The 57671-nt window shown below is 29.4% G+C and carries 56 protein-coding genes and 1 tRNA gene (2 of these 57 only partly in view); 28 read left to right on the top strand and 29 right to left on the bottom strand.

The window, feature by feature from the left end; all coding sequences use genetic code 11:
• The 6 genes from FDT66_RS09495 to FDT66_RS09470 form a co-directional block, all read right to left on the bottom strand.
• Positions 1-474 carry the 5' portion of an SdiA-regulated/phytase-like domain-containing protein gene (locus FDT66_RS09495; protein WP_246034828.1) on the bottom strand. Its footprint begins 300 nt before the window's first position, so only the first 474 of its 774 coding nucleotides appear in the window; the start codon lies at positions 472-474; its stop codon lies beyond the left edge, outside the window.
• 126 nt (positions 475-600) lie between these two features.
• Positions 601-1401, bottom strand: a complete 801-nt coding sequence (locus FDT66_RS09490; RefSeq protein ID WP_138535935.1) for a TPM domain-containing protein — start codon at positions 1399-1401, stop codon at positions 601-603.
• Between the two features lie 3 nt (positions 1402-1404).
• A complete protein-coding gene (locus FDT66_RS09485; protein ID WP_138535934.1) occupies positions 1405-1839 on the bottom strand; it encodes a TPM domain-containing protein in 435 nt (144 codons plus the stop codon).
• 5 nt (positions 1840-1844) lie between these two features.
• Positions 1845-2450: a LemA family protein gene (locus tag FDT66_RS09480; protein ID WP_138535933.1), complete on the bottom strand. Its 606-nt coding sequence runs from the start codon at positions 2448-2450 to the stop codon at positions 1845-1847.
• Positions 2451-2571: 121 nt separating this feature from the next.
• Positions 2572-2901 carry a MerR family transcriptional regulator gene (locus tag FDT66_RS09475; RefSeq protein ID WP_138535932.1) on the bottom strand — a complete coding sequence of 110 codons (330 nt, stop codon included), beginning with the start codon at positions 2899-2901 and terminating at the stop codon, positions 2572-2574.
• A gap of 121 nt (positions 2902-3022) precedes the next feature.
• Positions 3023-3991: a M23 family metallopeptidase gene (locus FDT66_RS09470; protein ID WP_138535931.1), complete on the bottom strand. Its 969-nt coding sequence runs from the start codon at positions 3989-3991 to the stop codon at positions 3023-3025.
• Positions 3992-4157: 166 nt separating this feature from the next.
• Between FDT66_RS09470 and alaS the strand changes: the two genes are divergently transcribed.
• From alaS to FDT66_RS09440, 6 genes are all read left to right on the top strand, one after another.
• A complete protein-coding gene (gene alaS, locus FDT66_RS09465) occupies positions 4158-6776 on the top strand; it encodes an alanine--tRNA ligase (RefSeq protein ID WP_138535930.1) in 2619 nt (872 codons plus the stop codon).
• 121 nt (positions 6777-6897) lie between these two features.
• On the top strand, positions 6898-8520 hold the full coding sequence (locus FDT66_RS09460; protein ID WP_138535929.1) for a DUF1800 domain-containing protein: 1623 nt from the start codon (positions 6898-6900) through the stop codon (positions 8518-8520).
• Between the two features lie 2 nt (positions 8521-8522).
• A complete protein-coding gene (locus FDT66_RS09455; protein WP_138535928.1) occupies positions 8523-10109 on the top strand; it encodes a DUF1501 domain-containing protein in 1587 nt (528 codons plus the stop codon).
• Positions 10110-10314: 205 nt separating this feature from the next.
• A complete protein-coding gene (locus FDT66_RS09450; RefSeq protein WP_138535927.1) occupies positions 10315-11265 on the top strand; it encodes a GSCFA domain-containing protein in 951 nt (316 codons plus the stop codon).
• A gap of 52 nt (positions 11266-11317) precedes the next feature.
• Positions 11318-11449: a LuxR C-terminal-related transcriptional regulator gene (locus FDT66_RS14240; RefSeq protein ID WP_262709565.1), complete on the top strand. Its 132-nt coding sequence runs from the start codon at positions 11318-11320 to the stop codon at positions 11447-11449.
• 46 nt (positions 11450-11495) lie between these two features.
• The gene (locus tag FDT66_RS09440) at positions 11496-11888 is read left to right on the top strand and encodes a hypothetical protein (protein ID WP_138535926.1); all 393 of its coding nucleotides are present in this window, start codon (positions 11496-11498) and stop codon (positions 11886-11888) included.
• 6 nt (positions 11889-11894) lie between these two features.
• On the opposite strand, the gene FDT66_RS09435 is transcribed toward FDT66_RS09440, so the two are convergent.
• Positions 11895-12206 carry a rhodanese-like domain-containing protein gene (locus tag FDT66_RS09435; protein ID WP_138535925.1) on the bottom strand — a complete coding sequence of 104 codons (312 nt, stop codon included), beginning with the start codon at positions 12204-12206 and terminating at the stop codon, positions 11895-11897.
• An 11-nt stretch (positions 12207-12217) separates the two neighbouring features.
• Positions 12218-13978 (bottom strand): aromatic amino acid hydroxylase, encoded by a 1761-nt coding sequence (locus FDT66_RS09430; protein ID WP_138535924.1) that lies wholly within the window; start codon positions 13976-13978, stop codon positions 12218-12220.
• Positions 13979-14183: 205 nt separating this feature from the next.
• On the opposite strand from FDT66_RS09430, the gene FDT66_RS09425 reads away from it, so the two are divergent.
• The 6 genes from FDT66_RS09425 to FDT66_RS09400 are packed head-to-tail and all read left to right on the top strand — an operon-like array spanning position 14184 to position 18643.
• Positions 14184-14447 (top strand): hypothetical protein, encoded by a 264-nt coding sequence (locus tag FDT66_RS09425; RefSeq protein ID WP_138535923.1) that lies wholly within the window; start codon positions 14184-14186, stop codon positions 14445-14447.
• Between the two features lie 49 nt (positions 14448-14496).
• Complete coding sequence (gene gpmI / locus FDT66_RS09420; RefSeq protein ID WP_138535922.1) at positions 14497-16014, top strand: 2,3-bisphosphoglycerate-independent phosphoglycerate mutase; 1518 nt, start codon at positions 14497-14499, stop codon at positions 16012-16014.
• A gap of 10 nt (positions 16015-16024) precedes the next feature.
• Positions 16025-16585, top strand: a complete 561-nt coding sequence (locus FDT66_RS09415; RefSeq protein ID WP_138535921.1) for a thioredoxin family protein — start codon at positions 16025-16027, stop codon at positions 16583-16585.
• Positions 16586-16987 carry a BT0820 family HAD-type phosphatase gene (locus FDT66_RS09410; RefSeq protein WP_138535920.1) on the top strand — a complete coding sequence of 134 codons (402 nt, stop codon included), beginning with the start codon at positions 16586-16588 and terminating at the stop codon, positions 16985-16987.
• Between the two features lie 58 nt (positions 16988-17045).
• Positions 17046-17849 carry a type I methionyl aminopeptidase gene (map, locus tag FDT66_RS09405; protein ID WP_138535919.1) on the top strand — a complete coding sequence of 268 codons (804 nt, stop codon included), beginning with the start codon at positions 17046-17048 and terminating at the stop codon, positions 17847-17849.
• A gap of 26 nt (positions 17850-17875) precedes the next feature.
• Entirely contained in the window at positions 17876-18643 is a 768-nt protein-coding gene (locus FDT66_RS09400; RefSeq protein ID WP_138535918.1) for a class I SAM-dependent methyltransferase, read from the top strand.
• An 8-nt stretch (positions 18644-18651) separates the two neighbouring features.
• On the opposite strand, the gene FDT66_RS09395 is transcribed toward FDT66_RS09400, so the two are convergent.
• A complete protein-coding gene (locus tag FDT66_RS09395) occupies positions 18652-19944 on the bottom strand; it encodes a tetratricopeptide repeat protein (RefSeq protein WP_138535917.1) in 1293 nt (430 codons plus the stop codon).
• Between the two features lie 77 nt (positions 19945-20021).
• Positions 20022-21008, bottom strand: a complete 987-nt coding sequence (locus FDT66_RS09390) for an FAD:protein FMN transferase (protein ID WP_138535916.1) — start codon at positions 21006-21008, stop codon at positions 20022-20024.
• A 122-nt stretch (positions 21009-21130) separates the two neighbouring features.
• Between FDT66_RS09390 and FDT66_RS09385 the strand changes: the two genes are divergently transcribed.
• Complete coding sequence (locus tag FDT66_RS09385; RefSeq protein WP_138535915.1) at positions 21131-21976, top strand: OmpA/MotB family protein; 846 nt, start codon at positions 21131-21133, stop codon at positions 21974-21976.
• A 90-nt stretch (positions 21977-22066) separates the two neighbouring features.
• Here FDT66_RS09385 and FDT66_RS09380 read toward each other — a convergent pair whose 3' ends face one another.
• Both FDT66_RS09380 and FDT66_RS09375 read right to left on the bottom strand, forming a co-directional pair.
• On the bottom strand, positions 22067-22432 hold the full coding sequence (locus FDT66_RS09380) for a Na(+)-translocating NADH-quinone reductase subunit F (protein ID WP_138535914.1): 366 nt from the start codon (positions 22430-22432) through the stop codon (positions 22067-22069).
• Positions 22433-22440: 8 nt separating this feature from the next.
• Positions 22441-23793, bottom strand: coding sequence for a DEAD/DEAH box helicase (locus FDT66_RS09375; protein WP_138535913.1), 1353 nt, complete (start codon positions 23791-23793; stop codon positions 22441-22443).
• A 136-nt stretch (positions 23794-23929) separates the two neighbouring features.
• Here FDT66_RS09375 and FDT66_RS09370 point away from each other — a divergent pair, with 136 nt between their 5' ends.
• From FDT66_RS09370 to FDT66_RS09350, 5 genes are read left to right on the top strand one after another with little or no spacing between them, the layout of a single operon-like run.
• Positions 23930-24694 carry a TatD family hydrolase gene (locus FDT66_RS09370; RefSeq protein ID WP_138535912.1) on the top strand — a complete coding sequence of 255 codons (765 nt, stop codon included), beginning with the start codon at positions 23930-23932 and terminating at the stop codon, positions 24692-24694.
• Between the two features lie 36 nt (positions 24695-24730).
• Positions 24731-25255: a methylated-DNA--[protein]-cysteine S-methyltransferase gene (locus FDT66_RS09365; RefSeq protein WP_246034826.1), complete on the top strand. Its 525-nt coding sequence runs from the start codon at positions 24731-24733 to the stop codon at positions 25253-25255.
• Positions 25256-25311: 56 nt separating this feature from the next.
• Positions 25312-28689, top strand: a complete 3378-nt coding sequence (locus FDT66_RS09360; protein ID WP_138535910.1) for a hypothetical protein — start codon at positions 25312-25314, stop codon at positions 28687-28689.
• 31 nt (positions 28690-28720) lie between these two features.
• Positions 28721-29284 (top strand): DUF3575 domain-containing protein, encoded by a 564-nt coding sequence (locus FDT66_RS09355; protein WP_138535909.1) that lies wholly within the window; start codon positions 28721-28723, stop codon positions 29282-29284.
• A gap of 38 nt (positions 29285-29322) precedes the next feature.
• The gene (locus FDT66_RS09350; RefSeq protein WP_138535908.1) at positions 29323-29820 is read left to right on the top strand and encodes a hypothetical protein; all 498 of its coding nucleotides are present in this window, start codon (positions 29323-29325) and stop codon (positions 29818-29820) included.
• A 66-nt stretch (positions 29821-29886) separates the two neighbouring features.
• Here FDT66_RS09350 and accD read toward each other — a convergent pair whose 3' ends face one another.
• The 3 genes from accD to tamL form a co-directional block, all read right to left on the bottom strand.
• Entirely contained in the window at positions 29887-30759 is an 873-nt protein-coding gene (gene accD / locus FDT66_RS09345) for an acetyl-CoA carboxylase, carboxyltransferase subunit beta (protein WP_138535907.1), read from the bottom strand.
• Positions 30760-30969: 210 nt separating this feature from the next.
• Positions 30970-32037: a class II fructose-bisphosphate aldolase gene (gene fbaA / locus FDT66_RS09340; protein WP_138535906.1), complete on the bottom strand. Its 1068-nt coding sequence runs from the start codon at positions 32035-32037 to the stop codon at positions 30970-30972.
• 118 nt (positions 32038-32155) lie between these two features.
• A complete protein-coding gene (tamL, locus tag FDT66_RS09335) occupies positions 32156-34684 on the bottom strand; it encodes a translocation and assembly module lipoprotein TamL (RefSeq protein ID WP_246034824.1) in 2529 nt (842 codons plus the stop codon).
• Positions 34685-34886: 202 nt separating this feature from the next.
• Between tamL and FDT66_RS09330 the strand changes: the two genes are divergently transcribed.
• Complete coding sequence (locus FDT66_RS09330) at positions 34887-35618, top strand: TrmH family RNA methyltransferase (protein ID WP_138535904.1); 732 nt, start codon at positions 34887-34889, stop codon at positions 35616-35618.
• 37 nt (positions 35619-35655) lie between these two features.
• Here FDT66_RS09330 and porT read toward each other — a convergent pair whose 3' ends face one another.
• The 5 genes from porT to FDT66_RS09305 form a co-directional block, all read right to left on the bottom strand.
• Positions 35656-36363: a type IX secretion/gliding motility protein PorT/SprT gene (gene porT / locus FDT66_RS09325; RefSeq protein ID WP_138535903.1), complete on the bottom strand. Its 708-nt coding sequence runs from the start codon at positions 36361-36363 to the stop codon at positions 35656-35658.
• A gap of 2 nt (positions 36364-36365) precedes the next feature.
• Positions 36366-37097 carry a bifunctional demethylmenaquinone methyltransferase/2-methoxy-6-polyprenyl-1,4-benzoquinol methylase UbiE gene (ubiE, locus tag FDT66_RS09320; protein WP_138535902.1) on the bottom strand — a complete coding sequence of 244 codons (732 nt, stop codon included), beginning with the start codon at positions 37095-37097 and terminating at the stop codon, positions 36366-36368.
• Between the two features lie 43 nt (positions 37098-37140).
• The gene (locus tag FDT66_RS09315) at positions 37141-38046 is read right to left on the bottom strand and encodes a NifU family protein (RefSeq protein WP_138535901.1); all 906 of its coding nucleotides are present in this window, start codon (positions 38044-38046) and stop codon (positions 37141-37143) included.
• A 140-nt stretch (positions 38047-38186) separates the two neighbouring features.
• Positions 38187-39578 carry an OmpP1/FadL family transporter gene (locus FDT66_RS09310; protein ID WP_138535900.1) on the bottom strand — a complete coding sequence of 464 codons (1392 nt, stop codon included), beginning with the start codon at positions 39576-39578 and terminating at the stop codon, positions 38187-38189.
• Between the two features lie 33 nt (positions 39579-39611).
• Positions 39612-40886, bottom strand: coding sequence for a hypothetical protein (locus tag FDT66_RS09305; protein WP_138535899.1), 1275 nt, complete (start codon positions 40884-40886; stop codon positions 39612-39614).
• A 182-nt stretch (positions 40887-41068) separates the two neighbouring features.
• Between FDT66_RS09305 and proS the strand changes: the two genes are divergently transcribed.
• From proS to rpsT, 3 genes are all read left to right on the top strand, one after another.
• Positions 41069-42547 carry a proline--tRNA ligase gene (gene proS / locus FDT66_RS09300; protein WP_138535898.1) on the top strand — a complete coding sequence of 493 codons (1479 nt, stop codon included), beginning with the start codon at positions 41069-41071 and terminating at the stop codon, positions 42545-42547.
• Positions 42548-42645: 98 nt separating this feature from the next.
• A tRNA-Glu gene (locus FDT66_RS09295) sits at positions 42646-42717 on the top strand.
• 34 nt (positions 42718-42751) lie between these two features.
• Complete coding sequence (rpsT, locus tag FDT66_RS09290; protein WP_138535897.1) at positions 42752-43003, top strand: 30S ribosomal protein S20; 252 nt, start codon at positions 42752-42754, stop codon at positions 43001-43003.
• Positions 43004-43167: 164 nt separating this feature from the next.
• Here rpsT and rodA read toward each other — a convergent pair whose 3' ends face one another.
• The 9 genes from rodA to FDT66_RS09255 form a co-directional block, all read right to left on the bottom strand.
• Entirely contained in the window at positions 43168-44448 is a 1281-nt protein-coding gene (rodA, locus tag FDT66_RS09285; RefSeq protein WP_138535896.1) for a rod shape-determining protein RodA, read from the bottom strand.
• Positions 44429-46318, bottom strand: a complete 1890-nt coding sequence (gene mrdA / locus FDT66_RS09280) for a penicillin-binding protein 2 (RefSeq protein ID WP_138535895.1) — start codon at positions 46316-46318, stop codon at positions 44429-44431. Before mrdA ends, rodA begins: the two co-directional genes overlap by 20 nt.
• Positions 46318-46761, bottom strand: a complete 444-nt coding sequence (locus FDT66_RS09275) for a hypothetical protein (protein ID WP_246034822.1) — start codon at positions 46759-46761, stop codon at positions 46318-46320. The genes mrdA and FDT66_RS09275 overlap by 1 nt, the downstream gene beginning before the upstream one ends.
• 52 nt (positions 46762-46813) lie before the next feature.
• The gene (gene mreC / locus FDT66_RS09270) at positions 46814-47641 is read right to left on the bottom strand and encodes a rod shape-determining protein MreC (RefSeq protein WP_138535893.1); all 828 of its coding nucleotides are present in this window, start codon (positions 47639-47641) and stop codon (positions 46814-46816) included.
• Positions 47642-47659: 18 nt separating this feature from the next.
• Positions 47660-48688 (bottom strand): rod shape-determining protein, encoded by a 1029-nt coding sequence (locus FDT66_RS09265; RefSeq protein ID WP_138535892.1) that lies wholly within the window; start codon positions 48686-48688, stop codon positions 47660-47662.
• Positions 48689-48766: 78 nt separating this feature from the next.
• The gene (purH, locus tag FDT66_RS09260) at positions 48767-50296 is read right to left on the bottom strand and encodes a bifunctional phosphoribosylaminoimidazolecarboxamide formyltransferase/IMP cyclohydrolase (RefSeq protein WP_138535891.1); all 1530 of its coding nucleotides are present in this window, start codon (positions 50294-50296) and stop codon (positions 48767-48769) included.
• Positions 50297-50386: 90 nt separating this feature from the next.
• Entirely contained in the window at positions 50387-50515 is a 129-nt protein-coding gene (locus FDT66_RS14235; RefSeq protein ID WP_262709564.1) for a hypothetical protein, read from the bottom strand.
• Between the two features lie 33 nt (positions 50516-50548).
• Positions 50549-50677: a hypothetical protein gene (locus FDT66_RS14230; RefSeq protein WP_262709563.1), complete on the bottom strand. Its 129-nt coding sequence runs from the start codon at positions 50675-50677 to the stop codon at positions 50549-50551.
• Between the two features lie 90 nt (positions 50678-50767).
• Positions 50768-51220 carry a GAF domain-containing protein gene (locus FDT66_RS09255; protein ID WP_138535890.1) on the bottom strand — a complete coding sequence of 151 codons (453 nt, stop codon included), beginning with the start codon at positions 51218-51220 and terminating at the stop codon, positions 50768-50770.
• A 50-nt stretch (positions 51221-51270) separates the two neighbouring features.
• On the opposite strand from FDT66_RS09255, the gene xrtF reads away from it, so the two are divergent.
• From xrtF to FDT66_RS09225, 6 genes are all read left to right on the top strand, one after another.
• Entirely contained in the window at positions 51271-51807 is a 537-nt protein-coding gene (xrtF, locus tag FDT66_RS09250; protein ID WP_138535889.1) for an exosortase family protein XrtF, read from the top strand.
• Complete coding sequence (locus FDT66_RS09245) at positions 51804-52235, top strand: exosortase F system-associated membrane protein (protein ID WP_138535888.1); 432 nt, start codon at positions 51804-51806, stop codon at positions 52233-52235. The genes xrtF and FDT66_RS09245 overlap by 4 nt, the downstream gene beginning before the upstream one ends.
• A 45-nt stretch (positions 52236-52280) precedes the next feature.
• Entirely contained in the window at positions 52281-52685 is a 405-nt protein-coding gene (locus FDT66_RS09240; protein ID WP_138535887.1) for an HYC_CC_PP family protein, read from the top strand.
• A 76-nt stretch (positions 52686-52761) separates the two neighbouring features.
• Positions 52762-55017, top strand: a complete 2256-nt coding sequence (locus FDT66_RS09235) for a TonB-dependent receptor (protein ID WP_138535886.1) — start codon at positions 52762-52764, stop codon at positions 55015-55017.
• A gap of 41 nt (positions 55018-55058) precedes the next feature.
• Positions 55059-55466, top strand: coding sequence for a heavy-metal-associated domain-containing protein (locus tag FDT66_RS09230; protein ID WP_138535885.1), 408 nt, complete (start codon positions 55059-55061; stop codon positions 55464-55466).
• Positions 55467-55568: 102 nt separating this feature from the next.
• A protein-coding gene (locus tag FDT66_RS09225) for a T9SS type B sorting domain-containing protein (protein WP_138535884.1) crosses the window boundary here: on the top strand, positions 55569-57671 show its 5' portion. 1245 nt of this gene lie beyond the right edge of the window; the window shows 2103 of its 3348 coding nt (coding positions 1-2103); the start codon lies at positions 55569-55571; its stop codon lies beyond the right edge, outside the window.

Below are 57671 nucleotides of genomic sequence, written 5' to 3'. Positions count from 1 at the left end.
TTTGGCAGGAATTTTATACAAAGTGGTTTTACCGTAATTTCCTTTTACTCTACTTTTCGTTAAAATGTATAATGATTTATTGAAGTAAAAAAAACTTTCGGCATCAAAAAAACGATTTTCTTTCTTTGGTGGAAATTTATTTTGATTTGGGTATTCAAATTCTATTTCATCTACCTCAGCATTCTTTTCATCTAATTCGTTTTGCTCAACAATAATGATAGACAAATTTTCTCTTTTACTATAATTATTTCCAAAATCACCAATGTAAATATTTCCATTTTCATCGGAAGTCAAATCTTCCCAATCGTGATTTTTAGCTTTTATATAAATTTCTTTAATGATTTCTCCCTCTTCATTTAAACCAAATAACTCTGGTTTATTTCCTCCGTCATTTATCATCCAAATTAAATCGGACTTTGGTACTATTTCTGTTCCAGAAACTTCATCTAAAGATTTTGGTAAATCTGCTAACATTTTTAGCTGTCCAAAATTCTGACAACTCATCAACAATAAAAAACTTAATACAAACGAAATTTTCTTCAACATAAAAACAACTATTTTTTTCTTTAATACCATCAAAAAGTGTTCCGTAAAGTATTATTACCAGCTTCCACCAGCTCCACCTCCACTAAATCCACCTCCACCAAATCCGCCACCAAAACCACCTCCAGAGGAAGAACCTCCAAAACCGCCACCAAAACTTCCTCCACCTCTACCAGCGTTACTTAAAATAATGGTATCAAAAATTGTATCTGCTAAAGAACCTCTTCTAAAACGCTTGCCTCCACTTCCATTATTTTTATTACCTCTAGAAATGATAATAAAAAATATAATTATGATAATGATAAAAAATATAATTCCGGGGTCAAAACCTTTGGTACTTTCTTTACGAGTTCCTTTGTATTCACCATTTAATAATTGAAATATTACATCTGTACCTTTATCTAAGCCTGCATAAAAATTACCTCTTTTAAATTCTGGAATAATTACGTTTCTTGTAATTTCTCCAACAATTCCAGCAGTTAAAATTGGCTCAATTCCATAACCTGGAGCAATCCAAATTTTTCGATCTTTTTCGGCTAATAAAATTAGTATTCCATTGTCTTCTTTAGCTTGTCCAATTCCCCATTTTTGTGCCCATCTTGGAGCGAGAATTCCAATACTTTCTTTATTAGTGGTTTCTATAACAATGACAACAATTTGTGTTGATGTAGAATCTGAATATCGAACAAGTTTATTTTCTAAATTTGTTTTTTGACTATCTGTAAGTAGTTTTGCATAATCGTAAACACTTGTTTGATTTTTTGGTTTTTCAGGTACTGTAAATTGCCCAAAAATTAATTGATTGGAAAAAATTCCAAATAAAAATAATACGACTTTAATTGATTTCAAAAAATTCATTAATTATTTAGAAATTTCGTTTGACAGTTCATTTTCATCATCAATTTGCCAAGGAAAATGCGCTTGTAACTCTTCGCCAGCTTTTAAAATTCCGTCAACAATGCCTTGTTTAAAATTTCCTTGTTTAAAGTTTTGCTGAATGATGTCTTTCGTTGTGTTCCAGAAGTTTTTTGGAACTACTTCGTTAATTCCTTTATCACCATAAATAACAAACTTTTTATCGTTTACGGCAACATAAATTAAGACTGCATTTGCATCTTTTGTATTATCCATTTTTAACAGATGAAATACTTCTAACGCTCGTTCATAATGGTCTTTTTGTGAAGATGCTTCAATATGTACACGTATTTCGCCAGAAGTATTTTTCTCTGCAACTCTAATCGCAGAAATAATTTCTTTTTCTTCTGCTGGACTAAGAAATTCTTCTACTTTAGACATAATAATTATTTATTTTTAAAATCGAAATCTACATCTGGTGCATTTTCTGAACCTGCATCAGCCTTGTAACGAGACATTTCGTCAAAATTAAAAATACCTGCTAAAATTGAATTTGGAAATATTTTAATATGTTTATTATAATCATTTACACCTTCATTAAACCTTGTTCTCGCAGTTAGTACCTGATTTTCTGTACTGGCTAACTCATCTTGAAGTTTTAAAAAGTTTTGGTTCGCTTTTAAATCTGGATAGCGTTCTACAACTACCATTAATTTTGATAATGCACCTGTTAAACCACTTTGCGCTTGTTGAAATTGCGCCATATTTTCTGGTGTTAAATCGTTTGCATTTATATTTACAGAACTTGCTTTTGCTCTTGCCTCAATAACTTGCGTTAAAGTTTCTTTTTCAAAATCTGCAGCTCCTTGTACAGTTTTTACTAAATTTCCAATTAAATCGTTTCTACGTTGATAGGCGTTTTCTACATTAGACCAAGTTGTTTTTGCGTCTTCTTGTAAAACTACTGCTTCATTATTAAAACCTTTTGCCCAATTGTAAACTCCAAATACAATTACAACGATTACTATTACAGGAATTAACCATTTTTTCATAATTTCTATTTTTAATTTTTAGTTGATTTATTTTTAATGTAAACAAATTTACCTATTATTCTTGAGAATGTAAAGTAGTTAATTGTTTATATAAAAGTTAGACACTTAAAAGTGTAATGTGTTACAGTTGATTTTTTATTTTTATCAATTCTGCTTTTACGCCTTCTAGTTTAGATATAATTTCGTGATTGTAAATCGTAGAATCAGGATTTTTCTTCAGCTTTTGTTTTGCACCTTCCAACGTAAAACCTCTTTCTTTTACTAAGTTGAAAATAAGCTTAAAATTGGCAATATCTTCAGCAGTGAAAAGTCTATTTCCTTTCGCATTTTTTTTTGGTTTTATAATGGCAAATTCTTTTTCCCAAAAACGAATTAAAGATGTATTTACGTTAAATGCTTTCGCAACCTCACCTATTTTGTAGTATCGTTTTTCTGGTAAATTTATATGCATACTATGGGTTGTAGGTTTGTTGTAGATTCAAGATTCAAAGTAAATACTAAAGTTTCAAAAAAAAATGTCATTGTAAAAAAATTATTCAATTATTTTTCAATTCAAACTTCATGCTTCCAACTTAATCATAAGATTGTCCTTCTATAGATGCTGCTTTTTGCATTGCTGCAAATTCTTCTGGAGTTAAATCTCCGTAATAAAAATAAATTGGATTTACAGGTCTGTCATTTTTGTGAACTTCATAATGTAAATGTGCAGCAGCAGATAAGCCAGTGTTACCAACGTAACCAATTAAATCACCACGTTTCACCTTTTTACCTTTCTTGGTTTTAATCATACTCATGTGTGCATAAACTGTTTTATAACCATAACCATGATCTATATAAACAACGTTACCAAAAGAGCTACTTCTTTGTGCACGTATAACAGTTCCATTTCCTGTTGCATAAATAGGAGTTCCAACTGGAGAAGTAAAATCCATTCCTTTATGCATTTTTCGATATTTTAATATTGGGTGAATTCGCATTCCATAGCCAGAAGCCATTCTTTTCAAATCTTGATTTTTTACTGGTTGAATTGCTGGTATAGAAGCTAACATTTCTTCTTTTTCTTTAGCTAAAGCAACTATTTCGTCTAATGATTTTGATTGCACCACCATTTGTTTTGAAAGTATATCTATACTTTTTGTGAGTTGCTTAATCATTGTAGAGTTTTCGTAGCCATCCAAATATTTATACCTATTTACCCCTCCAAAACCAGCTTTTCTTTGTTCTTCAGAAATTGGGTTTGCCTCAAAGTAAGAGCGATAAATATTATCATCTCTTTCTTGAATTTGAGATAAAATTTCTACATTTTCTTCAACTCTTTTTGAAAGTAATTCGTAATTCAGTTTTAAATTTTCGTTTTCTCTTTTTAAAGCTCTTTCATTTGGTGACATGATAAATTGGCTCAAAAAAACAAAGCCTATAAAGGCTATTAAAAGTATTGCAAAAATACCAAATATCGATTTCTTAAAATACGCACTTTTCTTAACAGCAATTTTTCTGTAAGAAAGCGTATCTGCATCGTAATAATATTTTACTTTTGCCATAATTGTAAATGTACTATTTTTGTTTTTAAATTCAGTTTTAAATATTTTCGAATTAAATAACTCGCTAATTTACAAAATGTTTTACAACTGCTTTTTTTAGATAGTTGTTTTAAAAAAATATTAACAAAACTTACCTCTTAAATTATTGGAGGAAACTTCTTTTTTTATGAAATCTCAAGATATTCGTGCTACCTTTTTAAACTTTTTTAAAGAAAAAAATCATTTAATTGTGCCTTCTGCACCAATGGTTACTAAAGATGATCCTACTTTACTATTTGTAAATTCTGGAATGGCACCTTTTAAAGAATATTTTTTAGGGAATGGTACTCCAAAAAATAATAGAATTTCTGATTCTCAAAAATGTTTACGAGTATCTGGAAAACATAACGATTTAGAAGAAGTTGGTTACGACACCTATCATCATACCTTATTTGAAATGTTAGGTAATTGGTCTTTTGGTGATTATTTTAAAAAAGAAGCCATTGCTTGGGCTTGGGAATTGTTAACCGAAGTTTATAAAATTAACAAAGATATTTTATATGTAACCGTTTTTGAAGGAAGTGATGATGCAGATAATTTAAAAATGGATACAGAAGCATATGATATTTGGAAACAATTTATTGCTGAAGACCGTATTTTAAAAGGAAATAAAAAAGATAACTTTTGGGAAATGGGCGATCAAGGACCTTGTGGACCTTGTTCGGAAATTCATGTTGATATTCGTTCTGCAGAAGAAAAAGCAAAAGTAGACGGACGAACTTTAATTAATGAAGATCATCCACAAGTAGTAGAAATTTGGAACTTGGTTTTTATGCAATTCAACCGTAAAGCTTCAGGTGAATTAGAAGAATTACCAAACAAACATATTGATACTGGAATGGGTTTTGAGCGTTTATGTATGGTGTTACAAAACGTACAATCTAATTACGATACAGATGTTTTTAAACCAATTATTAGTGAAATTGGCACTATAACAAACACAACATATGGTAAAAACAAAAAGCAAGATATTGCAACTCGTGTAATATCAGACCACGTTAGAGCTGTTGCATTTTCTATTGCTGATGGACAATTACCAAGCAACACTGGTGCTGGTTATGTAATTCGTAGAATTTTAAGAAGGGCCATTCGTTATGGATTTACATTCTTAGAAAAAAAAGAACCATTTATTTATAGACTTGTTGATGTTTTAAGTAAAAAAATGGGAGCTGCTTTTCCAGAATTAAAAGCCCAAAAACAACTTATTGAAAATGTAATTAGAGAAGAAGAAACTTCTTTCTTAAAAACCTTAGACAAAGGTTTAATTTTACTAGAAACCATTATCTCAACCTCAAAAACAAAAGAAATCTCTGGAGAAAAAGCTTTTGAATTGTACGATACTTATGGTTTTCCTATCGATTTAACTGCCTTAATACTTTCCGAAAAAGGATATACTTTAGATGAAAAAGGTTTTAATGAAGAGTTGCAGAAACAAAAAAACAGGTCTAGATCTGCAAGTGAAAGTTCTACAGGTGATTGGACTATTATTGCAGAAGATTCTGTAGAAGAATTCATTGGCTACGATTCTTTAGAAGCTAATGTAAAGTTAACAAGGTACAGAAAAGTAACCTCCAAAAAAGATGGAGAAATGTATCAATTAGTATTCAATTTAACTCCATTTTATCCAGAAGGTGGTGGACAAGTTGGTGACAAAGGTTACTTAGAAGATGTTCATGGTGATGTTGTTTATATTTTAGATACTAAAAAAGAAAACAATGTAATTATTCACTTTACCAAAAATCTTCCAAAACATTTAAACGAAAGTTTTAAGGCAGTGGTAGATAAAAAACAACGTTATAGAACAGAATGCAATCACACAGCAACACACTTACTACACCAAGCTCTAAGAGAAGTTTTAGGAACTCATGTAGAGCAAAAAGGTTCTGCTGTTCACTCTAAATACTTACGTTTTGATTTCTCTCATTTTTCTAAATTAACTGTAGATGAATTGCGTGATGTAGAAGATTTTGTAAATGCAAGAATAGAAGGTAAATTACCATTAGTTGAAAAAAGAAACATACCAATGCAACAAGCAATTGATGAAGGTGCATTAGCTTTATTTGGTGAAAAATATGGAGATACTGTTCGTGCTATAAAGTTTGGGAAATCTGTTGAACTTTGTGGAGGAACACACGTAAAAAATACAGGTGATATTTGGCATTTCAAAATTAAGTCAGAAGGCGCAGTAGCTGCTGGTATTAGAAGAATTGAAGCCATTACAAATGATGCTGTTAAAGATTTTTATTTTGATAATAATAGAACTTTATTTGAAATTAAAGACCTTTTAAACAATGCAAAAGAACCTGTAAAGGCAGTTCAAAAATTACAAGATGAAAATGCAGAATTACAAAAGCAAATTCAACAACTTTTAAAAGAAAAAGCACAAAACTTATCAGGAGAAATAAAAAATAAACTTCAAGAAATTAATGGTGTTCAATTTTTAGCAACAAAAGTAGATTTAGATGCAAACGGAATTAAAAATTTAGCTTTTGAAATTGGAAAAGAACACAAAAATTTATTTTTACTTTTCGCAACAGCTCCTTCTAAAGAGAAAGCAATTTTAACTTGTTATATTTCTAAAGAACTGGCAAATGAGCGTGGTTATGATGCAGGAAAAGTAGTAAGAGAATTAGGAAAACTTATTCATGGTGGTGGTGGTGGTCAAAACTTTTTTGCAACAGCTGGTGGTAAAAATCCTGGAGGAATTCCAAAAGTTCTAGAAAGAGCAAAAGATTATTTGATATAAAATTAAACCTAATGCATACTTAAAAGTCTAAAAGCTATAAAATAAACATTTGATATATTAATTTATTAAGTTAAATTTGATAGCATCAATTAGTTTTTATCAATTTAAAAACTAACACTTTATGGCATATTTAGACGCATATTCTGGTGCTTTTTCCAATAAAGAAGCAAAACATCTCTTAAGTAGAACTTCTTTTGGAGCTACAAATGCTTTGGTTACAAATGCTGTTTCTTTAGGTTTAAACGCAACTATTAGCAAACTTTTTGAAGAAAAACCTGTTACCAACTTTCCTTTAAAATACTTTTTAGATGGCACAGGAAATAATGAAATTATAGATCCTGATGCTAAGTATGGTGAAACTTGGGTTATAGCGCCAGCATATCCTCAAGTAGATACTAGTAGAGAAAGAACCAGAATTTACAGAGCAAGAAACAACTCTTCTTACGCTTGGTCTTTTCTGCAAATGCAAAATGCAGAAATATCTATACAAGAAAAACTAACTTTATTTTGGCATAACCATTTTGTATGCGAAAACACAAACCCACACAGAGAGTTTTTTTACATGCACCTTTTAAGAGAAAATGCTTTAAAAAATTTTAAAGAGTTGGTAAAAAAGGTAACTTTAGATACCAATATGTTGTTATATTTAAGTGGCAATCAAAATTCTAATACAGCACCTAATGAAAACTATTCTAGAGAACTTTTAGAGCTTTTTACAATCGGAAAAGGAGATGCTGTTGGTAATGGAGATTATACAAACTATACAGAAAAAGATGTTGTTGAAATAGCGAAAGTTTTAACAGGTTGGCGTGTTAGAGGCTTAAACAATACAGATGCTTTAGTACCATATTTCACCAATAATAGGCATACAAAAGGAGATAAATTCTTATCACACAGGTTTAATAATGCCATTATTTCAGAAAATGGAGAAAATGAATATAAAGATGTTATAGATGTTATTTTTCAACAAGAAGAATGTTCGAAATTTATTACAAGACAATTATATAAATGGTTTGTAAATGCAGAAATAACCTTAGAAATAGAAACACATATTATTCTTCCTTTAGCAAAAATTATAAGAGAAAATGATTACGAAATTGTACCAGCTCTAAAAGTTTTACTAAGTTCAGATCATTTTTTTGAAAGTACTTTTTGTATGATTAAAAGTCCTATTGATTTAATATTTTCTGCAACAAAATCTTTGTTATTAACAGCACCAAAAACTTCCGTAAAAGACGAGTACGAATTTGCATACGTGTTGTATTTAATGGCTACAGATTTAGAGCAATCTATATATCATCATCCAGATGTTGCTGGTTGGAAAGCCTATTACCAAGAACCATTATTTTACAAAACGTGGGTAAATAGTTACTTATTACCAAAAAGATTGGCATACTGTAAAACCTTAGTTACTGGAGGGCAAATTACTATAGATGAGAAAAAATATACAATACCACCTTTGGTGCCTGTTTTACAACTTACAGCAGAAATTACTGGAGCAGAAAACCCAAATACTTTAATAACAACATTAGCAGATCAATTATTTAATTACGGAATTTCACAAGAGCAATTAGATGCTTTAAAAGATATTTTAATTCCTGGTTTACCTGATTTTGAGTGGACTGTAGAATATACAGATTACTTAGCAAACCCTAATGATATTGCTTTAAGAATCTCTGTAGATAAAAAGCTGAGAGATTTAATTGGAACTATGGTACAAATGTCTGAATTTCAAATAATGTAATAATGAAGAAGACACAAAAATTAAATAGAAGAGATTTTATAAAACTAAGCAGTATTGCTGCAGCTTCTTTACCTATTGCCTTTAACGGGTTTTCTGTATTTGCCAATGAAAAACCAAAAGAATATAGTTTTTTAGAAAATAACGAAAACATTCTTGTTTTAATACAGTTACAAGGTGGTAATGATGGTTTAAATACCGTTTTTGATAAAAATCAATACAGCAATTTACAAAGTGTACGTTCTAATATAATTATACCAGAAAATGAGCTACTCTCTATTGATGATGTAACCAGTTTTCATCCTTCTATGATGGGCATGAAAAATTTATATGATCAAGAAAGTTTGGCAATTATTCAAAATGTTGGATATCCAAACCAAAATAGAAGCCATTTTAGATCTACAGATATTTGGAATTCTGCCTCAGCATCAGAAGAATATATTTCTACAGGATGGTTGGGTCGTTTTTTCAATCAAAATCACTCAGAATTTCCAGAAAACTATCCAAATACAGAAAATAAAGATCCTTTTGCCATTACTGTTGGTAAAATAGTTTCAGAAACTTGTCAAGGTCCAAATTCAAACTTTTCTATGGCTTTAGCAGATCCCGAAAATCCAGGAACTGCTTTTGCCGCAAATACTGGTGTGATACCTAACAATTGTTATGGAGATGCATTAAATTTTGTAAATAATACTGTAAAGCAAACAAATGCGTATGCTGATGTAGTTAAAAATGCATCTGAATTAGGTAAAAATTTATCAGATAAATATACCACAAGCAATAACAATAAATTAGCTGGAAAACTAAAAAATGTAGCTAGATTAATTTCTGGCGGACTTAAAACAAAAGTATATATTGTACAATTAGGTGGTTTTGACACACATGATAATCAAATTATTGATGGTGACAGAAAAACTGGAAGACATGGTAGTTTACTAGAGGAATTGTCTGATGCAATTTCAGCATTTCAAGACGATTTAAAACTATTAGGTATTGATAAAAAAGTAATGGGAATGACGTATTCCGAATTCGGAAGAAGAATTAGATCTAATGGCGGGTTAGGTACAGACCATGGTACAGCAGCTCCTCTATTTTTATTCGGTTCGTGTGTTAAAAACCAAATTTTAGGAGATACACCTGAAATAGATACGCAAATAGATGAAAAAGAAGGCGTACAAATGCAATACGATTTTAGAAACATTTATAGCACACTTTTAACAGATTGGTTAGGTGGTTCTAAAACAGATGCAACTGCAGCTTTATTTAATGATTTTGATGCTTTACCGCTTTTTAAATCAGGTTGTTCTGCAGCACTTTCTGTAGACAATATTTTAAAAGATACTTTAGAAATTACAGTATATCCAAACCCAACATTTAATACAATAAACATTAAGTTTTTTGGGAACAATGAAAATGTAAAAATTACATTATACAATACAATTGGTGCTATTGTAAAAAATATAACCAACAAAAAATATAGTTCTATACAGCATACTATAAATGTAAATTTACAAGACTTACCTAAAGGAAATTATTTTGTGCATTACCAATCTAATGGAGTTTCTAAGACCAAGAAAATTTTGAAGTATTAAAAAATGAACTTCAAAATTTATATTATTTTAGGTTTTGTAGTAGTGCCATTATTAATTTTATATCTTTATTATCTAGATTATAAAAAAGACAAAATTGAATTTAAAAATTCAATAAAATATTTCTTGAAAGGTTTTTTAAAATTTATTCTTTCGGCTATAATTTTAACCTTTTTAATTTCCACTACTAAAAGTATTTTTTAATAAAATGAATTTACAAACCAAAATTCCAATACAAAAAGAAACCAGAAATGAAATAGATTACAGCGCTAACGTTTTATTGTTAGGCTCGTGTTTTTCAGAAAATATTGGAAATAAATTTTCATATTATAAGTTTCAAGTTACAAAAAACCCGTTCGGAATTCTTTTTCATCCGAAAGCTATAGAAACTTTTATTACAAATGTGATCAATAAAAAAGAATATTCTATCGAAGATGTAGTTTATCAAAACGAACGTTGGCATTGTTTTGACTCACATTCAAGCCTAAGTACACTTGATAAAAATGAGCTTCTAAAAAACTTAAATTCAATAATATTATCTAGCGAAAAAAACCTTACAACAGCTTCTCATATTGTTATTACACTTGGTACTTCTTGGGTATATAGGTTTATTGAAACAGATACCATTGTTGCAAATTGTCATAAAATTCCTCAAAAAAAATTTCTGAAAGAGTTATTAACGGTTAGTGAAGTTTCTGAAAATTTAGATGCAATCATAACACTTATAAGAACTGTAAATAAAAAAGCTGCTATCATTTTTACAGTTTCTCCTGTTAGGCACTTAAAAGATGGTTTTACGGAGAATCAACTGAGCAAGTCGCACTTAATTGCAGGTATTCATCAAATTATTAATCCAAGAAATAGTACACATTATTTTCCAAGTTTCGAAATTATGATGGATGAATTAAGAGATTATAGATTTTATAAAGAAGATATGATTCATCCAAATAAAACAGCTATCGACTACATTTGGGAAAAGTTTTTAGATACTTGGTTTTCAGAAGCATCAAAAATTACAATGCAAGAAATTGAAGCAATTCAAAAAGGTATTTCTCACAAACCTTTTAATGAAAATTCTGATCAACATCAACAATTTTTAAAAAACTTAGAAACTAAAAAAGAAAAAATAACTCAAAGTTTTCCTTTCATAGAATTTTAAAAAACGTTGTAAACTATGCGAGATTCATAAAATCAAATGATTACTTAAGTAAATAACAACAAAACATAAAGTAAAAACTTCATCTTTTACCGTTAGAAAACATATTGAAAACACTTACAAAAAACTAAAAGTTCATAGTAAAATGGAAGCTGTTATGAAGGCTCAAAAAAGAAACTTAATTTAAATAATTAATTTTGTACCTTTAAAAAAAACACAGTCATTAGCATAAAATGATCAGAAAAATTTTAATAGGTATTTTTTCGGGAGCTTTAGTTGGTATGTTTGTTACATCTGTTATTGATACAAATACTAATGAGTTGTCAAAACTTTTTTTAACAAAAATTACTGCTGCATCAATTGTTACAGGATTTTTATGTGGACTTTATGCACATTTTTCAAAATCTAAATTACAAGTTTTTTTTGTGTCTATTGGAATTGGTGTTGTAATATTTTACGCAAAATACATACTTACAAATCACGATTTTGATGCCTTAACAATGGGTGCGTTTGTTGGTGCTATGTTAGGAAGTACTCTAGCTATTATTCGAAAAATAAAACAATCTTACAGCATTTATAGCAGAATGCAAAAACGCCGAAGAAAAGGTTTTGGTAATTACCGTTAAATTAAATTACTCTAAATGTTTTGCAACGTTTTGCCAAGGACCTCCATTAATTACATCTATTCCATTTTGAGCTAAAAACTGCATTGCTTGTCCACTTCTACCTCCACTTCTACAAACAGTAATTACTGGTTTGTTCCACGATTTTATTTGTTCTATTTCTAAAGGAATTAAATTCAAAACAATATGTTTTGCATTATCAATATGACCTTCATTCCATTCAGCTTGTGTTCTTACATCTAAAATTATAGCATCTTTTTCTAAATACTCTTTAATGTTTTCAGATTCATCTTTTTGACCAAATATTCCAAACAATCCCATTTTTTTTTAATTTATGATTGTAATTCGTTTACGTGTAACAAATTCAATCCGTTTTCAATTAATTTTTTATAAGCCTTATTTTCTTGCAAAAGCAACAAATAATTTAATATTTCCGTTTTTACAGCAAAATTATTTTGCAAAGCTACTTCATATAATTCTAAATTCAGCAACCAATCTAAAGGAAAATTTGTTTTTAATTGATTAAAAATAACTTTTAGTTCTTCTTCAGATGTATTTTTTGTAGAGCGCATTTTACGAACATCATCATATAAATTATACAAGATCTTCTCATTTTCGGAATATTTAATTTTATGAGTTTTCGTTTCAGAAACCTTAGATGTATCTTCAAAAGAATTGATATCTGCTGCTCCAGAATACGCTGAAACTACTTCTTTACCAACTGCCATATCGTAAATACCCCATTCTGGTTTAAAAAGAATAGTTTTTCCATGAGTAACAGTACAGTTTTCAAAAGAAATTAGTAAAATTTTACCTCTTAAATCTCTTGTTCCTGTAATTACATTACCTTCTACTTTCACATCTCCTTCAAATTCTAAAGAAATTCGCTTTCCTTCATAAATTTGATACGCTTCCAAGTCTCTAGGGCTCATGTTTTCAATAGCAATATTAATACCTTTTAATTTGCCAACAGGACTTCCAAACCCATTTTTATGGTTTTCAATTCCATGACCAATCAATTCTTTATCTCTAGTTGATAAAGCTGTTTTTCCTGTTGTTTGAAAATAAATCGGTTTCCCATTTTCGTCTTCAATTACATTTGTGAAAACACCTGAAATTTGTATTCCTGTACTTAATTCAATCGTTCCTAAATTGCAAGAATTTATTAATTTCTGAATTCCTTTTAAACCACCTTTTCGAATGGCCATTTTATTTGCGAATTGTTCTAAAACCAAACTTAAATATGCAAAATCTGGAGTTACAAATAGTTGTGGTTGTGGTTTTGTTATATCAAAATTTGTATTTGCAGCCTCTATAGAATAAGGTACTTTTTTTACTTTATCTTGCATGCACCAAGCACTTTCACCTATAGAAGATAGTAAGCCTGCACCATAAATTTTAGGATGCTCTAAGGTTCCTATCAATCCATATTCAACAGTCCACCAATGTAGGTTTCGTATTTGTGCCATTTCTGATAATTCGCCCATATTATCTTGCAAATACTCTACCTTTTCTTGTGCATTATTAATTTCTTCTTCAGTAGAATTTGGATCTTCTTTTAAAATAGACAATAAACGAATTGCCTCATACATTTCATAATCTTTAGCTGAAGAAATTGCCTTACTACCAATTTCACCAAAACGTCTTAAATACTCTGCATATTCTGGGTTCGCAATAATGGGTGCATGACCTGCAGCTTCATGAATAATATCTGGTGCTGGAGTATATTCAATATGATTAATCGTTCTCATATCAGATGCTATTACCAATACATTATAGGCTTGAAATTCCATAAAAGCATTTGGTGGTATAAAACCATCAACAGAAACTGCAGCCCAACCAATATCTTTTAAAATACGATTCATGCCTTCCATATGTGGAATTTCATCAATGGAAATCCCTGTTTTAGAAAGTCCTTTTAGGTAAGATTCATGAGCTACTTTACTCAAATAATCTACATTCATTCTCATCACATAACGCCAAACAGCTTGATTTTGAGCTGTGTATTCATCATAAGGTTGTTGTACCACAAACTTGTGCAAATGTTTGGGAAGTTTCTTGGTAACATCGTTCAATTCAAAATGAGCATCCATAACATGTAATTATAATATTCTTACAAAATTACATATTAAAATATTGATTTAATATTTTTTAATAACTAAAAGTTCGTTTTTCTGTCTTTATAACAATTACTTAAAAAAGGAATGAAAAATAAACAATTGGTTTTAGGCGAAAAATTAATTTTTGTAACAATTATTTCATTTTTAATACTAATAGATAAATAGTTAATGATTTATTATGGGGTTTGGAGGTTCTGTTTCGGCGATGATTGCAAGTTTAAAAGCAAATAAGAGAACACGTGTGTCTACTTTCGAAAAAATAAAAGACTTTAAAAAAAGTAATAAAAACAAACTGCATTTTAAAAACAAAGCAACTCCAGAAGAAATTGTAAAACTCAGAGAAAAATTACAAAAAGAAAACAATGTTCTTTTCTTACGAAAAGTACTTATTATAGTTATTTTGTTAGTAGCTATTTTTTACGCTATCGGTTTCGTAAAATAGTTATTAAAAGCGAAAAATGTTTCTTATTTTTACTTTTCAATTTTAGAAAATGAACAAGAAAGTAATTTTAATGATTTTGGATGGATGGGGAATTACACAAGACCCTAAAGTATCCGCAATTTACAACGCAAACACACCTTACATTAATAATTTATACAACCAATATCCGCATGCAGAATTAAGAACAGATGGTGAGCATGTAGGTTTACCAGAAGGTCAAATGGGAAATTCGGAAGTTGGTCATATGAATTTAGGAGCTGGTAGAATTGTATATCAAAACTTAGCTAGAATTAATAAAGCCGTAAAAGAAAAAACATTAGGTGAAGAAAAGGTATTATTAGATACCTTTAAATATGCCAAAGAAAACAATAAAAATGTTCATTTATTAGGTTTGGTTTCTAATGGAGGTATTCATTCGCACATCAACCATTTAAAAGGCTTGTTAGATGTTGCCAAAGAAAACAATGTAAACAATGTTTTTGTACACGCTTTTTCTGACGGACGTGATTGCGACCCAAAATCTGGAGCATATTTTATAAACGACATACAAGAATACATGAAAAAAACTACTGGTGAATTAGCATCAGTAACTGGTCGTTATTACGCAATGGATAGAGATAATAGGTGGGAACGTGTTAAAGAAGCTTATGATGGTTTAGTAAATGGAGTTGGTGAAAAAACAACAGATGTTATTGCAACTATCAATAAAAATTACGAAGCTGGTTTAACAGACGAATTCCATAAACCAATTATTGTTACAAATGAAGATGGCACTCCTAAAACTCAAATTAAAAATGGTGATGTTGTTTTGTTTTTCAATTATAGAACAGACAGAGGAAGAGAATTAACAAATGCGTTATCGCAAAATGATTTTCCTGAATATGGAATGAAAAAATTAGATTTATACTTTACTACAATTACTTTATACGATGAATCTTTTAAAGGAATTAATGTAATTTATAATAGCGATAATATTAAAAATACACTTGGAGAAGTTTTAGCCAATGCTGGTAAAAAACAAATTCGTATTGCAGAAACTGAAAAATATCCACACGTAACTTTTTTCTTTTCTGGTGGACAAGAAACTCCTTTTGAAGGTGAATCTCGTATATTAAGAAACTCACCAAAAGTTGCTACTTACGACCTAAAACCTGAAATGAGTGCCTACGAATTAAGAGATGCACTTTGCGAAGATTTAGAAAAAGGAGATGCCGATTTTGTTTGTTTAAATTTTGCAAATGGTGATATGGTTGGTCATACAGGAATTATGGAAGCAGCTATCAAAGCTTGTGAAGCTGTAGATAATTGTGCAAAAGATGTTATAGAAACAGGTTTGAAAAACGGATATTCTACTTTGCTAATTGCAGACCATGGAAACTGTGAAACCATGATGAATCCTGATGGTTCACCACATACAGCACACACTACAAATCCTGTACCTTTTATTTTAATTGACAAAGAAATAAAATCCATAAAAAGTGGTATCTTGGGCGATATTGCTCCTACCATTTTAGATTTAATGGGAGTAAAACAACCTAAAGAAATGACACAACACTCTTTACTTTAAAAAAAATTTTATGAAAAATACTTTAATTATTTTATGTAGTATTTTACTAATAAGTTCTTGCAAAGTACAACAAGAAGCTACTGAAAATAAAGTACAGCAAGAAATTACTGCTAAAAAAAATGCCTCAGGTGACTTAGTTGGTTTTGCCAATAAAGAATCTTTTATGCAAGCACCTTACGAATCTTGGTTCAATCAAAAATACAACACTTTTAAGGTAGATGATGCAACCATTACTGCAATTGAAGAAAATTTAAAAGGAGTTACCATAAAAGGTTTTATGGGCACTTGGTGTGGAGATTCTAAAAGAGAAACACCACGTTTTTATAAACTTTTAGATCAAGCAAATTTTAACCTTAGTAATTTTGACTTAGTAACTGTAAACAGAAGTAAAAAAACACCAGATAATTTACAAGAAGGTTTCAATATTATTAGAGTGCCAACTTTTATTTTTTATAAAGATGGTAAAGAAATAGGAAGATTTGTAGAAAGACCAAGAGAATCTTTAGAAAAAGATATTTTAAAGATAGTTTCTGGAAAACCCTACAAACATTCTTATGATAGAAGCAAATAAATGACCTATAACAACAACCTACTTATTGCTGTAGATTTTGACGGAACCATTGTAGAAGATGCTTATCCAAAAATAGGCAAACCAACTATTTTTGCTTTCGAAACATTAAAAAAATTACAGTCAGAAGGTTACAGATTAATTCTTTGGACGTATAGAAGTGGTGCCAGGTTAGATGAAGCTGTTGCTTTTTGTAAAAAAAATGGCATTGAGTTTTATGCCATAAACAACAGTTATCCAGAGGAAATTTACGACCCAAAAGATAGTAGAAAAATTCATGCAGACTTGTTTATAGACGATAGAAATATTGGCGGTTTTATTGGTTGGACAGCAGTTTACAAACAAATTTTTAATTCTGAACCACCAGAAAAAAAGAAAAAAGGGTTTTTCTCTTTTTTCAAATAATTTTATTACGTTATCAATTCTTTAAAATATAGTAACTTTGCGTTTCAATTTTTTTAACATGATTAAAATTAAAACCAAAGAGGAAATAGAAATTATGCGTGAAAGCGCATTAGTTGTTTCTAAAACATTAGGCATGCTTGCAAAAGAAATAAAGCCTGGTGTAACCACTTTATATTTAGATAAATTAGCAGAAGATTTTATTAGAGAACAAGGTGCAATACCTGGTTTTTTAGGCTTGTATGATTTCCCGAACACACTTTGTATGAGTCCAAATTCACAAGTAGTTCATGGTATTCCAAATAAAGAACCTTTACAAGAAGGTGATATTATTTCGATAGATTGTGGTGCTAAGAAAAATGGTTTTTATGGCGATCACGCATACACATTTGCTGTTGGTGAAATTGCTGATGAAACCAAAAAATTATTAGACGTAACAAGAGAAAGCTTGTATGTTGGTATTCGTGAATTTAAAGTTGGTAACAGAGTTGGAGATGTTGGTTATGCTATTCAAAAGTTTACAGAAGACCATGGTTATGGCGTTGTAAGAGAATTAGTTGGTCATGGTTTAGGAAGAGAAATGCACGAAGATCCAAACATGCCAAATTATGGTAAAAGAGGAAGAGGTAAAAAATTTGTAGAAGGTATGGTTGTAGCAATAGAACCAATGACAAATTTAGGCACTCACAAAATAAAACAACATAATGATGGTTGGACAATCACAACCTTAGATGGTAAACCATCTGCACATTTTGAGCATGATGTTGCTATTTTAAACGGTAAACCAGAACTTTTATCAACCTTTAAATATGTGCATGATGCTTTAGGTATTGTTACCAATGAAGAAGATGAATTCAGACAGTAAATTACTTTGGAGCTCAATGCTATTCAATGAAAATATTTAAAAAAATTTTAAATACAATACCAAGACCATGGCTAATTAAAGCAAGTTATTTAGTTCGTCCAATAATTGCATTTAGTTTAAAAGGAAATAATTTTACGGATCCAATTGACGGAAAATCTTTTCGTGAATTTTTACCTTATGGTTACGGAAAACAAAGAGAAAATGCACTTTCACCTTCAACTTTGTCTTTAGAAAGACACAGATTAATGTGGCTTTTCTTAAAAGATGAAACTGATTTTTTTACATCTTCAAAAAAATTAAAAGTTTTACACATAGCACCAGAACAATGTTTTTTAGACATATTTAGAAAACAGAAAAACCTAGATTATATTACCTCTGACCTAGAATCACCTATTGCAGATGTAAAAGCAGATATTTGTAACTTACCTTTTCAAGAAAACTCTTTTGACGTTGTTTTTTGCAATCATGTTTTAGAGCACATTCCAAATGATACGAAAGCTATGCAAGAGCTATATCGTGTAATGAAAAAAGGTGGTTTCGGTATTTTTCAAATTCCGCAAGATTTATCAAGAGAAAAAACTTTTGAAGACGATTCCATCACAGACAAAAAAGAACGTACTAAAATTTTTGGGCAGTATGACCACGTAAGAGTTTACGGTAAAGATTATTTTGATAAATTAAGATCAATTGGTTTTAAGGTTGATGAAGTAGATTACACAAAAAAAATCGCTCCAGAAAAACTAGAACGATTTTGTTTAATGAAGAATGAAATTCTTCCTGTTTGTTATAAGTAATGGTGTTTTTAATCAAATTTTCTTAAAAAATCAACCATTTTTTCTAAAGATTCTTTTCCTTTTACAATTTTACCTTCTTTTAATATTTGGTAAACACCATCTTCTATTTTTACAATTTTAGAGTTTCCTTCGTAATTTGCAAGTTTGTCATTTAAAGCATCTACTTTTTTTCCACTTTGACTCAACCAAACTCTTTTACCTGCTTTTAGAGCTTCTATTTTACTATTATAAAAAGCACCTAAATATTGGTAATTGGCATTTGTTGGTAAAACGCTTCCATCAACCGAAAATAAGTATGCGTTTACAGTGTGTTTATTACCATCTTTACCTTCCGGATATAAAGGATGAATTCCACCTCCTAAATGACCTCCAAAAACATACCATTCTTTATCAATTTTCACCTCATCATCTCTATTGTACTTTCTGATGATATCATTCTTTTCTAACTTATCTAACAAATCTTCTTTATTAGCTACTTTTACAATTTTATTTTCGTTTAAATCAAAAACCATTGGCGCAGCAGAATTGTTTGGGTAAGTTACCAATCTTCCATTTGATCTTGGCAACATAACTTGTCCGAAATTGGTTGAAATAGAATTAAATTCAGATGGATTTGGTAGTGTAGTTCCAGTATTTTTATACGTGTTGTAATAATATATTTTTGTTGGATTGTTTTTTTTGTTTTGCAACAAAATATAACCCTCAAAATTTACTCCAAAATCGTATTCTGCAGCTTCAACTATAATTTCTCCAACATCGCTTAAAATTCCGAACTTTCCATTCTGAGTGTATAAAGCATAACTGTTTTTATTGAAATTATAAATGCTATCAACTTTTATAGATAAGTTATCTGCATTCTTTTTCCAAACTGTTTTTAAAGAATCTATTCTTCGTAACTCTTTTTCTTTTAACAATCTTTCTTGTTCAAGTCTTTTTTCTTCTTCTAACTGTAATTCTATTTCTTCATTTATTGTTACAAACAATTCTAATTGATTAAGATACTGTTCAGATTTTTTATTTTTTGATAGTAAAAAAAATTGTTTAGAATATTTTTGAGCTTCTTTATAATTTTCTAATTCAAAATAAATTCTAGCTCCTAAGCTGGCAACATCTGGAGATGTTACAGTATCCATATATTTCATCGCCTTTTCAAAAAGTACTAAAGCCTCTTTAAAATCAATACTTTCTTCAATTACATTGTTTGCTCTCTTAATATAAACATTGGCAATGTCTTTATTAGATTGTGCATAAGAAATGCTAATAAACATAACACAGCAAAGTGTTAATAGTAAGTTTTTCATAATATTTTTAAATTCTCTTTTTTAAATTAAGTTATGCAATATAACAAAAATACAATTTAAAGTGCACTGTTATCTACTTAGTTGTAGGTATAATTTGTAAATTCTTCAAGGTTTCCATCTTCATTTAAATAAATTAAAATTACTTTAATAGAATTGTTTTTAACAATAAATGCTTTTGTTTTTTCTAAACCCATTGCCATAAAAGCGGTTGCATACGCATCTACATCTGCACAGTCTAAATTTGCAATTACAGATGCACTTAATAAGTTGCTTTCTATAGCAAAACCCGTTTTTGGATTAATGGTATGAACATATTTTTTTCCATCTTCAGATATTCTAAATTTCCTGTAATTACCTGAGGTAGCCATAGATTTGTTAGATAGGTTTAATGTTTTATATCCGTTTGTATTTTCAGTTGGATTTACCAATTTAATCAACCATGGATTGTTATTTTTTTTTGTGCCTTTTGCACGAATTTCACCACCAATTTCTATCAAATAATTAGCTATACCTTTACTATTAAAAAAACGAGCTATAACATCAATTCCATAACCCTTTGCAATAGAATTAAAATCTAAATAAATTTTTGGATTTTCTTTTACAATTTTATGATTTTGTAGTTCAACTTTATGCAAACCAACAAATTGCATTTGATTAGAAACTTGTTCATTGGTTAAATCGATCTTTTCATTTTTAGGTCCAAAACCCCAAGCATTAACTAAATTACCTACTGTAGGATCAAAAAAACCATCTGTTTCGTTGTAAATTCTTTTCGATTTTTTAAAAACTTCAGCAAACATCTCATCAACAACAATGGTAGTATCTCCATTATTTATTTTTGAAATATCAGAAGTTGGGATGTACGTTGAAAGCGATTTATTTACCAAACGAAATAAACTATCTATTGGTTTTTGAAAATTTTGAGTTCCGTTTAAATATGTGATTTTATAAGTAGTGCCAAAAACAAAGCCTTTTAAGGTAAAATCGGTAGTTTTAAGTTCGTTTTTACACGAGGTAAATAGTAGAATTATCCCTAAAAAAAGTGAAAATTTAAATGTTTTCATAAATATTAAATATAAGCTTCAAAAATAATATATAATTTTTTCACAAAATATTGATATTCGTACTTTTTGTTCATCTATTTTGTTAAATTTGTAGCTATAATTTAATCATTAAGCATAAAATAATGAAGAAAATATCGTTACTATTATTATCTGCAGTTTTAGTTAGTTCTTGTGTATCTAAAAAAGAATTCGCAGCATTACAATCAGAAAAATTAAAAACTGAAGAAGAATTACGAATTGTAAAAACAAATTTACAAAAGTGTTTGATTGAAAAAGAAAAAGAAGACACGAAAGTTTTTGCGCTTCAAGAACAAGTTAAATATTTAAAAGAAGATAAAAAATCTGCCTTAAAGCAAGTGGAAAACTTAACGGTTTTAACACAATCGTCATCTGACAATATTAAAAATGTAATTTCTCAATTAAGTGAAAAAGACAAGTATATCAATGGAATTAGAAAAGCAATGACGCAAAAAGATTCTATTAACTTGGCAATTAAATACCACTTAACAAGAAACTTAACAGATGGTATACAAGATAAAGATATTGAGGTAAATGTTGAAAAAACAGTTGTTTTTATTTCTATTTCAGACAAATTACTGTTTAAAAGTGGAAGCTACAACGTAACAGAAAATGCCTACACTGTTTTAGAAAAGATTGCAAAAGTAATTAAAGACCAACCTCAGATGGAAGTGATGATTGAAGGTCATACAGACCCAACTCCTATTAAGAGAGATTTAATTCAAGACAACTGGGATTTATCTGCTTTAAGAGCTACTTCTATTACACGTATTTTACAATACAAGTTTGGTGTAAAACCTGCACGTTTAATTGCTGCTGGTAGAAGCCAATATGTACCTTTGGTTGAAAACAATTCACCAGAAAATATGGCAAAAAACAGAAGAACAAAAATTATAATTATGCCTAAACTGAATCAATTTTTTGATTTGTTAGAGCAAGATTCTGAATAATTTTAACTTTTACAATACAAAAAAAACCACTCTTTTTAGAGTGGTTTTTTGTTTTGATTAGACAATAATAGCTACTTTTTCTAAACCAACCTATTCCAAAATTTTAATAAAATCTTCAAAAGCCACATAGTAAGGTTGGTTTTTAAAAACAGGCGTTTCTACACTTTCTGCATTTGCAATACCAACACCAGCAAACCAAACTTTAGCATTTTGTTTTTTAGCATGTTGTTTGAATGTTTCCATCCATAAAACGTCATAATCATTTGGGTTTTGAATGTTATTTGTTGCTTTAACCAAAACAAAAATGGTAGGTTCTCCTTTTTTAAACAATACAAATTGCGGGTGTCTTTTTAAAGTACTATTAATTGCTTGAAACTCATAACCCATTTTTTCGAGCTTCTCCCCTACAATATTCATTGCTAAATTATGCAATTCTTGTGCTGTTAAAACTTGCATTACTATTCTTATTTTTTCTTGTTTCTTTTGTTGTAATTTTTATCGCCACGCGTTTTTGGCTTCTTGTATTTTTTTGCAATTTCTCTTCTGTAAGAACCACCTTGGTTGGTTTTACTATTCTTTTCACTTTTTTCATGAAAAGCAGGTCCTGGAACGTATTCTAAACCAGTTCTGTTTTTAGAAATTCCTTGATCTTCTCTTGGACGTTCATCTTCGGTTAATAATTTCGAAATTTCAACTTCTTCTGGAACTTCCAAAACAGGAATTTCCAAATTCATTAAGTTTTCTATTTCTTTTCTGCTTTCTTGTTCTTTTTCGGTTGAAAATAATAATGTTTTTCCAGCTTTTTCTGCACGACCAGTTCTACCAATTCTGTGCATATAATTCTCAGGAAAATCTGGTGTATCAAAGTTAATTACGTGTGAAACATTGTCAAAATCTAAACCACGAGCCATAACATCTGTAGCCAATAAAATTCGGTTTTTACCTTCATCAAACTGTCTTATGGAACGTATTCTGTAGTTTTGTGTTTTGTTGGAATGAATTACACACATTTCATCATTAAATACTTCTTCCAAATGTTTAAACAACAAATCTGCAGTTCTTTTAAAACCAACAAAAATTAATACTTTATTGTAGGTTTCTTTATCTTTTAAAAGATAATATAATAAATTTACTTTGGTAAAAAAGTTAGGTACATTATAGGTTACTTGTTCAATATTATCTAAAGGAGTTCCACTAACTGCCACAGAAATTTTTTCTGGATTTTTAAAGAAATCGTAAATTAAATGATCTACATCTTCTGTCATTGTTGCAGAAAATAGAATGTTTTGTCTTCTTTCTGGAATGATATCAAAAATATTCATCAGTTGAAAACGGAAACCCAAATCTAGCATTACATCTACTTCATCTATCACCAATTTTTGAATTGATTTTAGCTTTAAAGCATTGCTCAACCCTAAATCGTACAAACGTCCTGGAGTGGCTACAATAATATCTTGCCCCTGTAAAATAGCTTGTTTTTGGGTATTTATGTTTGTACCTCCATAAACTCCTAAAACTCGAACATTAATATATTTTGCTAATTTTTCAATCTCATCTACCACTTGTAAAACCAGCTCACGAGTAGGTACCAGCACCAAAATTCTCGGATGCTGTTGCTTAGAAAACTTTAAATCTCGAAGAATTGGCAACATGTACGCAAAGGTTTTTCCTGTTCCTGTTTGCGCAATTCCCACAACGTCTTTTCCAGATCTCACTACAGAAAATGCTTGTTCTTGAATTGGAGTTGGTGTCTCAAAACCCAAATCATCAATTGCGTAATGGAGTTGTTTAGATAGGTCTAAATCTTCGAAAGTCATTGTACTAAAATTTTGTGCAAAGGTACATTAAAGTTTCAAGATTAGCGTTTTAAGTTTACTGTTCATAAACTATTCATTATAAAGAATAATACTACAATAATTTAGTAGTTTTGTATGTACTAAAAAACTTGTTTTTATGATTACAGATACGCACACACATTTATATTCAGATCAATTTGATGAGGACAGAGAAACCATGATGGAACGTGCTAAAGAAGCAGGAATTTCTCGTTTTTTTATTCCAGCAATCGATTCTTCTTACACTCAACGAATGTTAGATTTAGAGGAGAAATATCCTTACGATGTGTATTTAATGATGGGTTTGCACCCAACTTCTGTAAAAGAAAATTATTTAGATGAATTGGCGCATGTTCGCGAATGGATTGATAAAAAAGAGTTTTATGCCATTGGTGAAATTGGTATTGATTTGTATTGGGACAAGTCTTTTCTAACACAACAACAGGAAGCTTTTAGAACTCAAATTCAATGGGCAAAAGAAAAAAAATTGCCAATTGTAATCCACTGTAGAGATGCTTTTGATGAAATTTTTGAAGTATTAGAAACTGAAAAAAGTGATGATTTGTATGGAATTTTCCATTGTTTTACAGGAACAAAAGAACAAGCAGAAAAAGCAATTTCGTACAACATGAAATTAGGAATTGGTGGAGTTGCTACTTTTAAAAATGGAAAAATTGATAAATTTTTACATGAAATAGATTTACAACACATTGTTTTAGAAACAGATGCACCTTACCTAGCGCCAACTCCTTACAGAGGAAAAAGAAATGAAAGTTCTTATATTACCAATGTTATTGAAAAATTAGTAGATATTTATGGAATTTCATTTAAAGAAATAGCAGAAATTACGACCCAGAATTCGAAAGCAGTTTTTGGAATATAGTTTTAAAAGTCAGATTTTTTAAAATCTGTGAAATCTGTGTCAAAAACTTTAAAAAGTAATCAATATAATTTGAATTTAGAAACAACATACTATAAAACACCCATTGGAATCGCAAAAATTGTGGGAGATTTCAACGGAATTCAAGCTGTTTCTGTTTTAGATGATGCTGAAGTTTCTGAGGATAATTTTAAAGAAAAAATTCCTGATTGTTTACAAGATTGTGTACAACAATTAGATGAATATTTTAATGGAGAAAGAGCCAGTTTTAACTTAACTGTCAACCCAAAAGGAACGACTTTTCAGAAAAAAGTATGGAAAGCCTTATTGGAAATTCCTTATGGAACAACGAGAAGTTATTTAGAACAAAGCAAAGCTTTGGGCGATGTAAAAGCGATAAGAGCTGTGGCAACTGCAAATGGTAAAAATCCGTTATGGATTGTAATTCCTTGTCACAGAGTAATAGGTTCAAACGGATCTTTAACAGGTTATGCTGGTGGAATTTGGCGTAAAAAATGGTTATTAGCACATGAAAATCCTGTAAAACAACAATCACTATTCTAATTCTTCTTTTCACACATTAAAAAACTTATTTTTACGTTAAGTAGTTATAGTCGTGCATGTATCAAAAAATAATTTTACTTTTTTTACTTTTCATTGGAATTTCTATCCAAGCGCAAACTGTTTCTGAAGATTTTAGATCTAAGAAGTTTCTAATTGAAAAAGATACCGTAAAATTTGATTCTGTTTCCATAAATTCTCAACAATTTAAAGTTTTAAACTCACTTTTAAATCCTATAAAAGAATCAGAATATAAAGTGAATTTTACTGAAGCAACACTAATAATAAATTCAAAAATATATCCAGAAATTACCATAGAGTATTTTCGATTTCCAGATTTTGTTACTAAAGTTTATACTTCTTATGATGAAAGTTTAATATTACCAAATGGTGTAAATACAGGAAAACTTTACAGCTTAACTACCAATAAAAAAGCCTCGGAAATTAAGTTATTTGATGGTTTACAAACCAAAGGTTTTATTACAAGAGGTGTAACTACCGGAAATAATCAAAATGCAGTAACAAATGCTGCTTTAGATTTAGAAATTTCAGGAAAACTATCTGAAGAAATTACTTTAAGAGCCAATATTTGGGATACAAATATTCCTATACAAGAAAACGGATACTCACAAAACATTACCGATTTTGATAGAATTTTCGTAGAAATGTCGCATAAAAATTGGCGTGTAAAAGCTGGTGATATTTCATTAAAAAACTTCGAAACTTACTTTGCTCCTTTCGCAAAACAAGCAGCAGGACTAGAAGTAGAAGCAAATATTACAAAAAATTTAAAAGCGAGTGCTTCTGGTGCAGTTGTAAGAGGTAAATTTAATACGTATTATGTTACAGGTCAAGAAGGAAATCAAGGTCCGTACAAAATTTTTGGAGTAAACAATGAACCTGCAATTGTAATTATTGAAGGAAGTGAAGTAGTTTTTATTAATGGAATTCAAATTGAAAGAGGAGAAAATAAGGACTATACAATGGATTATAATTTAGGTGAAATAACTTTTAACACCACCTTTCCTATTACAAACGATATGAGAATTGGAATAGATTTTCAATATTCAGATAGAAATTACACTCGTTTTGTAACTTATGAAAATGTTGCTTACACCTCTGACAAATTAAATATAAGCAGTTTTTTTTACAGTGAAAACGATGCCAAAAACCAACCTTTACAACAGGCTTTAACAGATGAGCAAAAACAAATTTTAGCAAATGCAGGAAATGATACCAGCTTAATGTTTTCGGAAAGTGCTTTTCCTGATAATTTTGATGAAAATAAAATTTTATATAAAAAAGTTACAAATGGCGCTGTAGAAATTTTTGAATATTCTACAAATGCCAATGACGATTTGTTTTTTGTAACCTTTACAAATGTTGGAGCAAACAATGGAAATTACATATTATTAAGAAGTACAGCTGTTGGTAATATCTTTGAGTTTGCAGGAGTAAATCAAGGAAATTATTCACCAATTACGCGTTTAATTCCTCCCGCAAAATCACAAGTTTTTGTTTTAAAAACAGATTATGATTCTACAAAAAAAACAAAGCTTACTTCAGAAATTGCAGTAAGCAATAACGATGCTAATTTATTTTCTACTATCGATGATAATCAAAATACTGCAGTTGCAGCAAAAATTGGTTGGGAACAAATTTTAATTGATAAGAAATGGCAATTAATTAGCAAAATTAATCACGAATTTGTTCAAAAAAATTACAATACAGAACAAGGTTGGGAACCAATAGAATTTAATAGAGATTGGAATATTTTAACCAATAATGGCACAAAAAACCATTTTCAAACAGCTTTTTTACTTCAAAATAAAGAACAAGATTTTTTATCTTACAGATATAATCATTTAAGTTATATTGATATTTATAACGGAAACAAACACGAACTACAGTCTAAAATGAGTTTTAATAAAACCTCATTTTTTATAGATGGAAGTTTTTTAGCAAACACCTCAACAATAGAAAACAATTCGTTTTTAAGGGCAAAAGCAACCATATTACATCGTTTTAATAAAAGTTGGTTGGGTGGTTTTACAAATATAGAAACCAATAGTAGAAGAGAAATAAGTACAAACAACTACATAAATACGAGTCATCGTTTTAAAGAGTTTGAAACCTATTTTGGTATTGGTGATACCACTAAAGTTTTTGCAAAAATAGGGCTGAACTACAGAAATAATGATAGTATAAAGTCAAACGCATTTACTGAAATTAACAATCGAAAAACAATATATATCAACAGTAAATTAATTCAAAATAAATTTACAAGTTTAAATGTTTTTGCAAACTACAGACTAACTGAAAATAAGTTTTCCAAAAATGAAAAATCATTAAATTCTAAAGTGGTTTTTAATCAACGTTTGTTTAACGACTTTATAAATTTAGGTACTACGTATGAAACCTCTTCAGGAAACATTGCAAGACAAGAATATGTATACATAAAAACGGAACCCGGTTTTGGTTATTACACTTGGATAGACTATAATAATGATGGCATTCAAGATTTTGATGAATTTGAAATCGCGGAATTTCAAGACCAAGCAAACTATTTAAGAGTTCCAAAACCCAATATTCGTTTTATTGCTACACAAAGAGCAAAATTTAGGCAATCCATTAATTTAAATTTTAATCAATGGAGTCAAAAAAAAGGAGTTAAAAAAATTATTTCTCATTTTAATAATGAAAGCTTTTTAAGTATAGAAAATGAACAAACTCGTATTGGCAATTCATTTAATTTTAATCCTTTTAATTTTGATGAAAATAAATTGATAGGACTAAATTTAAGTTACAGAAATAGCCTCTATTTTAATAGAAATTTGCAAAAATATAGCTTTACCTATACATATGGAAACCTCAGAAATAAACAGCAATATTTTATAGGAAGTCAAGAAAACAAAACCAATTTACATCAATTAGATTTTGCACATAAATTTGCCACTTTTTGGGTTGGTGAAATAATGGGTAAAATTTCTGAAAATGATTTACAAACAGAAAATTTTAATAATAGAAATTATTTTATTGAAGCTAAGGAAATTCAACCTAAATTAAGTTTTTTATACAATCAAAACAATCGCTTAACAGCATTTTATCATTACAAAAACAAACAAAATACCTTGGCTGATTTTGAGATTTTGAAGCAACAAAAATTTGGTTTAGAATACTTTTTTGTCAGCAGTAAAAAAAATCAAATTACTGCAAACGTAAACGTTTTTTTAAACAATTTTAAAGGAGACACAAACACACCTGTTGCGTATCAAATGTTAGAAGGTTTACAAGCTGGAAGAAATTACACGTGGAATGCACTGTTTTCACAAAAAATAAATTCCTTTTTAAATTTAAATTTAAACTATTTAGGTAGAAAAAGTGAGAACTCTAAAACAATTCATACAGGAAGTGTACAATTGAAAGCTATTTTTTAATATGTTTGCATGAATCAATCAAAAAAAAATTATGAAAAAAGCAACACTATTAGTACTATTAATTTTTACTAGTTTGCATATTGTATCGCAAGAAAATGAAAAACAATACCCACAAGATATTGATAAAAGTTATGAGTTAAAACTAAACACTTTTAGCTTAATTGCTATATCGTCTTTAGATGTTTCTTACGAAAAGCTAATAAACTCAGAGTCTTCTTATGGTGTAGCAATATTTTATAAGTTTACAGACTTAGAAGGTGATGAAATTGGTTTTCCTAAGAAATTTTCAGTTACACCATATTATAGATGGTTTTTTTCTGAAAGTAAATACGCAAGAGGTTTCTTTGTAGAAGGATTTGGAATGCTAAATACTTATCAAGATATTTTTTACAACTCTAGTAATAATCAAGATAGAGTTGAAAACGCAACAGGTTTTGCTTTAGGAGTTTCTGTTGGAGGTAAGTTTGTTACAAAAGGAGGTTTTAGTACAGAAGTATATTTAGGTGTAGGTAGAAATTTAATTAAAGGAAATAATGATTCTTTTGATTTAGATATAGTGACAAGATTTGGTATTTCATTAGGTTACAGATTTTAATTAAAATTTTTTTATAAGTTTGTTATAAATAAAAAAATATGAAAAAAATACTTTTAATAATTGGTCTTTTGGTAAGCTCTTTAGGGTATTCTCAACAAGAAATAAAATTAGACATTGCAGATGCTTTAGTGATTAGAAGTTTAGAGTTTTCTTATGAAAACTATATTAGCGCTGAAAATTCTTTTGGAGTTTCTGCACTTTTTAATTTAGCTAAACAAGATGCAAGCTTTAGGTATAATGAAAACACGATGATTACACCTTATTTCCGTCATTATTTTACTTCAGAAGCACAATGGAATTTCTTTGGAGAAGCTTTTGTTGGAATTAATTCTGGTAAAAAAGAATCTGTTGAAGATTCTGGTGATTACGACTTAAAATATACAGATGGTGCTTTAGGAGTTGCTATCGGAACAAAATACTCTTCTGAAGGTGGTTTAATAATAGATGTTTATGCTGGTGTTGGTAGAAACCTTTTTGGTACAGATTCGCCTGTTTTGGTACCTAGAGTAGGTGTAAACGTTGGTTGGAGATTTTAAAATAATATATATTAGAACATAAAAAAATCCAGCAATTGCTGGATTTTTTTATGTTCTAATATTCAATTAAGAAACAACTTCGGGTTTTCTAATTGGTAAGTTTTGTATCAAATCAATATACAAGTTAACTTGCTTTTTTAAATTTTTACGTTCGTAAATAGCATCTAAGAAACCGTGCTCTAAAACAAATTCAGATTTTTGGAAACCTTCTGGTAAATCTTTACCAGTGGTATCTTTTACAACTCTTGGACCTGCAAAAGCAATTAATGCGTTTGGCTCTGCAATATTAATGTCTCCTAACATAGCATAAGAAGCTGTTGTACCTCCTGTTGTTGGATCTGTACATAAAGAGATGTATGGAATTTTAACCTCTGCTAATTGCGCTAATTTTGCTGAAGTTTTTACCAATTGCATTAGTGAGAGTGATGCTTCCATCATTCTTGCTCCACCAGATTTAGAAATCATTAAAAATGGTATTTTATTTTTAATTGAATAATCTATAGCTCTTGCAATTTTTTCACCAACAACTGACCCCATAGATCCACCAATAAACGCAAAATCCATAGCAGCAATTACCAATTCTTTTCCTAAAGATTTACCAACGGCTGTTCTAACAGCATCGTTTAGTTTTGTTTTTTCTTGAGCAGCTTTTAACCTGTCTGGATATTTTTTAGTATCAACAAATGATAAAGGATCTTTAGAAGTTAACTTTTCATTTAACTCTTTAAATTTATTATCGTCGAAAAAAAGTTCGAAATATTCTTTACTTCCAATTCTTACATGGTAACCATCTTCTGGACTTACATATAAGTTTCTTTTTAACTCTTCAGTATCTATAACTTTACCACTTGGGGTTTTATACCATAAACCTTTGGGCGTGTCTTTTTTGTCTTCCGTAGAAGTCTGTATTCCTTTATCTGTTCTTTTAAACCAAGCCATATTATGTGTTTGTTTTAATGTTTTATTTCAAAAATAAAAACCTTTTTAAAAATAAATATGAATTACAAATGTAAAAGATTTTTTGTAAAATATACTTTCTTATTTGTTTGATTATTTTTAATAAGAATAAATTGTTAGTATTTTATAACGACAAAAGCATTTTGATTTAAAATAATCAAAATGCTTTTGTAAAATATTAACGGTATAATACTATAAAGTATCAACGTTATTTAAGTCTTGAAATGCTTTTTTTAATCGTGTTGTAAAAGTTTGTTCTCCTAAACGCAACCATTTTCTAGGGTCGTAATATTTTTTATTTGGCTGATCTGCTCCATCAGGATTTCCTATTTGTGTTGCCAAATAAGCTGCATTTTCTTGCATATAATCTCTAATACCTTCTGTAAAAGCAAACTGTAAATCTGTATCGATATTCATTTTAATAACTCCATATCCTATAGATTCTCTAATTTCTTCAACAGTAGAACCAGAACCTCCATGAAATACAAAATCGATATGATTATTTTCAACACCATATTTTTTCGAAATAAATTCCTGAGAGTTTTTTAAAATTTTTGGTGTTAATTTTACGTTTCCAGGTTTGTAAACTCCATGTACGTTTCCAAATGCAGCTGCAATTGTAAATTGTGGAGAAACTTTCATTAATTCTTCGTAAGCGTATGCTACTTCTTCTGGTTGTGTGTACAGTTTAGAAACATCTACATCTGAATTATCTACACCATCTTCTTCACCACCAGTAATACCTAATTCAATTTCTAAAGTCATACCCATTTTGCTCATTCTAGCTAAGTATGTTTTACAAATTTCTATATTTTCTTCAATTGGCTCTTCAGATAAATCTATCATATGAGAGCTGTATAAAGGTTTTCCTGTTTCTTCAAAATGCTTTTCTGAGGCATCTAATAAACCATCTATCCAAGGTAATAATTTTTTTGCACAGTGATCTGTATGTAAAATTACTGGAACTCCATAAGCCACAGCTAATTCATGTACGTGTTTTGCACCTGCAATACCACCTGCAATTGCAGCTTTTTCATTTTCATTAGATAACCCTTTACCTGCATTAAATTGTGCGCCACCATTAGAAAATTGAATGATAACTGGTGCGTTTAAATCTCTTGCTGTTTCTAAAACACCATTTATAGTATTAGAACCTACAACATTTACTGCTGGTAGTGCAAATCCTTTTTCTTTTGCTAGTTTAAAAATTGCTTGTACTTCATTTCCTGTAGCAACTCCAGGTTTTATGTTGTGACTCATAATATTTTTTATTTTAAATAGTTGATTATTAGTTTTTCAAAAATACTAAAAATAGCTGTTTTTTTGTTTAACGAAGATATAAAATAACGAAAACGTTATAGAGTTTTGCTAAGTTTTCTTAGAAAGGATAGTTGATACCTATATTGTAAACTGCGTTGTTAAAGTTATAGTTTTTAAACCATTTGTCATTTTGTAAGTACGGTTCATAAGTTTTAAAACCAACATCAAATCGTAGAATTAAAAAGTTAAAATCTAATCGTAAACCAAAACCTGTACCAATAGCAATATCTTCTAATGAAGAGAATCCTTTTAGTTTTGCGTCTTCTTCAACAAAATCAGATCCAGTAATATCCCATATATTTCCGGCATCTAAAAACAATGCGCCTTTTAGATTACTTATAATATCAAACCTATATTCTGCGCTTGTTAAAAATTTAAAACTTCCTACATTGTACTCTAAACCAGTATTTCTACTTCCTGGACCCAAATCATAGGTTTGCCAAGCTCTAATATCATTTGAACCTCCTGCAAAATAACTTCTGGTAAACGGAATATCGGAATTGTCATAAGGAATAATTGCTCCTAACAATGTTCGCAAACCAAAAACTGAACTAGCACCAACATCCCAAAACTTTTTAAATTCTATGTCTGTTTTAAAATATTGTGCTAATGGAATTTTTAAGAATGTTTTTTTTCCATTGCTATTGTATTTGTTTGAGGTTAAACCTAATAAGTTTCCTGAATTTGCAATTCTAAATTTGAAAAAAGAAAAATTATTATCCTTAAAATTGGTTTGACTGTTATAGGTATAAGCGTATGCTAGAATAGGAATTAAAAAATCTGATGTTACAATATTGTATCTGTTTTGAATATTTAAAACCGTGTTGTAATCGTCTGGATTTGATGATTTGAAACTATTATTTTGAACAACATCATTCATAAAATTTAAAGATTCTGTTGCTTGATTGTCTAAATCTGTAGGTAATGGGTGGTTGTTGGTGTTATTTACGGCATCGTAAGTTAAGGCAACATTATTCAGGTTTGTAAACTCTGAACTATAAATATTAAAAAATCGATTTACATTTAAATTTTGAATATACTGTGTGTTAAAAACTTCTAACTGAATTGTTTTTTTGGGGTTGTATTGCCACCTGTAGTCAGATAAAATTGTAAACGTTTGCCTATCTAAACCAATATTTTTTTGAAAACTTGAACCTACTGAAAATAATGTTCTTGGAGACATTTCTTTAGGCACTAGTTTGTTTAATCCGAAAGGAGCTACAAATCTTGGAATTTCCAAGGAAGCATCTGCACCAATTTCATATCCAGGTCCATTACTTGCTCTAAAATAAGAACCTAAAAACGAGAGTTTTAATATTTCTGCTCCTCTAAATGCATTTCTATCAATAATAGAAAATTTAGCGGAAGTTCCTATGTCTCGTATATTAGAATGTGTTAATTCTGTTTCGAAACCTAATGTATATTTTTCTTTTGGCGATAGTAAAACATCCATTTTTAGTTCATTTCCATTTTTACCAATTGGTTGAAAATCAATTTTTGTGGTTTTAAAATTGTTTAAAGATTTTAAATGGTTTCTGGTTAAGTTATTTAATGTATCCTTATAAATATCACCGGGTTTAAAAAAAACAGATTGAGCTAAATATTTAGGATTGTATGTAATCTTATCATGTCCAAAAAAATTTATTCCTTTATAAGACAGTGAATCTTTATATTTTTCTCCGGTTTTACTGTAAGAATAATCTGTATAAATATTTATTTCTTTTACTTTATGAATTTTATAATCTTTGTTTGTATAATTATCTTCTTCATCAAAACGATTACTTGAAATTAAAAAATCTACATTTGTTTTATTATCAACTCTTGAAGTATCAACATAAAACCCTAGTGCGGATTGATTGAAATAATAAATTCCATTATTTCTGTACAACTTCACAACACTTGCTGCTTCTTTTCTAAAAGTTTTATCATTATACTGGTCGCCCTTTTTTAGCAAAGAAGTTATACCAGAAGCTTTGTATATAGAATCTAAAACTGGTGACTCTATTTTTAGTTTAATTGTATCTAATAAAGTAGGTTTACCCTTTTCAATGTAGTAAGAAACTGTGGCTTTTTTATTAGTAGAATCTCTTTTTATGTTCGAAATTACTTTGGATTCAAAAAAACCTTGTGTTTTATAATATGCCCATAAATTATTTTCGGTTCTTTTAATTTTATTTTCATTAATAATTACTGGCTTATCAAAATCTAAAAACCAATTATTTAAATTTATTAACGAGTTTGCGTAGGCAATACTTTGTTTTTCTGAAAAAACTTTTTTTATAAAATTATATGACTTTGGATTTTCTTCACCCCATTTTGAAGGTGTTTTTGGCTTTTCGTGACTTCCGAAATTATGAAAATACAACCCTAAAGGCATACCTAATAACTTGGAATTAGGTTTTTGAAGAATGTATTTTTGCAGTTCGCTATTGTTCTCTTTTACACTATCTACATAAATATAATTTTGCGTAAGCATATGTTCATTTTCGGCAACATGTTTAGTAGAATTACATGCAACCAAAATTAAAACAAGTAGAAAGTAAAAAGAAAGTTTTTTCATTACTTTAGCAATAGAATCAAGTATCAAAAATAATATTTTTCAACGGTTTATTCTCATTTAGATTTAATTAATGAGTATCCATCTAAAAGAGATAGTGTTTCGGTTTTTATACTGGTTCTTTTTTCCTTTATTTGTGTTAACTTTTAGCTCTATTAAAGGTTATACCTTTTTAAAAATTACTTTAACAACAAAAAAATACGGTATTTACAACTTTAAAAATCTATCAATTTTGAGTATTTCAAAGAATCAATTAAAATTAATAACTAGTTTATCGCAAAAAAAGTATCGTCAAAAGCATAATTTATTTATTGCAGAAGGAGTAAAAGTAGTAAATGAACTTTTAAATTCTTCTTTTGAAGTTGCCACTATTTTTTGTGTTGATGATTTTGAAATTAATCTTCCAGTAGAAAAAATAGTTCGGATTTTAGATACCGATTTAAAAAAAATAAGCAACTTAAAAACACCTAATAAAGTTTTAGGGATTTTTAAAATTCCTGAAGAAAAACAACTGAATAAAAGTGGCTTTACAATTGCTTTAGATACTGTAAATGATCCTGGAAATTTAGGTACTATTATTCGTTTGTGCGATTGGTTTGGTGTTACCCAGTTGGTTTGTTCTAAAGATACTGTAGATTGCTATAACGCTAAAGTTGTACAAGCAAGTATGGGATCTTTAACAAGAATTGCTATTCATTATTTAGACTTAAAAAATTATTTATCTGAAACAAATTTACCAACTTTTATTGCAGATATGGATGGTGAAAATGTGTACAAAACCACTTTACCTAAAGAAGGTATTTTAGTAATGGGTAATGAAGCAAATGGAGTTTCTGAAAATGTTAGAAATGTTGTAAAGCATAAAATTTCTATTCCACGTTTTGGTGAAACAAAAGAAACAGAAAGTTTAAATGTGGCAACTGCTACAGCTATTTTGTTGAGTGAGTTTAAACGAAGTATTTAGTAACTATGTTAACTTTAAAATTTAAAGTTTTAAAAAGTTACTCGAACGCGAAGTTTAAGAAAATACCACGAGTTCCCATAAAGTTTACTGGAGCTGTCCATCTACTATTTGGATCATCATCATATTTAATTTCGTTATTAATGGCAAAAACGCCACGAATGGATGGTGAAAATTTAAAGAAATACAAGTAAATATCTATTCCTATACCAACTTCGTACATAAAGTTATGAGTTTTCATTCGAAATTGACCTGCTGAATTATCATCTTGATTTCTTTCATTACTAGAAAAATTGTAGTCGTAAGAAATTCCTCCTAATAAATATGGACGAATATTTTTATACCTATCTGTACTAAATTTAAAAACTAAAGGAACATGTAAATATGTGGAACCAATTTCTCTAATACTATCTTGTGGTGTAGGAGAATTTTTTAAATGATTGAATAAAATTCTTTTAGAATTACTTACCAAACCTGGTTCTAATCGTAAGTTTAAATTCTTATGCAAGCGAAAATCTGCTATTAAACCAACATTAAAACCAGCTGTGGGCTCTACAGTAATATCTGCATTTGCAATGGTGCTTTCTCTTAAATTTAATTTAAAATCATTGTTATTTAACCCTAAATAAAAACCATAGTGTAAAGGTCTTTTATCAAATGATGGTAAATATTCTACACGTTCTTTTTGTGCAAAAAACGAAACAGAAATCAATAAAAAATAACAAAAAAGAAAATTTCTTTTAATCATAATTACTTGCGTGCTGTGTATATTGTTGCAACTCCAAAAGTTACAGGATTATCTTCTGTATGTGTAAACCCATTTTTTTTCAAAATATTGTTGAAAGCTTCACCAAATGGAAAAGAATTTGCAGATTCCGATAAATAGGAATATGCAACTTTATCTTTTGAAAATAATTTACCAACAACTGGTAAAAATAAATTTGTATATAGTTTATAGCCTTGTTTAAATGGAAATTTTGTTGGGTTTGAGGTTTCTAAAATTACCAAAACTCCTGTTGGTTTTAAAACTCTTGCAATTTCTCTAATTCCTTTCGCTAAGTTTGCAAAATTACGAACTCCAAAAGAAACTGTAATAGCATCAAAAGTATTGTCTTCGAAAGGCATATCTTCAGAATCGCCAACCATCATTTCTATTTTATCGGAAAGGTTTGCTTTGTTTATTTTTTGTTTTCCTACTTCTAACATACCTGCAGAAATATCTAACCCAACAATTCTATCAGGATTTAAATCTGCCATCATTAAAGCTAAATCACCTGTTCCTGTTGCAATATCTAAAATTTGTTTTGGATTATTTTTACCAACAATTTCAACTACCTTTTTTCGCCATTTTACATCTATCCCTAAAGAGATTACTCGATTTAAACCGTCGTAATTTTCAGAAATATTGTCGAACATTTGGGTAACTTGTTCTTTTTTACCAAGTTTAGAATCTTTATAAGGATTTATTTTTTCTGCTGACATTTTGTATTTCTTGCTTCCTCTTATAGGAAATTTAAAAGATTAATTATCCGTTTATTGCAATTACCTCATTAATTTGATTTGGTAACATTTCCTTTAATAAACTTTCGATACCGTTTTTTAAAGTTGCTGTTGATGATGGGCAACCACTACAAGCTCCTTGTAATATTACGCTTACTACTTTATTTTGTTCATCATAAGAACGAAAAGCAATATTACCTCCATCTCCAGCAACTGCAGGTTTTATATATTCATCTAAAATATCTACAATTTGTGCAGAAACACCTTCTAGTTGTACTTCTGGAGCCATATCTTTTGATCCTTCTGCAACAACTTTTTCTCTCGGTAATTCTTTAATTATGGTTTTTCCATCTGCTAAATATTCACGTATAAAAGTTCTTACTTCTCCATAAACTTCATTCCACTCAACCATATCATATTTGGTTATTGAAATATAATTATCAGAAATAAACACTTCTTTTACAAATGGAAAGTTAAAAATGGCTTGTGCCAAAGGTGATGATTGACTTGCTTCGTCAATATTTTTAAATTCAACATCTGTTTGTGTTAATGCCTTGTTTGTTCCAAACTTCATTACTGCTGGGTTTGGTGTAACTTCTGCATACACTTCAACTGCTTCTTTTTTTGGTGTTTTTTCTTCGTTTACAACTGTATTTCCATCGTTTAAATAAGCTTCTATTTGTTCTTTTACTTCTTCTTGAACATCTATCCACTCTAAAATATCGAAACGTTGTATAGCTATAAAATTGGCTGTTATAAATACTTTTTTTACAAATGGTAAATAAAAAAGTTGCTGCGCTAAAGGTGAGTTTTTAGCTTCATCTATATTATTAAATTCATAACTACCTCCATTGATTAAAATTTGATTACTATTAAATTTTATAATAGTATTATTGGTAGTTTCTTGTATGGTAATTTTTGTATGTGACATTTGCTAAAAAATTGAATTGCAAAATTAAGGGAAAAAAGATAAATAGAATTGTTTTTGATGGTATAAAACTTTTCGGCTCCACTTCTAACAATATTTATCATTGTTAAAAATGGAGCCGAAATTTATTTGTTTTTTAGTTTTTACAAGTTTATTGAAAATGTTGCCGTAAAAACTCTATTATCTATATTTAAATCTGCCGTATTTATTTGATTTGAAAATTGTGGATAAATATCATAAAAAGTAGTTCTGTTATTATCACTGTATGAAAAATCTAATTTAAAGTTTCCGAAGTTATAACCTGCTCCTAATGAATATCCTTCTAAATTATCAGAATCTAAAGCCGTTTTTAAAGGATCTTGCTCAAACTTGTAACCTCCTCTAATGCTAAGTCTATTAAAACGCCATTCTGTTCCTAAATTTACAGCATGTGTGTTTCGTAAATCGTTTTGAAAAAACTGATTTTCTTGACTGAAATCATCACCAGATAAATTCATGTTTGAATAATTTCTACTAGTATAATCTACACTGAACAAACCATTTTTTCCAAAAATCAAAGCTGCACTTGCAGTTAACTTACTTGGTGTTTTAAGCCTATAAATTAAACGTGTACTTGGAAAATTGTTTCCAGCTGTATTGTCGTAAATAGAATTTGGATCTTCGCTTACAGTAATTTCAGTATCACCAAAAAAACCGTCGTTATTTACAATGTTTGTTTCTTCTAACATTTCTGTAAACCAACTTGGTGTTTGATAAGACAAACCAAATCTAAAATTTTGATTTGCTTTGTATATAAAACCTGCATTTAATGAAATACCTGTTCCTGTTGTAAAGTTTTCTTGATAAAAACGAGCATCTAATGTGTTTCCATTTCCATCATTATTTAGTTCTATTAAATTAGATTGCTGACTAAAATCTAAACTATAAAAATTTAACCCAGCACCTACATATAAGTTATTGTTATGAACTGATGAAAAAGCAATATTAAATTCACTCACCTCACCTTTATATATGTTTGAAAAACGTTGTTCATCTGAAACATTATAATCTATTGTTGGTGAATTGTTATCTAATGGAAAATCTCTAAAAGTTGGTACACCACTGTTTCCTGCAATATTAAAATTGTTTTCAAAATCTGTTGTTAATCTATAATTTAAACCTATTGCAAATTTGCTCCAGTTTGATTTGTAAGCACTATCAAAAACTAAAACTGCACCTGCTTGAGACAAATTAAAAATTTGATTTTGATTATTTAACGTGTTTCCATAAAATGTCGATTGAATATCTGTTTCTCTCGTATTTAAAGATCCAGAAAACATACTATTGTTAAATACTGCAACACCAGCAGGATTTATATTTATTGACGAAATATCGCCTCCAAGTGCACCAAAAGCGCCACTCATAGAATTAAAACGTGCTGTTCCATTTCCATCATCTCTTGAAAAAAGTAGAGCCAAATCTTGGTAACTTAAAGATTGAGAATGAGACGCTATCGTGAATGCGAACAATGTCGCAAGTGTTATAAATTTTTTCATTTTAATAGTACTAAATTATAAATAAACAATTTTTTAATTACCTCTTCTTCTTGATGAAGATGAACTTCTTGTAGAGGAACTTCTAGAAGATGTTCTTGCTGAACTAGACCTAGTTGATCTTGTAGAACTACTTGTTCTAGTAGTAGATCTAGATCTTGGATTGTAGCTTCTATTCACAGTTGATGAACTTCTTCTGGTTGAAGATGTTGGTCTGTTTACTGTTGTGTTTCTGCTTTTATAGTTTGTAGCGCTTACATTAGGTGTATTAGCTCCTCTTCTTCTAGAACTAGTAGATGAACTTCTTCTTGTTGAAGATGTTGGTCTATTTACTGTTGTACTTCTACTTTTATAGTTTGTAGCACTTACATTAGGTGTATTGCCTCCTCTTCTTCTAGAGCTGGTAGATGAACTTCTTCTGGTTGAAGAGCTTCTTGTACTTCTAGTACTAGAGTTCCCTGTAGAACTTCTTCTTATAGTTGAAGTAGATCTTCTTGTAGTTCTTGTAGGTTGTGTAATCGTAGAACTTCTTCTTCTACTAGTTGTTGTTCTTGGAACTGTGTTTGTAGTTCTTCTTCTTGATATACTTGAGTTATTTCTATTTATACTGCTTCTTCTATCAAATGTATTGTTATAAGCAGTTCTTCTACCATAAGTTACATTTCTGTTTCTATTATATATATTATTATAGTAGTATGGTGTTACAAAACCGTGTCCGTAAAATGGTGGGTTGTAAAAACCGTTGTTCCAGCCCCAACCCCAAGCTAGGTTGTTGTGGTAAGGATGCCAATATGGGTTGTAACCCCAAGTATTCCACCTGTTCCATCTATTCCATCTATTTCTAAATCCCCAATTATTCCAACCCCAATTATTATAGCCCCAGTTATTGAAACCCCAATTATTGAAGCCAAAAGCAAAATCATTCCAATATGGATCTGTTATTAGGTTAACATTAACCACAACATCATTATTTGGGTTATTTCCCCAAGATGGATTAGTATTATAATTCAAATTATCTTGAACATATAGTGTATCTGGTGAATTATAGTTATCTATATTCGTAAAAAAATCAGTATCATTTATACTTTCTAAACGTTCTAATTCTTTTGTAAAATAATTATTATTGTAGTTGTCATAATCTCTTTCGTTAGCAATTATAACATTGTTAGTTCTTTCTTCTGGTATTTTATCTCCATATATACCATCATTAGTGTAAGCACTTTGATAAGTTCCACAAGAAACCAATACTATACTTGATAAAAGAAATAGTAGATATTGATAAAAGCTAGATTTATTTTGCAAAAGTTTCATATTGGTATGTTTTTAAAGTGAACATTATTTTTTTTAGAAAAAATTGTTACGTAAAAAACTCTAAAGTTTTCAAAGGATTTAACCTTTTTATAGTAGTTTTGTACAACTTTTGTAAAATACATTACAAGTTTTAACAAAAATTTCACTTGAAATATAACAATATTTGTGCCAAAGTTTAGAATATGAGCAAACATTTAAAAAAACGATCAGAAGATTACTCAAAATGGTATAACGAACTCGTAGTAAAAGCCGATTTAGCGGAAAACTCTGCAGTTAGAGGTTGTATGGTTATAAAACCTTATGGGTTTGCCATTTGGGAAAAAATGCAAGCAGAATTAGATAGAATGTTTAAAGAAACTGGTCATCAGAACGCTTATTTTCCTTTATTTGTTCCTAAAAGTTTGTTTGAAGCAGAAGAAAAAAATGCTGAAGGTTTTGCTAAAGAATGTGCAGTTGTTACACATTATCGTTTACAAAATGATCCTGAAAACCCAGGCAAACTTCGTGTTGATCCAGAAGCTAAATTAGAAGAAGAATTGGTAGTAAGACCAACATCTGAAGCAATTATATGGAATACTTACAAAGGGTGGATTCAATCTTACAGAGATTTGCCTTTACTAATAAATCAATGGGCAAATGTTGTTCGTTGGGAAATGCGTACACGTTTATTTTTACGTACTGCAGAGTTTTTATGGCAAGAAGGCCATACAGCGCATACAACTAAGTCTGAAGCCATTGCTGAAGCAAAACAAATGCAAGAAGTGTATGCAACATTTGCTGAAGAATTTATGGCAATGCCAGTAATAAAAGGATACAAGTCTGATAGCGAGCGTTTTGCTGGTGCTGAAGATACTTTTACAATTGAAGCTTTAATGCAAGATGGAAAAGCTCTACAAGCAGGTACTAGTCATTTTTTAGGACAAAATTTTGCCAAAGCTTTTGATGTAAAGTTTACTTCTAAAGAAGGAAAACAAGAACATGTTTGGGCAACTTCTTGGGGAGTTTCTACTCGTTTGATTGGTGGTTTAATTATGACACATTCAGATGATAGTGGTTTAGTTTTACCTCCAAAATTAGCGCCAATACAAGTTGTAATTGTTCCTATATATAAAGGTGAAGAACAATTGACTGCTATTTCAGAAAGAGTAGCTGTTATTGTAAAAGCATTAAGAAAAAGAGGGATTTCAGTAAAGTTTGATGATAGAGACACATTTAGACCAGGAGCAAAATTTGCTGAATATGAATTAAAGGGAGTTCCAGTAAGAATTGCTTTTGGAGGAAGAGATTTAGAAAATAATACAGTAGAAGTTGCTAGAAGAGACACCTTTGAAAAACAAACAATATCGCAAGATAATGTTGTTGATTTTGTGAGCAATTTATTAGAAGAAATTCAAGAGAGTTTATTTAACAAAGCCAGTGACTATAGAAAAGAGCATACTACAGAGGTAAATGACTTTAAAGAATTTAAAAAAGTAATTAAAAATAAAGGTGGTTTTGTTTCTGCGCATTGGGATGGAACTGAAGAAACAGAAGATAAAATTAAAGAATATACAAAAGCCACTATTCGTTGTATTCCAAACGATGCAAAACAAGAAGCTGGGGTATGTGTTTTTAGTGGAAAACCATCAACAAAAAGGGTTCTTTTTGCAAAGGCATATTAATTTTTGAAAAAAATTAATTTTTTTTTCAAAAACTATTGCACAATTTAAAAAACGTTGTATATTTGCACCCGCAATTAAGATATATTTTTAGTTGTTATGGTCCGTTCGTCTAGGGGTTAGGACGCATGGTTTTCATCCATGTAACACGGGTTCGATTCCCGTACGGACTACAAAAGTTTTAATAAAAAAACGAATTAAGAAATTATGGCAAATCATAAGTCAGCATTAAAAAGAATTAGAAGTAACGAAGCTAAAAGGTTACGTAACAAATATCAGCATAAAACTACTAGAAATGCTGTAAGAGATTTACGTGCTATAGAAGACAAGAAAGAAGCAGAAGGAAGCTTAAGTAAAGTTATTTCTTTATTAGACAAATTAGCTAAGAAAAACATTATTCATAAGAATAAAGCTGCTAATTTAAAATCTAAATTAACAAAGCACGTAGCTGCATTGTAAGATTCTATTTAAAAAAATATTAAAAAGCTCTGAATTTATATTCAGAGCTTTTTTTGTATATGATATTTTTATTTTTTTATATCAAATATATCTCTTATCTTTTTTAAGGAATACTTTAGTTACAGTTTATTCCTATTACAAATGTTTTTCCATTTTAAAATAACTTACCATTCGTAATTTTTATGAGCATCTAGCCTTATAAAAATAAATAACAAAATAGTAAAACCCCAAAGAGATGAACCTCCATAACTAAAAAAAGGAAGTGGAATACCTACTGTTGGCAATAAACCAATAACCATTCCTACATTTACAATTACATGAAAAAATAAGATGGAAGCCAATCCATAACCATATATTCTTCCGAATTTATTGGTATGCGTTTCTGCTAAATAAATAATTCGATAAAGCATAAACATGAATAATATAATAACAGTTGATGTTCCTAAAAAACCCCACTCTTCTCCAACTGTACTAAAAATATAATCTGTATGTTGTTCTGGCACAAAATCTCCTTGTGTTAAATCTCCCTTTAAAAATCCTTTTCCAGTCCAACTTCCAGAGCTAATTGTTAGTTCTGATTGATAGGAATTGTATCCAATACCTTTATTATCTTGTTTAATACCTAAAAGTATTTCAAAACGATCTCTGTGATGTTGTTTAAAAACAGAATCATATATATAACCTGTTCCGACAATAAATAATCCAGAAACTATATAAACAATTATAATTTTATGCCAATTAAAACGTAAAAACCTTTTACCTCCTCTATAAGTAATATATGCAACAGCAATTGTTATTAATAGAAAAACGGAAGTTAATATTACCTTGATACCAAAAAATATTGTCGAAATAAAAAGTACAATAACTAATAGCCCAAAAAGAATATAATTTAGTGTTAAACCCTCTCTATTTAACACAAAAAAGAATGCCAAATAAATGAGTGCAGAACCAGCGTCTGGTTGTAAAGTAATTAACAAAGCAGGCGTAAAAATGATAATGAATGCTTTGACTTGATTTTTTATCAATTTTAAATTATACTGCCTATCACTTAATAGTTTTGCTACTGCTAAAGCTGTAAATGCTTTTACAAATTCTGAAGGTTGCAAACCAATTACTCCAAAGTTATACCAAGAAGTTGCTCCGTTTATTTTTTTTCCGAAAACAAATAAACCTGCTAATGATATGAGTGAAATTAGGTAAAATATGCTTGCAAATTTTTCATAAAACTTAGAATTAAAAAAAAGAATTATGATAATTAATGGTATTGTTAAACAAATGAAAATAAGTTGTTTTCCATATTTTGTTGAAAAACTTAGCAACTCTGTATCTTCGTCAGTAATTGAAGCTGCGTATATGTTTAACCAGCCAAAACCAACTAAAACAACATATAAGAAGATCAATATCCAATCTATACCTGCAAAAATATTATTTCGTTCCTGACGCAATTTCTTCTGTTTTTGGAATTAATTTATCATATTCTGATTGCAAACTCATTTCCAACATTCTCGTTTCTCTGTATTTAGTTGCCTTAGAAATTTCTCCGTTTAAATATTTTTCTATCAATAAACTAGTAACTGGTGCTGCAATTGTTGATCCATAACCTCCATTTTCAACAAAAATGGCTAATGCAATTTGTGGATTTTTTTTAGGTGCAAATGCCACTAAAATAGAATGATCTGCTAATTGAATTCTTTCTCCATTTACGATTGCAAAATTTTCAGCAGTTCCTGTTTTTCCACATATTTCAATTCCTTTCACTTGACTCCATTTTCCTGTTCCTGTTTTAAAAACTTCATGCATGGCTTCTATAACTGGATCAAAATGTTCTTTGTTTATAGTGGTTATTTTTTTCTCAGTATATTCTGGGTTTTCTATAGAAGTATTTTCTACTTTCTTTAAAATATGAGGTGTATAAAAATAGCCTCTGTTTGCTATTGCTGCTGTAAAATTTGCCAATTGAATTGGTGTTGTTAATACTTCTCCTTGACCAATGGCATTAGATATGATTGATGAACCATTCCATCTGAAGTCTTTTCTTGCATCATAATATTTTCCATCTGGTATTAAACCAGGACTTCCTGCAGGTAAATCGTATCCTAAATAATCTCCTAAACCAAAACTTTTTACATGTTTACTCCAGGTATCTAAACCTTGTGATGGCTCATTGTTTTTTTCTACGATTCTTTTAAAGGTGTTCGAAAAATAACTGTTACAAGATTTTGCTATTGCTGTTTCCAAATGAATAGGTCTACCAAAAATACCACAGTGACAGCCCATAAATGCTCCTTTTCTATTACCATATCTATAACCATTGTAGCAATAAAATGATGTTTTTTCGGTAATTACATTTTCTTGTAAACCTATTAATGCGTTCATCATTTTGAAAGGAGAACCAGGTGCATAAGCAGCCATTAATCCTCTATCATAAGTGGGTTTTTCTAAATTATTAGGATCCATTAAAATTGCTGAATTAACAGATCTTTTTCTACCTACCAACATGTTTGGATTGTAAGTTGGTGCTGTCACTAAAGCTAAGATTTCGCCAGTAGAAGGTTCAATTGCAACTATACCTCCTCTTTTACCTTTCATTAATTTTTGTGCGTATAACTGTAATTCAATGTCCAAGGTTAATGTTAAATCTTTTCCATTTACATGTAAAGTATCATATGCACCATTTTTGTACGAACCAGTAACTTTATTAAAACGATTTCTGTGTAAATATTTCTTTCCTTTTTTTCCTCTTAGTAAATTTTCATATTGTTTTTCTACACCATCTCTTCCTATTAATTCTCCTTGTTGATAATAATCACTTTTTCTTGCTAAATTTTCATCAACTTCACCAATATATCCCAAAACATTTGCAGCCGCATTTATTGGGTAATTTCTAATAATTCTTTTTTGAATAAAAAACCCTTTGTATTTATGTAGTTTTTCTTGTAAAAATGCAAAATCTTCTTTTGCCAATTGTTTTAAAAATACAGAGGGTAAATATGGTGCATAATTTTCTGCTTTTTCAAAGCGTTTTATAAAATCTTCTTTGGTAATTTTTATCAGTTTACAAAACTCTAAAGTATCTAATGGTTTTACTTGATTTGGCTGTACCATTACATCATAAGAAAGTTGATTTGCCACCAATAATTTTCCATTTCTATCGTAAATATAACCACGTTCTGGATAATCATATTGGGGTTTTACAGCAGCATTTTTTATTGGGTCGTAATCACTACCTCTTATAATTTGAAGTTGAAACAAACGCCCAATAAACACAAAACCAACTATGGTGATTAAAAAATATAATAAAAAACTTCTTTGCATTATTGCCTTTTAGAAAAAATGTATGAACCCAAGAAATATAATGTTAACGTAAATATACCTGAAAATAGTGTATTTAATAAAACATTAGATATGTTTTGAAAACTAAAATTAGCAAATGAAAACAGAATAAAATGATGTAAAAATGTTAAAGTTACTACAAAGTTAAAAACTTTACCAAAAGACTCTGATTGTAAATTAAAAAAAGGATAATCTACAGGATATTTTCTAAAATAAATTTTCACAAAAAACAATCTTACATATGCTATTGTAAGAATGGAAAATGCGTGAATACCTCCTGAATCTGAGAAAAAATCTACACTCAAACCCAATATAAAACTTGCTAATAAAAAAGGAAATCGGTTTTTATTTAATGGATATAAAAAAACAAAAGCGATGTATAAGTATGGGTTAATATAACCTAAAAATAAAATATTATTTAGCACGAAAACTTGCAAAAAAAGCAAGAAAAAAAATAACAACCCAAAATAAATAGTTTTATTCAATATCTTGATTTTCTAATGTTTTAATTTCTATTTTATGTAAATTTTTTATGACGTAAACAGGCCCAATATTACTCATATCATTAAATAACTTCACTTCAATAATGTTATCTAAACTATTTTCTTCATCAACTTTAACTACAGTTCCAATTGGAATTCCTGCTGGAAAAATAGTTGATTTTCCTCCAGTTTCTATTGTATCCCCAATTTTTACAGGAGCTTGTCTTGGAACGTCTGTTAACTGTACAATATTATATTTTTTTCCGTTCCATTTTAAAGTTCCAAATGAACGATCGTTTTTTAACTTGGCATTAATTTTACTATTTTTATTTAAAATAGATTGTACTCTTGTATAGTTTGAAGAAGTAGCGTCTGTAATTCCAATTATTCCTTTGCCATTTATAACTGCCATTTCCTTATCTAATCCTTCGTTTTTACCTTTGTTAATTGTAAGATAATTGAAAGCTTTCGAATAATTATTGTTTATTATTTTAGCACTAATAAATGTAAATTTTTGATTGTATTTTACAGAATCTACAATAGTAGAATCTTTATTAAAAACAATAGACGTATTTTTTTCTAATTGATTTCTAAGAAGTGTATTTTCTTCTAAAAGTTGCTGATTAACAGATTTTAAATTAAAGTATTCTGAAATACTAGAAGCTTTACTATACATGCCTCCAGTAACTGCATTTGCAGAACTAACATATTTACTTTTATGAAAATTAAGGTTATTAAAGGTTAAAACAACTGCAATGAATTGCAACAACAAAAAAAATAAAAGATATTTAAACTTCTGAAAAAAGTAAATAAGTTGTTGCATAGTTTAAATTGCTCAAAATTATTTCATTAAGACATTCTTATATTTGTCTAATTCTTTTAAAGCAATTCCTGTTCCACGAACAACAGCCCTTAATGGATCTTCTGCAACGTACACTGGTAAATCTGTTTTTCTAGAAAGCCGTTTATCCAAACCTCTTAACATAGAACCACCTCCTGCTAAATAAATTCCTGTATTGTAAATATCTGCTGCCAATTCTGGTGGTGTTTTAGATAAGGTTTCCATTACAGCATCTTCTATTCTTAAAATGGATTTATCTAAAGCTTTTGCAATTTCTCGATAAGAAACTTGTACTTGTTTTGGTTTTCCGCTTAACAAATCTCTACCTTGAACCAACATATCTTCTGGCGGAGTTTCTAAATCTTCAGTTGCGGCACCTATGGTTATTTTTATTTTTTCTGCAGTAGTTTCACCAACATGTAAGTTATGCTGTGTTCGCATGTAATACATAATATCGTTGGTAAATAAATCTCCTGCAACTTTTACAGATTGGTCGCAAACAATACCAGCTAAGGCAATTACAGCAATTTCTGTTGTTCCTCCACCAATATCAATAATCATGTTTCCTTTTGGCTCCATAATATCTATTCCTACACCAATTGCAGCTGCCATTGGTTCGTAAATTAAATATATTTCTTTGGCATTCATGTGTTTTGCAGAATCACGAACTGCTCGTTTTTCTACTTCTGTAATTCCTGAAGGAATACAGATAACCATTCTTAATGCTGGTGGAAATAATTTCTTTTTAATGGAAGGAATTTGTTTTACAAACTCTTTAATCATCTCTTCAGATGCCTGAAAATCTGCAATAACACCGTCTTTTAACGGACGAATCGTTTTAATATTTTCATGGGTTTTTCCTTGCATTAAATTGGCTTCTTTACCAATTGCAATGATTTTTCCGGTAATTCTATTTCTTGCAACAATTGAAGGACTATCAATAACCACTTTTCCATTGTGAATTATCAACGTGTTTGCGGTCCCTAAATCAATCGCAATGTCTTCCGTCATAAAATCAAAAAAACCCATAAAATATCTTTATTGTATTATTTTAGCTATAGTATTACAAATTTACTAAATTTCTAATTGTAAATAGCCTATAAAATATTAATGTTTAAAATGTCTTGTTCCTGTCATAACCATAGATAGATTATTTTCGTTACAATAATCTATACTTAATTGATCTTTTATAGAACCTCCTGGTTGTATTACACTTTTTACACCTGCTTTGTTTGCGATTTCTACACAATCTGGAAATGGAAAAAACGCATCACTTGCCATAACAGATCCGTTTAAATCAAATTTAAAAGATGTTGCTTTTTCAATTGCTTGATTTAACGCGTCTACTCTACTTGTTTGTCCAGTTCCACCAGCTAATAATTGCTTATTTTTTACCAAAATAATTGTGTTAGATTTTGTGTTTTTACACAGCTTAGATGCAAATAATAAATCTTCTAACTCACTTTCTGTTGGTTTATTGTTGGTAACGTATTTTAAATCTTCTAATTTATCTGTAATGTTATCTTTGTCTTGCACTAAATTACCGTTCAAACAGGTTCTAATAGTTGTTTTTGGTAAAGCAACTTCTTTCTGAATTAAAATAATTCTGTTCTTTTTTCCCTTTAAAATTTCTAAAGCTTCATCAGAATAACTTGGTGCAATTACTACCTCGCAAAATAAAGTATGAATTTTCTCTGCAGTTTCGGCATCTATTTGTGTGTTTGCAATTAAAATTCCCCCAAAGGCAGAAACTGGGTCACCAGCTAAAGCATCTGAATAAGCTTCACTAATGGTTTCTCTTTGTGCAAAACCACAAGCATTATTATGCTTTAATATGGCAAATGTTGGAGCTTCTCCTTTAAACTCTTCCATTAAATTTACAGCAGCATCTACATCTAATAAATTATTGTAACTTAATTCTTTACCATGCAATTTGTCGAACATTTCTTCTAAGTCGCCAAAGAAATATCCTTTTTGATGTGGATTTTCTCCATAACGTAAAATCTGTACGTTAGTTTCGCTAACTTTTAAAGCAGGCTCTTCATTATTATTGAAATAATTAAAAATTGCAGTATCGTAATGTGATGAAATATTAAAGGATTTTGCGGCGTATTTTTTTCTTTGTTCAATAGAAGTTTCTCCATTATTTTCTGATAAAATTGATAAGAAATCTTCATATTGATCCATTGAAGAAACAATAAAAGTATCTTTAAAATTTTTCGCTGCAGCTCTAATTAATGAAATACCACCAATATCAATCTTCTCTACAATGTCTTGTTCAGAAGCACCTGAAGCAACTGTTTTTTCAAACGGATATAAATCTACAATTACCAAATCTATTTGAGGAATGTCGTATTCTTTCAACTCAGCAACATCACCTTCGTGATCTTGTCTGTTTAAAATTCCTCCAAAAACTTTTGGATGTAAAGTTTTAACTCGCCCACCTAAAATAGAAGGATAAGAAGTAACGTCTTCTACTGGAACTACATTTATACCAAGTTGTTTGATAAATTTTTCTGTACCACCTGTTGAATAAATGGTTACATTTAATTCATCTAATTTTCTTACAATTGGCTCTAAACCATCTTTGTGAAATACCGAAATTAATGCGGATTTAATTGTTTTTGAAGTGCTCATTTAGTGTTGTGTTGTTAAGCACGCAAATTTAGTTAAATGAATTTTCTAAGGCAATAAAAGATAGTAACAAAAAGCAGAAGTAATTAACAACTAGTTTACTTGCACCTTTGTTTTAAAACTTTCTACCAAAGTTGTGTAATTTCTTGGCTCTCTTTTCTCTTCATTTTTCTTTAAAATAGGAAAGAGTTTTCCAATAAAACTGTGTTGGCTTTTCTTCATTTTTAGGGGTATTAGATATTTAGGGGTAAAAAATTATTCTGCTGAGTCTAAAAAATTATGAAACCACTGAACAAAATTATCTGTCCATGATTTTTTCTTTTCAACAAAATTTGAGTGATTGTTGCTACCTGCAACAGAAGTACTAAGCTGTTCTTTTCTCATTATTTTAGGGGTTTAATGATGTTAGAATTTAAAAAATTACTATGTATGTTTAACAAACATAGTTAAAAAAATACTAAATGCCAATTTTTTTTATAAAATTGTAGCCACTTTTTTGCAAATGTATTCTAATAACTCTTCATCACTATCTGTAAAAGTATTTGCTGTATGAGAATCTATATCAATTTGGCCAACGTTTTCACCATCTACAAAAATAGGAATAACAATTTCCGATTTAACCTTCCAACCACAAGAAATATAATTGTCTTGCTCAGAAACATCTTGCACTACAAAGTTTTGATTGCTTACAGCAACTTGACCACAGATACCTTTTCCAAAAGGAATAATTGTATGCTCTGTTTCTTCACCTGTGTATTGTGCTAATTTTAACTCTTCTTTATTTCCATTTTTAAAGTAAAAACCAACCCAATCATAATAAGAAATTTGATTTTCTAACGTATCACATATTTTTTGTAATTTGATATCTGTTGTATTTGACGAAGCAATTATTGCATCAATTTCTTTTTGTATTTTATAAATATCCATTTTTGTATCTTCGTTTTTAATAAAGATGCAAAATTAAATTAAAATCTGTTGTGAAAAAACATAAAAACGTTGTCATTTTTCTGATTAAATTTTTTGTCACATATTTTATTTTGTTTGGAATTTATGCGGCATATTTAGAAAAATCTCAAGAAAAAGAAACTTCTTTTCAAACGGCATCTATTACCACAAGTGTTGCCAAACAAACTGTTGGAGTTTTAGAATTTTTTGGTTTTCATGCAGATTACATGCAACATACTGAAGAGCTTTCTGTAAAATTACTCATTAACAATGTTTATATTGCTAGAGTAATTGAAGGCTGTAACTCTATAAGTATAATTATACTTTTTATTGCTTTTATTGTTGCTTTTGCTGGTAGCATAAAGGCCACCATTATTTTTTCTATATTGGGTAGTGTTTTTATTTACGTTATTAACATACTTAGAATTGCTTTTTTAACAGTTATGCTTCATAAATACCCTGAGCAACAAGAGTTTTTACACAACTTGGTATTTCCCGCAATTATTTACGGAACCGTATTTTTACTTTGGGTAATTTGGGTAAATAAATTTTCTAATTATAAAAAATGAACAAATACATTAAAATAATATTAACTATCATTTTAGTGCTATTACTTTTTGTAATTAGAGCATTTTCCGAAGAATTATTTTATGACCCATTAATAGAATATTTTAAAAATGATTATTTATACAGTAAAATTCCAAAAATAGACGTTTGGCATTTAATGATAGATATGCTATTTAGGTATATTTTAAACTCATTGGTTAGCTTAGGGATTATTTGGGTTTTATTTGAAAGAAAAGATTATTTAAAATTTACAGGCTTTTTTTTAATGGCAGCATTTACAGTATTAATTATTGCTTTTGTTCTTTTATTAAGAAATCAATTTGAAAACGGGTATTTGCTTCCTTTTTACATACGTCGTTTTATAATACACCCTTTATTTTTGCTGTTACTGTTGCCTGCATTTTATTATCAAAAATTAAGCAATCGATAATTTAACAAATTATTTAAAAGAACATTTTGTAAATTTGCAAAACAAATGAAACAAGTTTTTACTAAAATAGTATCCACAATTTTAGCATTTTTAGTGCTATTTTCTACCTTTTCTTTTACGGTAGAAAGTCACTTTTGTGGAGATTTTTTAATGGATATTTCATTTACAGGAAATGCAGAAATTTGTGAAAGTGATATAGTTGATGATTTGTCTATTAAAATGAAAGATTGTTGTTCTGACGAAGTTCATAAAATCGAAGGTCAAGATGAGTTGCAACATGCCTCGGAATTAAAATTTGACCTAAAAAAACAACAATTTTTTACTGCTTTTTTAATTTCCTATAAAGATTTATTTATAGAAAGTACTTCAGAAAAAACAGTTTTTCAAGACTTTTCTCCACCAGATATATCAATTGATTATCAGGTTTTATACCAATCTTTTTTAATTTGATTTTATAGTAATACAGCTAATACAATCTTCTTTCTGTAGAAGAAAAAAATAGTTATTTATTATAAAATTAATACTCATGAAAAAATATATTTTTAGTAGTTTTTTACTACTGTTTCCAATTATCTTTTTTGCACAAAGCAATTTAAAAGGAATGATAATGGACAAACAAAATCCTAAAGATAATTTAGGCGTTTCAGGCGCAACTGTAAATTGGTTAAATACCTCAATTGGAGCTGTAACTGATGAAAAAGGATGGTTTACAATTCCTTATAAACCTGAATATAAAAAACTAGTAATAAGTTATCTTGGTTACAAAACAGATACAATTACCATTACTAGTTTAAAAACAATTCATCACTTTATAACACCAGAAAGTGAGCTTCAAGAAATTACCATAAAAAGTAAACGAGATGCAATTCAAAAATCATTATTTGCTACTGCAAATATGTTTACCGTAAATAATGACGAATTGTTAAAAGCGGCCTGCTGTAATTTGGCAGAAAGTTTTGAAACAAATCCTAGTATAGATGTTAGTTTTTCTGATGCTTTAACTGGTACAAGACAAATACAAATGTTAGGTTTAAAAAGTCCGTATTTATTAATCACGCAAGAAAACGTGCCATCAGTTAGAGGTGCTGCACAAGCATTTGGTTTAACTTTTACACCAGGAACTTGGGTAGAAAGTATTCAAATTACAAAAGGAGCAGGAAGTGTTGTAAATGGTTACGAAAGTATTTCTGGTCAAATAAATGCAGAATTGGTAAAACCTTTTTCTGACAATAAATTCTTTTTAAACGCTTACAGTTCTTTAAACGGACGCTTAGAATTAAACACTCATTTTAATGAAAAGATTTCTGAAAAATGGCAATCTGGTTTATACATTCATGGAAATTATAGAGGAGAAAAATTCGACAATAACAACGATAATTTTTTAGATGCTCCTTTAGCAAATCAAATAAACGTTATGAACCGTTGGCAATATACAGATGCTCAAAATGGTTGGGTAAGTTTTATTAATTTTCGTTATTTAGCTGACGAAAAACAAACAGGAGAACTCAATTTTTACCCTGAAACAGATAGAGGAACAACAAATGCTTGGGGAAGTGAAATTGATACAAAACGTTTTGAAACTTCAGCAAAATTAGGTTATGTTTTTCCTGAACTTCCGTTTCAAAGTTTTGGCTTTCAGTTAGCTTATAGCAATCATCAACAAGATTCTTATTTTGGATTGAACGTGTACGACGTTCAGCATGAAAGTGTGTATTCCAACCTACTCTTCAACTCAATAATTGGTGATACTAGAAACAAATTTAAAACAGGAATTAGCTTTACCTATGATAAGTATGATGAACTTGTTGAAGTAGGTACTTTTAATGAAAACTTTAAAAGAAAAGAACAATCTGTAGGTGCATTTTTTGAATATGCATTCGATAATTTAGACGACTTTAGTTTTACTGCAGGTTTGCGAGTAGATTCACATAATTTATTAGGAAATTTCATTACACCAAGATTACACTTAAGATATGCTCCTTGGGAAAATGGAGTTTTTAGAGCTTCTGCAGGAAGAGGAAAAAGAAGTGCGAATATTTTTGCTGAAAATCAACAATTTTTTGCAAGTTCCAGACAAATTAATATTGATAATGTAGGTGGAAACATTTATGGTTTAAACCCTGAAATTGCTTGGAATTATGGAATTTCTTACATGCAAAAGTTTAAATTATTTGATCAAAAAGGAGATCTTACCTTTGATTTTTATAAAACAGATTTCAATAACCAAGTTGTGGTAGATTGGGAAAATCCGCAAGAAATTTCATTTTACGATTTAGATGGAAAAAGTATTGCTAATAGTTTTCAAGTTGAATTGTATTATCAATTAAGTAAAGGATTTAATTTAAGAACAGCTTACAAGTATTTTAATGTAACTACAGATTATAATAGCGGAAATTTACAGAAACCTATTCAACCAGAAAATAGGTTTTTCGCAAACCTTTCTTACGAAACAATAGCAAAAGATAACGGAGCTCAATGGAAGTTTGATGCTACATTTAATAGTATTGGAAAACAGCGTTTACCAAACACAAGTACAAACCCAAGTCAATATCAATTGGCAGTGTTTTCTAATACTTTTCAACTACTAAATAGTCAGGTTACAAGAGTATTTTCAAATAAATTTGAAGTGTATTTAGGCGCCGAAAACTTAACAAATGTTCAGCAAAAAAATCCTATTTTAGCAAGTGACAATCCTTTTGGCGCAAATTTTGATACTACTATAGTATATTCACCAATTTTTGGTCGTGCAATTTATGCTGGTTTACGATTTAAAATAAAATAAGCCACACAGTGGTATTCAATAAAAATTAATTAAAATAAAAAATGAAAAAAATAATTTTAGTATTAAGTTTATTCTTAGTGGGTTTTGCAACGCAAGCACAAGAAGTCAAAAAAGAAAAAAAGAATAAAAATGCAAAAGTAACTTTTAAAGTAGATGGCATTTGCGGTATGTGTAAAAAACGAATTGAAACTGCAGCTTTAAAAACCAAAGGCGTAAAATTTGCAATTTGGGATGTAAAATCGCATCAAATGAACTTAATTATGGACGAGAGAAAAACAGATGTAACCACAGTTCAAAAAAACATTATGGCTGTTGGTCATGATATTTTATTAGACAACGACAAAAAATTAGTTGCAAAAGACGAAGCTTATAATTCTGTACATCCTTGTTGTAAATACAGAGATAGCAAAATTGTAGAAGACCATAATGGAGAATTAAAAAAACAGTAAATTATTTCCATTTATAAAATGATAAAATCCACGCAAATTGTGTGGATTTTTTTTTGAAATGAAAGAGATAAATAAGCTTAAATCCTTATTTTTACAAACCCAATGAATAAGTTTTTTTTAATAGCCCTTTTTTATTTATTAAGTTTTAATTTGAACTCTCAAATTACCTTAACCTATAATGTAGGTAATACACCTACAAAAACAAATAGTTCTTTTTGTTTGAATGAAGAATCGTGGGCAAGAGTATTTACGCTCTCTGATTTTGGCATATCTAATACAGATCAATTCATTATTAAATCTGCTCAAGTTGCTGTAAGTAATATACATGATGGAGCAACTTTAAACTTTGGAGTACTAGTTATAGATGAAGATTTTCCAAATTTTAATGATAAATATATCGGTGGTGGTAGAATAGTAACCCATCAGATAGGTGATACTCCAGAAATTATTCAAATAGATTTCGAAACTCAAATTGTAGTTCCTTCAAAAACGAAAAGAATTTTAGTTGTAGTTAGTCAGGATCAAAATTTTGGCAACCCCGATTATAAAAAAGCCATTATTGCTGGTACCGAAAAAGATAAAGACTTTTCATGGTTTCAAGGATGTAGCACATATTACCCATATATAAGAACTGACAAATTAGATTTTCCTGCCCCAAATGCTAATTTCTTTATAAATGCTACTGGCGAAAAAAGAAGCGTAATAAACTCTAAGGAAAATACTACTTTATCTCATAGCATAGGTGACGATTTAGTAACAACAAGCATACCTTCCTGTAAGGGAGGCTTAATGAATTGGGCGAGAAAATTTGACTTATCTGAATTTGGTATAAATTCTAATGAAGAATATATTATTAAAAGTGGAGATATTGGAATTAGCGGTGCAGGATGGTTAGCCAACGTAACATTTAATATTTATAAAATTGATAATAATTTTCCTTCTTCTTTTTCTAAAAGCGACTTAATTGGAAGTAGTCAAAAAAAAGTAATTAATCCTTTTTCATGGAACTCAACTAGTTCAAAAATCATGAAAACAGATTTTGAAACTCCTATTACTATTCCTGCTGATGTTGAAATGATTTTAGTTGAAGTCAAAAGAGGAATAGAATACGGAGATGGACTGCTTTTTGTTTCTGGAACCAAACAAGAAAATGATGACTCTTGGTATAGGGGAGATTGCCCTTTTAATACTTTAAATGAGTATAAAACTATAAATCAAATATTATCAAATCCTAGTAACGATATAAATTTCTACATAACTGTTAACGGAGAAGTGAAAACAGTTTTTCCTTTTGAAATTACAAACGATAATGACTGTGATAATAGAATTAATAATTTTAGCTTAACAAACCAATCAGAAATAAAATCTGTAATTTGGAATTTCGACGATCCAACTTCTGGCACAAATAATACCTCAACTTCAATAGATGTAAATCATCAATTTACCGATGCTGGAACTTATAATGTTACAGCGGAAGTTGTTCATACAGACAATACAAGCTATACCATTCCTAAGAAAATAGAAATTTTCGAATCACCAAACATCAATTCTTCTGTTTCCTTAAAACAATGCGATAATAGCGATATTGATGGTTTTAGCTTCTTCAATTTAAATGAAGTTAAAGAAAAAATTATATCAAATCCAGAAGATTATACGATTACCTTTCACGAAGAAAAAATTGATGCAGAAAATAAAGGAACAGCGATTGCCAACATTACAAATTATAAAAACGAACAAGTAAGTATCGATAAAATTTGGGCAAGAGTAGAAAACAGTAATGGTTGTTTTGATATTAGTGAAGTAAATTTATTAGTTTCTACAACCCAAATTCCTCTGAATTTTTCAAAATCGTTTTATCAATGTGATGATGGTACAAATACAACAGATGGAATTGCAACTTTCGATTTTAGTGAGGTAAACAATGATATTATCAACCTTTTCCCAGCAAATCAACAATTAGAAATCACCTATTACAGAAATGAAGAAAATGCTTTAGCTGAGCTAAATAAAATTACAGATATTTCTAACTATCAAAATACGAGTTCACCAAATCAGCAAAATATTTATATAAGAGTAGATAGTAAAACTGACAATTCTTGTTTAGGTTTGGGTGCGCATATTTCTTTAAATGTAGAAAAAGTTCCAATTGCAAGCCCTGTTACAATTAATCCTGAATGCGATAATGATAGAGATGGATTTTATGCT

It is taken from the genome of Polaribacter aestuariivivens, assembly GCF_005885675.1.
Lineage (GTDB): Bacteria > Bacteroidota > Bacteroidia > Flavobacteriales > Flavobacteriaceae > Polaribacter > Polaribacter aestuariivivens.
This window is presented reverse-complemented; position numbering and strand designations above follow the sequence as displayed.

Bases quoted from the DNA above. Each gene is read 5' to 3' on its own strand.
- FDT66_RS09490 (WP_138535935.1), bottom strand. From the start codon at position 1,401: ATGAATTTTTTGAAATCAATTAAAGTCGTATTATTTTTATTTGGAATT.
- FDT66_RS09485 (WP_138535934.1), bottom strand. From the start codon at position 1,839: ATGTCTAAAGTAGAAGAATTTCTTAGTCCAGCAGAAGAAAAAGAAATT.
- FDT66_RS09480 (WP_138535933.1), bottom strand. From the start codon at position 2,450: ATGAAAAAATGGTTAATTCCTGTAATAGTAATCGTTGTAATTGTATTT.
- FDT66_RS09475 (WP_138535932.1), bottom strand. From the start codon at position 2,901: ATGCATATAAATTTACCAGAAAAACGATACTACAAAATAGGTGAGGTT.
- FDT66_RS09470 (WP_138535931.1), bottom strand. From the start codon at position 3,991: ATGGCAAAAGTAAAATATTATTACGATGCAGATACGCTTTCTTACAGA.
- alaS (WP_138535930.1), top strand. From the start codon at position 4,158: ATGAAATCTCAAGATATTCGTGCTACCTTTTTAAACTTTTTTAAAGAA.
- FDT66_RS09460 (WP_138535929.1), top strand. From the start codon at position 6,898: ATGGCATATTTAGACGCATATTCTGGTGCTTTTTCCAATAAAGAAGCA.
- FDT66_RS09455 (WP_138535928.1), top strand. From the start codon at position 8,523: ATGAAGAAGACACAAAAATTAAATAGAAGAGATTTTATAAAACTAAGC.
- FDT66_RS09450 (WP_138535927.1), top strand. From the start codon at position 10,315: ATGAATTTACAAACCAAAATTCCAATACAAAAAGAAACCAGAAATGAA.
- FDT66_RS09440 (WP_138535926.1), top strand. From the start codon at position 11,496: ATGATCAGAAAAATTTTAATAGGTATTTTTTCGGGAGCTTTAGTTGGT.
- FDT66_RS09435 (WP_138535925.1), bottom strand. From the start codon at position 12,206: ATGGGATTGTTTGGAATATTTGGTCAAAAAGATGAATCTGAAAACATT.
- FDT66_RS09430 (WP_138535924.1), bottom strand. From the start codon at position 13,978: ATGGATGCTCATTTTGAATTGAACGATGTTACCAAGAAACTTCCCAAA.
- FDT66_RS09425 (WP_138535923.1), top strand. From the start codon at position 14,184: ATGGGGTTTGGAGGTTCTGTTTCGGCGATGATTGCAAGTTTAAAAGCA.
- gpmI (WP_138535922.1), top strand. From the start codon at position 14,497: ATGAACAAGAAAGTAATTTTAATGATTTTGGATGGATGGGGAATTACA.
- FDT66_RS09415 (WP_138535921.1), top strand. From the start codon at position 16,025: ATGAAAAATACTTTAATTATTTTATGTAGTATTTTACTAATAAGTTCT.
- FDT66_RS09410 (WP_138535920.1), top strand. From the start codon at position 16,586: ATGACCTATAACAACAACCTACTTATTGCTGTAGATTTTGACGGAACC.
- map (WP_138535919.1), top strand. From the start codon at position 17,046: ATGATTAAAATTAAAACCAAAGAGGAAATAGAAATTATGCGTGAAAGC.
- FDT66_RS09400 (WP_138535918.1), top strand. From the start codon at position 17,876: ATGAAAATATTTAAAAAAATTTTAAATACAATACCAAGACCATGGCTA.
- FDT66_RS09395 (WP_138535917.1), bottom strand. From the start codon at position 19,944: ATGAAAAACTTACTATTAACACTTTGCTGTGTTATGTTTATTAGCATT.
- FDT66_RS09390 (WP_138535916.1), bottom strand. From the start codon at position 21,008: ATGAAAACATTTAAATTTTCACTTTTTTTAGGGATAATTCTACTATTT.
- FDT66_RS09385 (WP_138535915.1), top strand. From the start codon at position 21,131: ATGAAGAAAATATCGTTACTATTATTATCTGCAGTTTTAGTTAGTTCT.
- FDT66_RS09380 (WP_138535914.1), bottom strand. From the start codon at position 22,432: ATGCAAGTTTTAACAGCACAAGAATTGCATAATTTAGCAATGAATATT.
- FDT66_RS09375 (WP_138535913.1), bottom strand. From the start codon at position 23,793: ATGACTTTCGAAGATTTAGACCTATCTAAACAACTCCATTACGCAATT.
- FDT66_RS09370 (WP_138535912.1), top strand. From the start codon at position 23,930: ATGATTACAGATACGCACACACATTTATATTCAGATCAATTTGATGAG.
- FDT66_RS09360 (WP_138535910.1), top strand. From the start codon at position 25,312: ATGTATCAAAAAATAATTTTACTTTTTTTACTTTTCATTGGAATTTCT.
- FDT66_RS09355 (WP_138535909.1), top strand. From the start codon at position 28,721: ATGAAAAAAGCAACACTATTAGTACTATTAATTTTTACTAGTTTGCAT.
- FDT66_RS09350 (WP_138535908.1), top strand. From the start codon at position 29,323: ATGAAAAAAATACTTTTAATAATTGGTCTTTTGGTAAGCTCTTTAGGG.
- accD (WP_138535907.1), bottom strand. From the start codon at position 30,759: ATGGCTTGGTTTAAAAGAACAGATAAAGGAATACAGACTTCTACGGAA.
- fbaA (WP_138535906.1), bottom strand. From the start codon at position 32,037: ATGAGTCACAACATAAAACCTGGAGTTGCTACAGGAAATGAAGTACAA.
- porT (WP_138535903.1), bottom strand. From the start codon at position 36,363: ATGATTAAAAGAAATTTTCTTTTTTGTTATTTTTTATTGATTTCTGTT.
- ubiE (WP_138535902.1), bottom strand. From the start codon at position 37,097: ATGTCAGCAGAAAAAATAAATCCTTATAAAGATTCTAAACTTGGTAAA.
- FDT66_RS09315 (WP_138535901.1), bottom strand. From the start codon at position 38,046: ATGTCACATACAAAAATTACCATACAAGAAACTACCAATAATACTATT.
- FDT66_RS09310 (WP_138535900.1), bottom strand. From the start codon at position 39,578: ATGAAAAAATTTATAACACTTGCGACATTGTTCGCATTCACGATAGCG.
- FDT66_RS09305 (WP_138535899.1), bottom strand. From the start codon at position 40,886: ATGAAACTTTTGCAAAATAAATCTAGCTTTTATCAATATCTACTATTT.
- proS (WP_138535898.1), top strand. From the start codon at position 41,069: ATGAGCAAACATTTAAAAAAACGATCAGAAGATTACTCAAAATGGTAT.
- rpsT (WP_138535897.1), top strand. From the start codon at position 42,752: ATGGCAAATCATAAGTCAGCATTAAAAAGAATTAGAAGTAACGAAGCT.
- mrdA (WP_138535895.1), bottom strand. From the start codon at position 46,318: ATGCAAAGAAGTTTTTTATTATATTTTTTAATCACCATAGTTGGTTTT.
- mreC (WP_138535893.1), bottom strand. From the start codon at position 47,641: ATGCAACAACTTATTTACTTTTTTCAGAAGTTTAAATATCTTTTATTT.
- FDT66_RS09265 (WP_138535892.1), bottom strand. From the start codon at position 48,688: ATGGGTTTTTTTGATTTTATGACGGAAGACATTGCGATTGATTTAGGG.
- purH (WP_138535891.1), bottom strand. From the start codon at position 50,296: ATGAGCACTTCAAAAACAATTAAATCCGCATTAATTTCGGTATTTCAC.
- FDT66_RS14235 (WP_262709564.1), bottom strand. From the start codon at position 50,515: ATGAAGAAAAGCCAACACAGTTTTATTGGAAAACTCTTTCCTATTTTA.
- FDT66_RS14230 (WP_262709563.1), bottom strand. From the start codon at position 50,677: ATGAGAAAAGAACAGCTTAGTACTTCTGTTGCAGGTAGCAACAATCAC.
- FDT66_RS09255 (WP_138535890.1), bottom strand. From the start codon at position 51,220: ATGGATATTTATAAAATACAAAAAGAAATTGATGCAATAATTGCTTCG.
- FDT66_RS09245 (WP_138535888.1), top strand. From the start codon at position 51,804: ATGAACAAATACATTAAAATAATATTAACTATCATTTTAGTGCTATTA.
- FDT66_RS09240 (WP_138535887.1), top strand. From the start codon at position 52,281: ATGAAACAAGTTTTTACTAAAATAGTATCCACAATTTTAGCATTTTTA.
- FDT66_RS09235 (WP_138535886.1), top strand. From the start codon at position 52,762: ATGAAAAAATATATTTTTAGTAGTTTTTTACTACTGTTTCCAATTATC.
- FDT66_RS09230 (WP_138535885.1), top strand. From the start codon at position 55,059: ATGAAAAAAATAATTTTAGTATTAAGTTTATTCTTAGTGGGTTTTGCA.